The following is a 54,556-nucleotide window of genomic DNA, read 5'->3' on the forward strand; positions in this document are numbered from 1 at the left end:
GCCAGCGCTCGATGCCGCCCTCGCTGCCGAGATCGCCATCATGATCCTCGATGCGGTGGCGCCACTCGACCCGCGTCATGCGATCGCGAAAGCGCGTCATCACCATCGCGTCCTTCAGCGGGATCGTGCTCTGATAGTAATAGCGGTTGAGCGCCCAGGCCTGGACCTGGCCCTTGTTCAGCTTGCCGCCGTGCAACAGGCGGTGGAACGGATGCAGGCTGTGATAGCGCGTCGCGCCGATCGTGCGCAGCGTCGCCTCCATCTCCTCGGCAGTGTCGAGCGTGATGCCCTTGCCGATCGAGAGCGCGGTCATTCCAGAGCTGGGCACGACATTCACAGCACGATCTCCGTTCCGTCCGCAGGTACCTGCCACCCCGCGTGCTCGGCCGCCTTGCGTTCGGCCGAGGTCCCAAGCAGCGCCGGGTTGGAATTGTTGATATGCAAAAACACTTTTCGTCCGATGTCGAGACCGGCGAGGCTTGCGATCGCACCGTGATCGCCGGACATCGCAATATGTCCCATGCTTTGGCCGGTCTTGGTGCCGAGGCCCGCCGCGATCAGCTCGTCGTCGCGCCAAACCGTGCCGTCGAAAAACACCAGGGGCGCGCCCTTGAGCCGCGACTTCAGCCCGTCGGTGACCCGCGCGCAGGCGGCCAGGAAATAGAAGTATTTGCCGCTGCGCTTGTCCGCAATACGCAGGCCCAGCGTATCGCCGACGCCGTCGGCGCCCGCCGGGTGCGCCTTGCCTTCGAGATACCATGCGCCCTTGCCGGGAACCTCGAACGGCAGCACTTCGAGCCCCGACGGCGATCCATCGGGCAGGGCCGGCTCGAAGGCCTGGTCGACCGCAATCGGCAGGCGGGTGACGTTCTTCTCGCTCAGCACGTTGAAGATGCTGTTCGAGCGCAGGATCGCGAGCACGCGCTCATGGGCGTAGATCGCAAATGGCGAGCCCTCGCGCATCGACAGCAGGCCTGCGACCGCATCGATCTCGCCATTGGTGAGGATGACGCCGGCGATCGGGCTGTGGCGCAGCGCACCGGGCTTCGGATGCAGCTGCGGCGTCGCGATCAATTGCTGGCGCAGGTCGGGTGAGGCGTTGACGAGAAACCAGTGCGCGCCGTCGCCGCTGACGGCGATCGAGGCTTGCGTGCTCTGCAATTCGGGATGGTCGCCGCGCGCCGTGCGGCAGACGGCACAGCCGCAATTCCACTGCGGAACGCCGCCACCCGCCGCGGCACCCAGGACGACGACACGAAGCATGATCCGTCCCCTGGAGAGCTTTTCTCAGATCCAGAAACGTTACGAGGTGGACCCCGGATTTGAAACGCACCCCCGTGCTCGGGAGCGCGTTACGCCCGGATGTCCACCTGCGCTAAAACGCTAAACGTGTATAGGGCGCTGCCGCTTACTTGCGGGTGGCGCACATATACATGTTGATTTCCATGCCGACCGACACTTCGACGATCTTCGGTGCTTTCCAGGCCATTTGGCTCTCCTTGTTGCGACCGGACGAACGTTCCGCCCTGAAGATAAACTACTGTGGTTGGAAAAGTTCGCCACTTAAATTTTTCGCTAGGCATCCCGGGCAGAGCCATGCTGCACTGCGGAAGGCAAGTCCGGCCCACTCACAAATTTGTGCGCGCCTTTCCCGTCAAAACCCGGTGGCATCAGACCTTTTTCCTGTTGTTCGCCACACGGTGAATGGTGATCTTGGACTAAGAAACGGGACGACGCGATCCTCCGAAGGTCCTGATGACCACCCCGTGCCTCCCGTCGCGGGAAGCGACTAACCGAGCCGAGTTCAGCCGATGCCACGTTATTTCTTCAATACCCGTATCGGCGACGAGCTGATCTCCGACCCCGACGGCGAAATCCTGCGCGACCCGGATCGGGCGTGGGAAATGGCGCGGGCGATGATTCGCGAACTGCTCAAGACCGAGGGGGCCGACGGTGCGCTGCTCAGCGCCGTGATCGAGGTGACCGACGACGAGGGCGAGATCGTGCTGGAGTTTCCATTCACCGAGGCGATCCTCGATCGCCCGGACCACTCGATGACAAGGCACTGACGCAAGCCGTTGCCGCGCCACAACCATGCGTTGGCCGATGTCGGCATGTTTCCGATTGCAATTGTCCGGACAAATTCGCAAGACTATGAACGGAAAGCCTAATGCGCCGATCGACATCAATGGCGCGATGAACAAAGGCTTCCAGCCAGGGGAGATCATCATGAAAAAACACTCGTTCGCACCGCGCAGCCTGCTGCTGGCGGGGGCCATGCTGGGCGCCTTTACGCTCTCTGCTGCGGCGCAGCAGCCGGCCGCCGCGCCGGCCGCAGGTGCAGCTCCGGCCGCCCAGCCGCTGCCGCCGGGCTCGCCCTTGATCGGGCGTCCCGACAATGAAGCCGCCGCCAAGCTGGCACCGGTGGCGCCGCCGCCGCTGCCGTCTGCGCCCGACAAGCTGCCGCTCGCCAAGCTCAAGGTGCCGGCCGGCTTCAATGTCGAGGTCTACGCCGCAGGGATGGCCAATGCGCGCTCGCTGGCGCTCGGCGACAAGGGCACCGTGTTCGTCGGCAGCCGGCTCGTCGACAAGGTCTATGCGATCGTCAACAAGGACGGCAAGCGCTCGGTCAAGGTGATCGCCTCCGGCCTCTATCGTCCGAACGGCGTCGCCTTCAAGGACGGCACGCTCTACATCGCCGAGCTCTCGCAGGTCTCCAAGATCGACAAGATCGAGGACAATCTGGACAACCCGCCGAAGCCGACCGTGATCTACGACAAGCTGCCGAAGGACGAGGCGCATGGCTGGAAGTTCATCGCCATCGGTCCCGACAACAAGCTCTATGTCCCGGTCGGCCAGCCCGGTAACAACGTGCTGCATGACGCCGACCACGGTCAAATCCGCCGCATCAATCTCGACGGCTCCGGCGCCGAGGTCTATGCGCTCGGCGTCCGCAACTCGGTCGGCTTCGACTGGAATCCCGAGACCAAGCAGATGTACTTCACCGACAACGGCCGCGACTGGCTGTCGGAGACGGTGCCGGAAGACGAGCTCAACCGCGTCACCAAGGCGGGCGAGGATTTCGGCGCGCCGTACTGCTACCAGGGCAACATCATCGACCAGGAGCTCGGCTGGGGCAAGAACTGCAAGGACTATACGCCGCCGGTCGGCCTGATGGGCCCGCATACCGCATCGCTCGGCATGCGCTTCTACACTGGAAGCATGTTCCCGAAGACCTACAAGAACGTGATCTTCGTGGCGCGCCACGGCTCCTGGAACAAGTCGCAGAAGCAGGGCGGCGACGTCGTCGTCGTGAGACTCAACAAGGACGGCACCGTGAAGTCGGTCGAGCCGTTCATGACCGGCTTCCTCGAGGACAACAAGTATGTCGGCCGACCGGTCGACGTGATGCTGCTGAAGGACGGCTCGCTGCTGGTCTCCGACGACTGGAACGGCGCGGTCTATCGCATCACCTACGGCAAGCCGAAGGTCGCCAACCAGTAAGTTGAAGTCATGGATCGGGGGCAGCATGCGCTGCCCCCGATTTTCTTTTTGAACTGTTGCAAGGATGGACCGATGCGCAAGCTCGCAATGGCCGCGGCGCTCACCGCGCTCAGCTTCTCCGCAAATGCCGAGACCATCCAGGAGCGCGCTGCGGCGTGCTTTGCCTGCCATGGCGAGCGCGGCACGTCGGAAACCGAGAACACGCCCTCGCTCGGCGGCCAGCAGGCGCCCTATGCGCTGATCCAGCTGTTCATGTTCCGCGAGAAGCTCAGGGTATTCGACCCGATGAACGAGATGGCGAAGCCGATGACCGACGACGATTTGCGCGCCTTCTCGGATTTCATCGCCACTTTGCCGAAGCCTGTGCCGCCTGCTGACGCCGGCGACGCCGCGCGGATGGCGCGCGGCCAGGCGTTGGCGCAGCAGAACCGCTGCAACAGCTGCCACAACACCGATTTCTCCGGCAAGGATAACGTCCCCCGGATCGCCAATCAGCGCGAGGACTACCTCGCCAAGACGCTGGCCGAATACAAGGACAACAGCCGCCACGGCTACGACGCCACCATGGCGGACGTGATGCAGACGGTGACCAAGGAGCAGATCGGCGACCTTGCCTATTACATCGCGCATGTCCGCTGAAACATCGGGCGGCGCGCCGCTGGTCTTGCCCTTCGGGTGGGGCTAAAACGCCTCCGTCACACGGAGTAGCACATGCAGGATCTTTGGCGTCTGTCGGCAACCGAGCTCGCCGGCCTCATCAAATCGAAGCGGGTCTCGGCGAAGGAGGCCGCCGAGGCCGGGCTCGCCCGGCTCGATGCGGTCAACCCTGTCATCAACGCGGTGGTCGATCACCGGCCGGACGACGTGCTGGCGCAGGCGGTCGCGATCGATGCGGCAATTGCGCGCGGTGAGGCGGTCGGGCCGCTTGCCGGCGTGCCTGTCACGATCAAGGTCAATGTCGACCAGGAAGGCTACGCCACCACCAACGGCCTGAAGGCGCAGCGCGACCTGATCGCCAGGGCCGACAACCCGGTGGTCGCCAATCTGCGCAAGGCCGGCGCGGTGCTGCTCGGCCGCACCAATTGCCCGGCGGTGTCCTATCGCTGGTTCACCACCAACCTCATCCACGGCGACACCAAGAACCCGCGCGATCCCGGCATCACCCCGGGCGGCTCGTCGGGCGGCGCGGGCTCGGCGGTCGCGGCCGGCATCGGCCACATCGCCCATGGCACCGATATCGCGGGCTCGATCCGCTATCCGGCCTATGCCTGTGGCGTGCACGGCCTGCGGCCGAGCCTGGGCCGTATCCCGGCCTTCAACGCGGCGTTGCCGGAGCGTCCGATCGGCCCGCAGATCAGCGCGGTGTCGGGCCCGCTGGCGCGCACGGTGAATGATCTGCGCGTCTCGCTCGCGGCGATGTCTGCGCCCGACTATCGCGATCCCTGGTATGCGCCGGTGCCGCTCGAGGGCCCGCGCCGCGAGAAGCGCGTTGCGATGTGCCCCAATCCCGATGGCCTCGACCCGGTGCCGGAAGTCGTTGCCGCGGTCGCCGATGCCGGCAAGCGCTTGCAAGCGGCCGGCTGGATCGTCGAGGAAGTTGCCAACACGCCGTCCTTGCGCGAGGCGGCCGAGATCCAGACCCGGCTCTGGCTCGGCGACGGCTACGAGGCGCAGCTTGCGTTTGCCGAACGCGAGGGCGATCCCGGCGCGCTGGCCTGCCTGCACGGCGTCCGCTCAAGGGTGCATCCGTTCGACCTGTCGCAGGCGCTGACCCGCCGCGCCACGCTGACGCGCGAATGGTTTGCCTTCCTCGACAAATATCCGGTGCTGCTGATGCCGGTGTCCGGCGAGCTGCCGTTCCCGGATCATCTCGACCGCAAGGACGAGGCGTCGTTCGCGCGGGTGTGGCACGCGCAGCTGCCGCAGATCGCAATCCCGTTCATGGGCCTTCCGGGGCTCGTCGTCTCCACGGGGCTCGTCGGGCGGATTCCGGTCGGCGTGCAGCTGGTGGCCGCGCGTTATCGCGAGGATCTCTGTCTCGCCGCGGGCGAGGCGATCGAGGCCGCCGGCACGCCGTCCTCTCCAATTGATCCGGTGGTCTAACATGGCGACGGTCTACGATTTCACCGCCAAGTCGCTCGCCGGCGAGGACATGCCCTTGCGGCAGTTCGAGGGGCAGGTGCTGCTGATCGTCAACACTGCAAGCGCCTGCGGGTTCACGCCGCAATACAAGGGCCTGCAGGAGCTGCACGCGGGCCTCTCGCCGCGCGGCTTTGCGGTGCTCGGCTTTCCCTGCAACCAGTTCGGCGCGCAGGAGCCCGGCGATGCGAAGCAGATCGCCACGTTCTGCGAGACCAACTATGCGGTGACGTTTCCGATGTTCGCCAAGATCGACGTCAACGGCTCGGGCGCGCATCCATTGTACGAACATCTGAAACGTGAGAAGTCGGGGCTGCTCGGGCCGGCGATCAAATGGAACTTCACCAAGTTCCTGGTCGATCGCGCCGGCAAGGTCGTGGCGCGGCATGCGCCGACCGCCCGGCCCGAAGGATTGAAGAAGGAAATCGAGGCGCTGCTATGAGCGACGACAACACCAACGACCAATTCCCCGACCGCCTCTCGGTCGATCCGAACAGCCCGTATTACAACGCGGACATCCTGGCGCGTGACGTCGGCATCCGTTTCAAGGGCGCCGAGAAGACCAATGTCGAGGAATACTGCATCAGCGAGGGCTGGGTGCGGGTCACCGCGGGGAACGCCAAGGACCGTTACGGCAATCCGCTGACCATCAAGGTGCACGGGCCGGTCGAGCCGTATTTCAGGGACAAGGCGAAGTCCTGAGCGAACTCTAACCACCGTCATTGCGAGGAGCGAAGCGACGAAGCAATCCACTGCATCCGCATCAGTGGAGACATGGATTGCTTCGCTTCGCTCGCAATGACGGCGGAGAAGCCGGTAGACGCAACTCAAAGAGCTCCCCCATGTCCGTCCGCATCGTCGACGTCCGCGAGGTGACGAAACCGATCTCCTCGCCGATCCGCAACGCCTATATCGACTTCACCAAGATGACCTCGAGCCTCGTCGCCGTGGTCACCGATGTGGTGCGCGACGGCAGGCGGGTGGTCGGCTACGGCTTCAATTCCAACGGTCGCTACGGGCAGGGCGGGCTGATCCGCGAGCGCTTTGCACCGCGCCTCAAGGAAGCCGATCCCAAAGCGCTGCTCGATGCCGCCGGTGACAATCTCGATCCGGACAAGGTCTGGTCGACGCTGATTTCGAACGAGAAGCCGGGCGGCCATGGCGAGCGCTCGGTCGCGGTCGGCACCATCGACATGGCGGTGTGGGACGCGGTGGCGAAGATCGCGGGCAAGCCGCTGTTCCGGCTGCTCGCCGAGCGCCACGGTCTCACCGCCAATCCGCGCGTCTTCGTCTATGCGGCCGGCGGCTATTACTATCCGGGCAAGGATCTCGGCGCGCTGCGCAAGGAGATGCGTGGCTATCTCGACCGCGGCTACAACGTCGTGAAGATGAAGATCGGCGGCGCGCCGCTCACTGAGGACCGCGCGCGCATCGAGGCGGTGCTCAACGAGATCGGCCGCGACGCGCAGCTCGCGGTCGACGCCAATGGCCGCTTCGATCTGGAGACCGCGATCGCCTACGCCAAGATGCTGCGCGAGTATCCGCTGTTCTGGTACGAGGAGGCCGGCGATCCGCTCGATTACGCGTTGCAGGCCGCTTTGGCCGAGTTCTATCCCGGCGCGATGGCGACCGGCGAGAACCTGTTCAGCCACCAGGATGCGCGCAACCTGATCCGCTACGGCGGCATGCGGCCGGACCGCGACTGGCTGCAATTCGACTGCGCACTGTCCTACGGGCTGTGCGAATATCAGCGCACGCTCGCGGTGCTGAAGACCCATGGCTGGTCGCCGAGCCGCTGCATCCCGCATGGCGGCCACCAGATGTCGCTCAACATCGCGGCCGGCCTCGGCCTCGGCGGCAATGAGAGCTATCCCGACCTGTTCCAGCCCTATGGCGGCTTCCCGGACGGCGTCCGCGTCGAGGGTGGCCACATCGTGATGCCCGAGCTTCCCGGCATCGGCTTCGAGGGCAAATCGGATCTCTACAAGGAGATGAAGGCGCTGGCCGATTAACCGGTGCAGATCCAGCCAGTCCAGCCGGCTTGGGTCGCAAACATAATTTGAGCAACGCTCAATAAAATATTGAACGTTGCTCACGATGCAGTATACTCATGCGGGAGAGGCGTCTTTTCCGGCGAGTGGGAACGCGCCGGAACCGGCCATGAGGAACAGCCGCATGACATATTCAGCGAAGAATCTTCGGGAAGCCGCAAATGCCGGGGTGATCAGCGTGGCTGATCTGGACCGGCTGCTCGCCTTCCTGGCCAGCCAGGAGGGGCAGGGCGCGGCCGGCGAGGCCAGCCCGGCTGCCAGGTTCGATGCCGCCCACGTGCTCTGGTACGCCGGCGCCCTGATCGTGATCGGCGCCATGGGCCTGTTCTCGACCCTGGCGTTCACCCAGATGGGCGGCCGGGCGCTCACGGCCTGCGCGATCGCCTATGCCGTTGCGTTCGGCGTCGCCGGTCATCACCTCTGGTACGGCAGGAATCTGCGGGTGCCAGGCGGCCTGTTGATCGCGATCGCGGTCTCGATGGCGCCGCTCGCCGTCTACGGCATCCAGGACGAACTCGGCTGGTGGGGCCAATTCGGCAAGCCCGGAACTGTGCAGGACTTCTATATCTGGGTGAAGGGCAGCTGGATCTTCATGGAGATCGCGACCGTTGCCGCCGGCGTCGTCGCGCTGCGCTACTATCGCTTCGCCTCCATCGTCGCGATCATCGCGGTCGCGCTGTGGTTCATGTCGATGGATCTGGCGCCATGGTTCAGCGGCACGACCTATGCCGATTTCGAGACGCGGCGCCGCGTGTCGGTCTGGTTCGGATTGGCCGTGCTCGCGGTGGCCTGGATCGTCGACTATCGCAGCCGCAACGGCGACTTCGCGTTCTGGCTGCATCTGTTCGGCCTGATGGCGTTCTGGGGCGGCATCACCGCGTCCTCAAGCTCGACCGAGCTGGGCAAAGCGGTCTACTGTCTGCTCAATGTCGGCCTCATCGTGATCGCCGTGATCCTGATGCGGCGCGCCTATGCGGTGTTCGGCGCGTTCGGCATCTGCCTCTATCTCGGACATCTCGCCGACGTCGTCTTCAAGGACTCGCTGTGGTTTCCGTTCTCGCTGTCGCTGATCGGCATTGCGGTGATCGCTGCGGGCCTGCTCTACCATCGCAACGAACGCGCGATCGTCGGCTGGCTCGAGGCGCATCTGCCGGCGGGACTGCGGCCGCGCTCGGCAATCGCGTGAGGAGCAATAGTGGACGGAGAGCGGTTGCCGACTACGACAGCCGCATATCCAGCAGCCGCCGGCCTTCGCCCTTCAGCAGCTTCTTCACCGCGCTCGAGGCGATCACCTCGCCATTGTTGGCATAGGCCTCGTGGTTCTTCTCGATGTCGTCGAGCCGGTAGAGGTAGTTGACCATGACGCCGGCGGATTCGCGCAGGCCCTTGGGCGAGAGGTCGCCGAGCCAGTTGATCCGCTCCAGCCGCGCGCCGTTGCCGAGATGGAAGCGGGCGACCGAATCGATCAGCCGTCCCTTCGGCGTGCGTGCCTTCAGAAAGTAGTAGGCGGCGAGCGGCTCCAGCACGGTGCGCAGTTGCGTCGCGAGCTCGGCATTGTCGGGCCAGCCGGGCTTGCCGAGGCTTTCCAGTAGTTGGCGGTCCTCATCTGACAGCGGCACGTCGTCGGCCTGCTTGACCCACTGCATGAAGCCCGGCACCGGCGACAGCGTCACGAAGGTGTCGAGCTTCGGCAGTTCGCGGCGCAGTTCCTCGACCACCTGTTTGATCAGGAAGCTGCCGAACGAGATGCCGCCGAGGCCGCGCTGGGTATTGGAGATCGAATAGAATACCGCGGTGCGGGCCTTCTCGGCCGGCACCGGCTCGCGCTCTTCCGCGAGCAGCGGCGCGATCGCGCCAGGGATCGCTTCGGTCAGCGCGACCTCGACGAAGATCAGCGGCTCGTCGGCCAGCGCGGGGTGGAAGAATGCGTAGCAGCGGCGATCGACCGGATCGATGCGGCGGCGCAGATCGTCCCAGTCGCGGATCTCGTGCACGGCCTCATAGCGGATGATCTTCTCCAGAATATTGGCCGGCGACGACCAGTCTATCCTGCGCAGCACGAGGAATCCCCTGTTGAACCAGGACGAGAGCAGGTGCACGACGTCGCGATCGAGCGCGGCGAGGTCCTTGTTGCCCTTCATCAGTGAAAGTAGGTCGGAACGGATCGACACCAACTCGCCGGTGCCGCCCGGCGCGCGGTTGAGCCGGCGGATCAACTCCTGGCGGCGCGGTTCGGAGGCGAAATGCAGGTCGCTGGCATCCTCGCCATTGGCCTTGGCGCGCCAGGCGTCGATCGCCTGCGCCAGCCTGGCGTGATCGGGGCCGAAATCGCGCGCCAGCGTCTGGAAGAACGACAGGCGGCCGGCGGCATCGAGGTGGTGGTAGCGGTCGAGCACTTCGCGCGCCATCGCGGTGCCGGAGGCTTCGCCGCGGCCGGACAGCAGCGCCTCGCACAATTCCAGCAGCTCGGACGCATCCTGCTTGTCGTTGGCCGGGCTGGCGCGGCCGAGCAGGACGCGGCCGCGTTCGGAGATCGTCGAGAGCAGGTCGGAGAAGAAAGCGTTGGCCATTTACGGGTCGTATCCAGCGGGTCGTGTCCAGTGAAGCCCGACCTTACACGGGATTTAAGGTCGGCAGGAACGCAATCAAGCGCATGGATCGTACGGAAATATGTCGCACCGCGACAGCGGTATAAATCGTCGTCGCTGCGCGCGGTGACAAACCCCGTTCACGTTTTCTCCGCGAACGCGGTCGGTGTCTTGCCGGTAACCTGGCGGAACGCGTGGGAGAATGCCGGCACGCTGGCATAGCCGAGGTCGGAGGCGACCTGCTTGACCGAAACGTTGGCGTCGGTCGACAGCCGCTCGATCGCGGCCGCGATGCGGGCGCGCTGGCACCAGCTCTTGAAGGACAGTTGCGTCTCCGCCGCGAACAGCCGCGACAGTGTCCGCGCCGAGGTGCCGACCGTGCGCGCCAGCGCATCGATCTCGTGGTCCCTGGTCGGATCGGCCAGCACGATATCGGCGGCGCGACGGCAACGCGGCTCCTGCGGCAGCGGGATGAAGGTCGCGGAGTCCTCGGCCTGGTGCAGCTCCAGCATCACCAGCCTGATCAGGAGGTCGGTGCGCTCGCGCCCGCATGCGGCGTCGAACAGCGCGAGGATCGCCTGGTGCACCAGCGGCGACACCCGCACCACGAATTCGTGGTCGAGGCTGCCGCTACGCTTCTCGCGCGCAAGCCAGGCCTGGTCGAAATACAGTGTGCGCATCTCGATGTCGGCGAGCACGTCGATCGCGTGCGGGAGCAGGGCGGGCACCCAGACCGCGCGGTCCGGCGGCACCAGCCAACGGCCCTTCGGCGTCGTCACCTGCATGGTGCCGCTGGCGGCATAGACCAGCTGGGCCTCGCGGTGCATGTGGGCATCGAGCCGGACACCCTTCTGGTAGCTGCGCGCTACCATGTGCACGCCGTCGCCGGTGACGCGCCGGTCCTGGTGGAGGGCTCTGATTGGCGGTTCAGCGATAGTCATTGGCGACATCCCGTCAGGACAAGCACCTATAACCTATTTCCAGGCAATTGAAGAATCGCGTGAGAGACGCCGCATGAACAGTCCAGGGAACGGCCGGAGCAACAGTCCGAGCCGGGTGATCAGCTTCGTCAACGCCGGCCATTTCATCGATCACTATGCGATGCTGATCTTCGCCGCTGCGGTTATCATCATGGGCCCGGCGCTCGGCATGGCCTATTCGGAGCTGCTGCCCTACGCGACGCCGGGCTTCATCGCCTTCGGCGCCGGCTCGCTGATCACCGGCTGGCTCGGCGATCGCTGGAGCCGCCGCCATATGATGGTGATCTTCTTCGTCGGCATCGGGGCGTCGATGATCTCGGTCGGCTTCGTGCAGACGCCGCTGCAACTCGGCGCCGCGCTGCTTGCGATCGGCATCTTCGCCTCGATCTACCATCCGGTCGGCACCGCGATGATCGTGTCCTATGCCGAGAAGCTCGGCGCCCAGATGGGCATCAACGGCGTCTGGGGCAATCTCGGCGTCGCCTCGTCGGCGCTGGTCACCGGCGTGATCGGCCAGTATCTCGGCTGGCGCTGGGCCTTCATCGTGCCCGGCACGGTCACCGTGCTGATCGGCATCGCCTTCGCGATGACGGTGGTGCATGAGGACCGCAAGGGCTCCAGGCAGGCCGCAGCCCAGGTGCGCGTCGCCAAGGAAGACATGTGGCGCGTGGTGCTGTCGCTGCTGATCGTCGTGATCGCGATCTCGACCACGTTCAACGCGGTGACGGTGGCGCTGCCGAAATTGTTCGCCGAACGGCTTGCCGATCTGACGAAGAGCCCTGCGCTGCTCGGCGTGATCGCGGCCGGGGTCTATGTGTTCGGCGCGATGACCCAGTACACGATCGGCAAGCTGCTCGACAGGCATTCGCTGAAGACGGTGGCGCTGCCGCTGTCGTTCATGCTGGCGCCGTTCCTCTATCTGGCGGCGAGCCTGTCCAACCTGCCGCTGATCGTGGTCTCGATCGGCATCGTGATGGGTGCGTTCGGCCAGGTCACGGTAAATGATGCGATGGTCGGCAAATACACCACCGAGGAATGGCGCTCGCGCGCTTATGCGGTGCGCTATTTCGTCGGCTTCACCGCGGCCGGTGCCTCCGTCGGCCTGGTGGCCTGGCTGTACGACCAGGGCGGCTTCTCGATGATGCTGCGCGCGTTCGCAGCGCTGTGCCTGCTGGCGATCGCAGCCGCGATCATCCTGCCGCGCGAGATCCGTACCCCCGCCTCGCAGGCCGGCTGACAAGCCATTCGTCACGCCGCGGCGAGCCCTCCGTCAATGCGGGGCTGGCCGCTGGTCGCTGTTGCAACACTCAGCTACAAGACGCCGGACAATAACCGGCCGGGCGCAAGACCCGGCGTGGAGGAGGTCCGATGTCGTTTCGACTGCTGCGTCTGGCCGGCCTCGTTCTGGGAGTGATGACGATGGCCGCTTCAGCTCATGCCGATGCCTTGAAAGACGAGATCGCGCCGACCGGAAAGCTCCGGGTCGCGATCGCAATCAGTCCGGCGGGCGGCGCGTTCTGGTGCACCAGGACGGAGAACGGCTATGCCGGTGTTCCCGTCGATCTCGGCAAGGCGATGGCGGCGCAGCTCGGCGTGCCCATCGACTATGTCGTGCACCAGAACTCCGGCCAGATCACCGACGCGGCGGCGAACAACGCCTGGGACATCACCTTCCTGCCCAAGGATGCCGAGCGCGAGACCAAGATGACGTTCGGTCCGATCTATGAGGTTGCCGACGCCACCTACATCGTCAAGCCGGGCTCGACGATCACCAGTTTCGCCGCGCTGGACCAGGACGGCGTCAAGGTCGCCGCCGTCAACGCCACCACGACGATGCGCGGCGCGATCGCGCATCTCAAGCACGCAAAGGTCACGGGCTATCAGACCTATGACGAGATCTTCAATCTCCTGAAGGGCGGCGGGATCGATGCCTTCGCGCTGTCGCGCGATCAGCTCAACGCGATGGCCAGCAAGATCCCGGGTGCGCGCGTGCTGGACGAGACCTTCAAGCAGACCGTCACCGCGGTCGCGGTGCCGCTCGACCATCCGCTGGCCGCGGCGTTCGCCACGAAGTTCATGACCGACGCGATCGCCAATGGCACGCTGCGCAAGGCCTATGACAATAACGGGCTGAAGGGTTCGCCGGTCCGTACCGAGGTGAAGTGAGCCGCGCCTCCGGCGTGGCGGCATCCGGGCATGCTGCATAATTCTGCGCCGTCGTGCCGGCCGGTTTTAATGCGTGGCACCCGCGGCAATCGGATCGAGCCCGCTGTTGACCAGCGCATCGCGAGCATCCGGTGAGGCGAGGAAGCTGATCAGCGCCTTGCCGGCATCGGGCTCTTTTGAAACCGACGCGATCCCGGCGGAAAACACCGTGATCTTCTGCAGCGGCTCCGGCAACGGGCCGACGATGTCGATGCCGCTGACCGGCTTCAACTCGGAGATCTGCTGCAGGCCGATCTCGGCCTCGCCCCTGGCGACGATCTCGCCGACCGGGGTCGCCGGGATCATCCGCGCCTTGTCCTTCATCTGGTCGGCGATGCCGAGTTTTGCGAACATCTCGGTCGAGACATAGACGCCGCTGGCGCTGTCGGAATAGGCGACCGATTTCGCCGCCAGCAGCGCCTGCTTGACGCTGTCGGCCGAACTGATGTCGGGCCTCGGCGCGCCTGATTTGACCGCGATCCCGATCGGCGACTTCACGAGGTCGACGCGGCTGTCGGCCACCACCTTGCCCTGCTTGATCAAGTCACCGAGCGCATAGCCGACCATGATCAGCACGTCGGCCGGCTCGCCGCGCTCGAGCCGCACCGGAATGGCGTTCGTGGTCGTGCCCATCGACGGCCCGAAGGCGGTCACCACCTTGTTGCCGGTCTTGCGCTCGAACTCCGGCACCAGCGCCTTGTAGGCCGCAGTCAGCCCGCCCGAGATCATGACATGGACTTCGGCGGCCGACGCGGCCGACGCAAAGGCGAGGGCGCCGATGACGGCGAGCGTGAGGGCACGAAAGGCGGAGGCTGATCGCATGGAGTTTCTCCCTGGACGATTCTTCGAGAGCGGGGTCGTCGTGGACCGGGAGACTATAGCTCGGGAAGAGGCGTGACTAGCCTTCCACCGTCATTGCGAGGAGCGCAGCGACGAAGCAATCCATGGCACCGCATATGCGGGGCGATGGATTGCTTCGCTTCGCTCGCAATGACGGGGAGGGAGTGTCGTTACGCCCTCACGAATTCACATGCACGAAATCGCGCAGCAGCGGGTAGATCTCGTTGTTCCAGCGCTTGCCGGAGAACACGCCGTAATGGCCGACGCCGGCCTGCATGTGGTGCACCTTGCGATAGGTGCGCACGCCGGTGCAGAGGTCCTGGGCGGCGAGCGTCTGGCCGATCGAGCAGATGTCGTCCTTCTCGCCTTCCACCGTCATCAGGCCCATGCGCCGGATCGCCGCCGGGTTCACCGCGCGGCCGCGATGCATCAGCATGCCCTGCGGCAGCAGATGCTCCTGGAACACGTCGCGCACCGTCTCGATGTAGAATTCGGCCGGCAGGTCCATCACGGCGAAATACTCGTCGTAGAAGGTCTTGATCACCTCGGCCTTGTCGGTCTCGCCCTTGGCGAGATGGTCGGCGAGATCGATGTGCTGCTTGATGTGGCGCTCGAGATTCATCGAGACGAACGCCGTGAGCTGCACGAAGCCGGGATAGACCTGGCGCAGCGCGCCCTTGCACTGCATCGGCACGTAGTTGATCAGATTGTCCTCGAACCATTCGATCGGCTTGCTCTTGGCGAACTGGTTCACCTTGGTCGGCTGGATCCGCGTGTCGATCGGTCCGGCCATCAGGGTCAACGATGCCGGCCGCGCCGGATGATTGTCCTCCGACATGATCGCGGCCGCCGCCAGCGCCGACACCGAGGGCTGGCAGATCGCCACCATATGCGCGCGCGGGCCGAGCTGGCCGAGAAAGTCGATCAGATGGTCGGTATAGTCCTCGAGCCCGAAGCGGCCCTCCTTGCGCGGGATATCGCGCGGATTGTGCCAATCGGTGATGTAGACGTCGTGGTCCTGCAGCAGCGTCTTCACCGTGCCGCGCAGCAACGTTGCGAAATGTCCGGACATCGGCGCCACCAGCAGCAGCCGCGGCTGCTCCGGTCCGTCCACCTTCTTGAAATGTAAGAGTGAGCCGAACGGCGTCGCATAGGCGACCTCCTCGGTCACCTGGTACTCCCTGTTGCCGGAGGTCACGCTGCCGATGGCGTAGTCGGGGCGGGCATAGGTCAGGGTGGAGCGGGAGATCAGCTCGAGCGCGGCAGCGAGCCGGCCGAACGTCCGCTGCGAGGTGCCTCGCGGCACCAGATTGAGATAGCGCAGTGCCGCCGCGGCACCGGTCCGCCACGGCGCCGTGAGGTCCATATGGTTCTGATAGGCCTGGTACAGCATCGACATCATACGCATCCACCCGGTGGCCTGGTCTGCCAAGCAATATCGAGGCCAGAGGCGGGCCAGCTGCCCGGGAAATTGGCACGTGGCTTGCTCGAAAAACGACCGGTTCCGGGGGCGCGGCGGTTGGACCGGCGCGCGGCGTCCGGCAGCGAGGCAGGTTTTCGGGCGTGAGGAACTGACATGGCGAAGGCGACACTCACCATCAGCAGCAAGAATTACTCGTCCTGGTCGCTGCGCGGCTGGCTGCTGGCGAAATTCGCCGGGCTGGAGTTCGAGGAGGTGGTCACCGCCCCCGATGACCCCTCGGCGCGGGCCGAACTGCTGCTGCTGTCGTCGTCGATCCTGGTGCCCTGCCTGCGCCACGAGGGCGCGACGGTCTGGGATACGCTGGCGATCGGCGAGTATCTCAACGAGATCATGCCGCAGGCCGGGCTGTTGCCGGACGACCGCATCCAGCGCGCGCATTGCCGCTCGATCTCGGGGGAAATCCATTCCGGCTTCACCACGCTGCGGTCCTCGCTGCCGGTCAATCTCAAGGGCCATTTCCCCGGCTTCAAGATCTGGTCGCGGGCGCAGGCCGATATCGAGCGCGTCTGCGCCATCTGGCGCGATTGCCTTAGCCTATCGGGCGGGCCGTTCCTGTTCGGCGAGCGCCGCACCATGGCGGATGCGATGTATGCGCCCGTCGTGACCCGCTTCATGACCTATGACGTGAAGCTCGATTCCGGTCTCGCAGGCTATGCCAGCACCATCATGGCGATGCCCGAGATGCAGGAATGGATCGAGGCTGCGAAGGCGGAGCCTGCCGACGTCGAGGAGCTCGAGGTCGAATATTAGGCAGGCCGCGCACCCGGCCTGCCTGCGCCGGCGGCTCAAGCTCCAGGCAAGACTTGCTCAATCGACGTGCCGTCCGCGTCGGCCATCGGGCGCTGCGGGCGATCGAGCACGGCGCGCGCCGAACGCAAATTAGCGCCGCAGGCCAAATGCTTCCGCCGCGAGATCGGCGCATGGCGGGACCGATCGCCGCAGCGCGATCGGGCTGGCAAGGATTTCGCATAGCAATATTCGAGCTGTGACCGCGACGATGCGACGCTGCCGAAAATTTGGACGCTGAGCCGCCGCGATCTCGCGAAAACGAGAACCGTGGAGGCTTGAAATGAACCAGCACGCCGTCGTCAGCAAATTCTCCCACGTCAAACCCGGTGACACCGAGTTCAAGGGCGGAGGTCTGCGCGACTTCTTCCTGTATCGCGATCTTGGCATTGCGGATGCAACCGGCGGGCAGGTGATCTGCCATCTGGTCAAGGCCAATCCCGACATGCCGCCGGAACAGGGCACCGGCTGGCACAAGCACCTGTGCGATTTTCAGATCGTCATCATGACCAAGGGCTGGGCCCGCTTCATGTACGAGGACAAGGAGACGCTGGTCGAGGCCGGCGACGTCATCCATCAGCGTCCCGGCATCACCCACTACCTGTTCGATTACTCGAAGGACATGGAATACCTCGAGATCGTCAGCCCCGCCGATTTCAAGACGGTGGATGTGCCGCCGGCAACCGAGACCGTGCCGCCGATCACGCCGTGGAAATGATCGCCAAGGCGGATCGCAGAGGAGGGATCGCAAATGTCGTCTGCGGAGGAATTAACCCTTGTCGTCGGCCGCTGGCTGCGGCCGATCATCATGCTTCTGTATGTGGTGCGCCGTCTTGGGTTGATGACCACATCTAGCCGTGAACAACGGAGTACGCTGCTCAATCAGTGATTCGGACGCGGTTCGTTCCGTTCGCGTTCCAAATCTTAAAGCACGTCGCATGCGCGTCGCGTTTTGAAACAGCGCATGCACATGACCGGAAGGATCATGTGCAGGAGCGGCGGCTTGCAGGCTCAGGCCATGCCCGGTTGCTTCTCGCGCGGCTTACGCCAGGCGATGACGTTGACTTCCAGCGCACCACCTGTCGTGTCATTGCGCCACTGGCCGTCGACGAAGCGGCAGGCGAACGGCAGCTGATACGTTCCGCTGTGATCCTCACAAAGCACTTCCACGCGTTGTTCCGGCGAAGGTTCGCCATTGCCATCGAATTGCGCCAGCCGCTTTTCGCGCGTTGCCATGCGATCTGTCTCCACTGCCCAAGGTCGAGCCAAAAGGGGTCGAACCAAACAAGTTCCGAAGGCCCCCGTCCCCACGAGTAGTCCCCGTAATGGGTGAAGCACACCGCTCGAATGCGGTTTCAGTGTGGTATGTCTGCCTGGCTTTCAGCGTCGCGCGCACAAAACTGTGAATGACGCATGTGATTGGGGATGCCGATGATCGCTCGTTTCGCTCTTGTCCTGCTCGTGCCGCTTGCGCTCGGCGTCGTCGGAACCGCGCATGCGCAGGACGTTCCCGGCATCGAGATCTGCACCGTCGAGAAGACGATGGAGCGGCGCACCAGCTGCCTGCAGAGCAACGTCGATTTCCTGCAGAAGACGATCAGCAAGCTCACCACGGATCATCAGCAGAAGCTCGACGCCGCCAACCGGCAGATCGTGAGCTTGCAGAATGCGGTGGCAAGCTTGCAGAAGCTCGTCACCGACTTGCAGGCGGTGCAGCTCAAGCTGACCGAGGATCTGAAGAAGAAAGCGGACGCGCCGCCGGCGAAGGATGCCGCGCCTGCGGCAAAGGACGGGACGAAGTAGCAGACTTCGATCCGCGAACTCTCTTCGCCTCTCCCGCCTGCGGGGAGGCCGTATCGCATCGTTAGATGCGATACGGGTGGGGGCTCTCTCCACGGAATGACTCGTGAAGAGAGCCCCCACCCCAGCCCTCCCCCGCAAGCGGAAGAGGGGGCACACCGCCGTCGCGGCGCTCTCACGCCACCCGATATTTCTCCATCACGTCGCGATCCGGCTCGTAGCCGAGCCCGGGGCCCTGCGGCACGGCGACATGGCCGTGGGCGTCGACGGCGATCCGCTCGCCCCACAGGCAGGCGGGGCGCTTCATGAAGAACACCTCGATCAGCCCGGCGTCGCGGATCGCCATCAGATGCAGCGTGGCGAGGAAGCCCGGCCCGAAATAGGGCGAGTGCGGAATCACCTGGACGCCGAACTCGTCGGCCAGCACGGCGACCCGCAGGAATTCGGTGACGCCGCCGACCTTGATCACCGACGGCTGCGCGTGGCTGACCGCGCCCGCGGTCATCATCTGCCGGAATTGATGCACGGTGCAGGCGTTCTCGCCGGCCGCGATATCGAGCCGGCCCTCCCTGCGCACCTCGGCGAGCGTCGCGAAATCCTCAGGCGGCCAGACCGGCTCCTCCAGGAACATCGGCGCGGCCTGCTTGCAGTCGCGCGCGAATTGAATTGCCGCCGGCCCGTCCAGCGGGCAGTTCATGTCGACCATCAGCGGCACGCCGGGGCCGATCGCCTCGCGCGCGGCAGAGACCGCAGGCACCGTGGTCTCGTGCAGCTTGATCGCGGCATAGCCAAGCTTGATCGCCTTCTTGCATTCGGCGGCGATCTGCGCCGGATTGCCGATCCGCATCAGGCTCGCATAGGCTGGAATCGTACTGCGCTTCGCGCCGCCGATCAGCTGATGCAGCGGCACGCCCTTCACCTTGCCGGCGAGATCCCACAGCGCGATGTCGAGCGCCGAGATCGCAAACATCGTGATGCCGTAGCGGCCGAAAAGATGCAGATTGCGCTGGATCTGCTCCATCGCGGCGGGAATCCCGGCGGCATCGGGCACCTCGAGGCCGCGTGCCTGCGGCGCGATCATCTCGGCGACCGCGGTGCAGCTCGTCTTCGGGCAGACATAGGCGAATGCATCGCCCCAGCCGGTCAGGCCGGCATCGGTCGAGACCTCGACCAGCACCATGTCGAGCGCCGAGATGGCGGAAGCGCCCTGGCGGAAGCTCGCGGGGCCGGCGTCGTAGGGAATGCGGATATGGTGGGCGCGGACGTCGGTGATTTTCATTGTTGTTGTCCTTCCGATCGCAGGATGTGCCTTCGGGTCGCGGTGGCCGGACACTTCAGCATCGCTACGGCGCCGGGTTGATCGCCCGGGTGCCGGCCATCGCAAATCCTGCCTGCGAAAAATCTTGCGCGTGAATCGTGTCGAAGACGTGGATGCCCGGCGCGTTGCCGGGCATCATGAAGCTCAAAGTGGTGGCGGAAAGTCCTTATGAGCTCTTCTCGCCGCTCATGATCGGGCCGAACCGCTCCCAGCTCTCGCCCTTGAAGCGCATCATCTGCAACTGCTCGATCGGTGCGTAGTCGTCCGGTCCGGTCTTGATCCTGGTGCCGGGCAGGTAGATGCCGATCTCGAAGTTGAGGCTCGCCGCCTGTTTCATCAGGTTCTCGCGGGTGAGGTTGTCGCCGCATTGCCGCAGCACCTGCTCCAGCCCCTTGGCGACGCCGTAGCCGAACACGGTCGAGGCGTCGTTCTGGTCGCCCTCCGGATACCACTTGGTCATGAAGGCGCGCCACTCGTTCATGGCCGGATCGCTCTTCCACTCGTGATCCGCGGGATCCTTCAGATACTGGGTCGACAGGATGTCCTGGCTCGCCTCGTAGCCGGCCGGCTTCATCACGCCGCCGATCGACACCGAGACGTTGGTGAGGAAGTGCACCGGATGCCAGTCCAGCTCGGCAGCCTTCTTGATCGCCTGTGCCGCGAATTTCGGCGTCGCGATGTTGACGAAGATGTCGGGGTTGGCGCCCTTGATCTGCACGATCTGCGAATCTACCGTCGGCGACGAGGTCTCGTAGGAGGATTCGACGATGATCAGCTTCTTGGCCTGGTCGCCCAGCCCGTCGTGCAGGCCGATCAGATAGTCCTTGCCGAAATCATCGTTCTGATACAGCACGCCGATGGTCTTGCCGGGATATTTCTGCAGGATGTATTTGGCATAGATGCGCGCTTCGACCTGGTAGCTCGGCTGCCAGCCCATGGTCCACGGAAAATTCTTCGGATCGTTCCACTTGGCGGCGCCGGTGGAGACGAACAGCTGCGGCACCTTCTTGGCGTTCATGTATTTCTGGATCGCGGTGTTGCCCGGCGTGCCTAGCGGATTGAAGATCAGGAGCACCTCGTCGCTCTCGACCAGCTTGCGGGCCTGCTCGACCATCTTCGGCGGCGAGTAGGCGTCGTCGTAGGAGATGAAATTGACCTTGCGGCCGTTGATGCCGCCCTCGCTGTTGAGCTTGTTGAAATAGGCCGCCTCGGTCTTGCCGATGGTGGCGTAGGCCGACGCCGGGCCCGAATAGGGCATGATGTTGCCGACCTTGATCTCGGTGTCGGTTGCGCCCGGATCGTATTTCTTTTGTGCGTTGGCGGCGCTTGCGACGGCGATCGTCAAAAGCCCCGCAAGCACTGCAGATTTGACGCAGTTGGCATAGCTCAAGCGGTGGTGGTGCATCATTGTCCTCCCTGACATGCTGGCCGCGGCTCGTGCAGTCTTGATTTTCGGGCAGCTTGATGAGCCGTCGGATCGATGCAACTGCGAGTATGCACGATTGCAACGCTGTTGCCAGTGACGGCTTTGCGGTAGAATTTCGCAGAGCGAAATCTCGGCTTCGCCGCCGCGCAGCAAGGACTGTCAAACGCCGCGCGCGGCGGCCGTGCATGATGCCCGAGCTTTTCAGGAAAGCCGTCGTCCATGAATCCAGCCCAGAAGGCACTCTGGTACATCGAAGGCCATCTCAACAGGTCGCTGACGCTCGACGACATCGCTGCCGTCGCCGGGGTCTCGCGCTTCCATCTGGTGCGGGCGTTCGCGGAAGCGACCGGGTTCTCGGTGATGCGCTACGTGCGGGCGCGCCGCCTCAGCGAGGCCGCGCGCGAGCTTGCGGCCGGTGCGCCCGACATTCTCACGCTGGCGCTGGATGCGGATTACGGCTCCCACGAAGCATTCACCCGCGCGTTTCGCGACCATTTCGGCGTCACCCCGGAGACGGTGCGCGCGACGACGTGCCTGACGACGCTCAAGCTCCAGGAGCCGATCACCATGATCTCGACCGCCCTCGATCACCTCGATCCGCCGCGCATCGCGACCGGCAAGGCCTTTCTCGTCGCTGGCGTCGGCGAGCGCTACAACCACGCCAATGACAGCACGGCCGGCATTCCGAACCAGTGGAGCGGCTTCCACCAGCAATGCGCGCATATTCCGCGCCAGGTCGGCCATGGCGCCTACGGGGTCTGCTGCAACGGCGACGATGCCGGCAATTTCGACTACATCGCGGGCGTCGAGGTCGCCGATTTCTCCGATCTGCCGCGCGAGTTCGCGCGGGTCCGGATCCCGGCGCAGAAATACGTGGTGTTCACCCACGCCGACCACATCTCGACCATCCGCCGCACCGTCAACACGATCTGGAATCGCTGGCTGCCGCAATCCGGCATGAAGGTCGCGGACGCGCCGAACTTCGAGCGCTACGACGAGAGGTTCGATGCATCGACCGGCGTCGGCGGGCTCGAGATCTGGGTGCCGGTGAAGGAGTAGTGTCGGCCTCGTCTGGCGAGAAGCTCCGCGTTCACCTCGAGCGATCGCGGCGCAGCCGCATCGAGAATGTGAACCGGTCCGCCGGATGGACGGTCACGGATATTTCGACGGTGTCGCCCGCCTGATCCAGATAGCGCCGGAGGATACGCAGCGCCGCGGCGCCTGAATTCTCTCCCAGCGCCTTCGCCGAGGCCGGGTTCAGCTGGACGGCCTGCACGTCCTGGCGGATTTCGGCGATGCGCCGGCCATATCGCTGCTCGATCAAATCGCTGATCAGTGCGTGCGGGTGGTCGCGTACGATGTCGCGCAGCTCGGCATAGGCAGGATCGACATACACGTCGGTCCAGCCGATCGGCGTCGACCCGGATGACGCGCTCATGCGCAGGCTGGAGATGCGGAGCCATTTGCTGCCGGCCGCGCAACCGAGGTCGCGCGCCAAAGCCTTGTCGGCAACGATATCCTTGATCTCCTGGACGACGCGGGTGTGTTCGATGCCGAACTGGACGAGGTCCTCGACCGAGGCGAGCGATTGGTGGTAGCCGCGCGACGGCGACGCCGCCTCGACCCTGGTCCCTGCCTTCTTCTTGCGCGACACCAGACCGAGGTCCTGCAACTCCCGGATCGCAGCCCGCACGGTGTGACGACTCGCGCCGTATTGCTCGCACAGTTCGAGCTCCTTCGGCAGCACCGAGCCCACGGGAAACCGCCCGTTTCCAATGCCTTCTGCGAGATCGCGCGCCACCTGCGCGTAGCGGGTCTCAGCCATCCTGGAACGTTCCCCCAGTCCGAATCCGACGGTCCGAGGGTAGCACGCCCTTGACATTATGTCCGGACATAAAATACAAGATTATGTCCGGACATAAAAAAGCCTTTGGGAGGCCCTCATGCACGCCGCCATTCCGACCGCCACGACTGTTCTCGACTCGATCCTGTTTCGTGACGCATTCGGTACGCCGCGCATGCGCGAGATCTTCTCGGACTACGCGCTGATTTCCCGCTACGCCGAGGTCGAGATCGCGCTCGCGAAGGCGGAGGCGCGGTGTGGCGTCATTCCCTCCGAGGCGGCCGACGAGATCGCTGAGCGGACCGACGTTGCGGCGCTCGATTTCGATCTGCTGCGCCAGGAAACCGACATCGTCGGCTATCCGATCCTGCCGCTCGTGCATCAGATGGCAAAGCAATGCGGCGACGCCGGCCGCTACGTGCACTGGGGCGCGACCACGCAGGACATCATGGACAGCGCCGTGATCCTCCAGGTGCGCGACGGCCTTGACATCATCGAGCAGGACATCGCGGAGCTGCGCAGGATTCTCGCAGGTCTGTCCAAGCGGCATCGCGACACGACGATGGCCGGCCGCACCCACCTGCAACAGGCCCTGCCGGTCACGTTCGGCTACAAATGCGCGATCTGGCTTGCGATGTTCGATCGCCACGCCGAACGGCTCGCGCAACTGCGGCCACGCGTGCTGGTCGGCCAATTCGCCGGCGCCGCCGGGACGCTGGCCTCGCTTGGCAGCCGAGGCCTCGATGTCCAGCAGGCGCTCTGCGAAGAACTCGGGCTGGGGGTGCCGGTTTCGACCTGGCACGTGGCGCGCGACGCCCTCGCGGAAGCCGTGAACTTCCTCGGCCTCGTGACCGGCTCGCTCGGCAAGATCGCCCTCGACATCATGATGATGACCTCGACCGAATTCGCCGAAGTCTACGAGCCGTTTGTGAAGGGCCGCGGTGCGTCCTCCACCATGCCGCAGAAGCGCAATCCGATCTCGTCGGAGCTCATGCTGGCGGCGGCCAAGGGCGTGCGCCAGCATGCCGGCCTGATGCTCGATGCCACGATCCAGGACTTCGAGCGCGCGACCGGACCGTGGCATGCCGAATGGATGGCGATCCCCGAAAGCTTCGTCCTGACGGCCGGCGCCTTGCACCAGGCCAAGTTCGCGCTCGGGGGCCTGATCGTCGATGAAGCGCGGATGGCGACGAATCTCGACATCAGCCGCGGTCTCATCGTGGCGGAAGCCGTGATGATGGGCCTTGCGCCGCAGCTCGGGCGCCAGGACGCCCACGACGTCGTCTACGACGCCTGCCGTCGCGCCAACGAGCAGAACATATCGCTCGCCGACGCGCTTTCGGCCGATCCGAGAATCTCCTCGCGCATCGATCGGGCGACGATCGAGCGGCTCACATCGCCCCGCAACTATCTCGGCCTTGCGCCCGAGATGGTCGACCGCGTGCTGGCCAGCGCGGCGCGCTGACGCGCGCCAGTCCGGCATCGCCCGTTCATCAATAGACGCGACCAACGCGCATTCGGAGGAAATCCATGTCTACGGCCGCCGCCTCGCTCGGGCTCCAAACGTCGACGCCTGCGCCGATTTCGAAGCAACCGCTTTGGAGGAACCTCGGCTTTCAGGTGATCATCGCCATGATCCTCGGCGCGGCCGTCGGCTTCCTGTTCCCGTCTCTGGCGATCGAACTCGAGATACTCGGCGACATCTTCCTTCGTCTGATCAAGACCGCGGTGGCGCCGCTGGTGTTCCTGTGCGTTGCAGCCGGAATCGTGTCGGCCGGAGACTTCAAGCGGGTCGGCAAGGTCGGCCTGGTTGCGATGATCTATTTCGAGATCGTATCGACGATTGCGCTCGCGTTCGGACTCGTTGCCGGCAATCTTTTGGGCGTCGGCAAGGGCATCGCGACCGCGACGGCCGGCGCCGGCGTGAAGCCGCCGGCGGCTCCGGGAAAGCCGCAAGGCGCGCTGGATTTCATCCTCAACATCTTCCCCGACAATTTCCTCGGCGCGTTCACCCGCGGCGAATTGCTGCAAGTCCTCGCCATCGCCATCATCTTTGGCGCGGCGCTGCTGCGCCTGAGATCGGACAAGCGCCAGCCGATAGAAGCCGGGCTGAACCGCATGTCCGAGGTGCTGTTCGAGTTCATTCACATCATCATGTCGTTCGCGCCGATCGGAACCTTCGGCGCCGTCGCATTCGCGGTGGGATCGAGCGGAACGGCAGTGCTGTTGTCCCTGATCTACCTCGTGCTCAGTTTCTATGCCGTGGTGGCGCTGTTCATTGTCGCGGTGCTGGGAACGGTTTGCGCGCTGTTCGGGATCAACCTGTTCCGTTTCCTGCGCTACATCCGGGACGAGATATTCATCGTGCTGGGCACGGCGTCGTCGGAAAGCGTGCTGCCGCGGCTGCTGGAAAAGCTGCCGCAGCTCGGTTGCTCGCGGCAATGTGCCGGTCTTGTGTTGCCGACCGGCTATGCGTTCAATCTCGACGGAACGTCGATCTATATGTCCATGGGCGTCCTGTTCCTCGCCAACGCCTACAACGTGCCGCTCGACTTCAGCCAGCAGCTCGGCATCCTCGCGCTGATGCTCATCACCTCGAAGGGCGCGGCGACGGTCTCCGGCGGCACATTCGTCGTGTTCGCGGCAACGGTCACTGCAACCGGAGTGCTGCCGCTCGAAGGACTGGCGGTGCTGTTCGGCGTCTATCGCTTCATGTCGATTGCGGTTGCGACCACCAATGTCATCGGCAACGCGGTCGCGACCGTCGTCACCGCCAAGCTCTGCGGCGAGTTCGACGAGGCCGTGTCGCAACGGGTGTTGCGCATGAAGGTCGACGTGGCTTGAGCGGGCGCGGCGTTGCGACTGAGTTGCCTGACGGTGCCATGGACTCGCCGTCCTCCCGGCGAAGGCCGGGACCCATAACCACCAATACTCATTGTCGCGCGACGCTGGGGCCGCAGCCTTCTTCGACAACTCAACCCTGTGGCTATGGGTCCCGGCCTTCGCCGGGACGACACCGTTGATGTGCCGCGGTCAGTGCGATCTTGCCAGGCAGAACGCGACGACCTGTTCCAGCGCGGTCTTCATCGGCGAGGGCGGGAATAGCGCCAGCGCGTCGACCGCCATCGCGCCATAGTGCTGGGCGCGGCTGATCGTGTCCTCGAGGGCGCGGTGCTTGGTCATCAGCCCGATCGCGTGGTCGAGATCGCTCGCGCCGATCTCGCCGCGCTCCAGCGCGCGGATCCAGAACTGGCGCTCGGTGTCGTTGCCGCGGCGGAACGCGAGCACCACCGGCAGCGTGATCTTGCCCTCGCGGAAATCGTCGCCGACATTCTTGCCGAGTTTTGCGGATTTGCCGCCATAGTCGAGCACGTCGTCGACGAGCTGGAAGGCGATGCCGAGATTCATGCCGACCGAGCGGCAGGCGGTCTGCTCCGCCTTCGGCCGGTTGGCGATCACCGGACCGACCTCGCAGGCGGCCGCGAACAGCTCCGCGGTCTTGCCTCGGATCACGGCGAGATATTCGTCCTCGGTGGTCGCGGTGTTCTTGGCGGCGGCGAGCTGCATCACCTCGCCCTCGGCGATGGTGGCGGCGGCGGCCGAGAGGATGTCGAGCGCGCGCAGCGAGCCGACCTCGACCATCATGCGGAACGCCTGGCCGAGCAGGAAGTCGCCGACCAGCACGCTGGCCTCATTGCCCCACAGCATCCGCGCGGACAATTTGCCGCGGCGCAGCTCGCTTTCGTCGACCACGTCGTCGTGCAGCAGGGTCGCGGTGTGCATGAACTCGACCGCGGCGGCGAGCTTGATATGGCCGTCGCCGGTGTAGTCCGAGAGCTGGGCCATCGCGAGCGTCAGCATCGGGCGCAACCGCTTGCCCCCGGAGGAGATCAAATGGTTGGCGACCTCGGGGATCATGGTGACCTCGGAGCCGGTTCGCGAAATGATAGTCGCGTTGACGCGCTCCATGTCGGCGGCGACAAGTCCCACCAGCCCGTCGATCGAAGCATTGGACGGGCTTTCGAAGGGTACAATAACCGCCACGCTGGTCTCCAATTTTGCCGAATTCGCACTATGCTCAGCTATAACAATAGAAACTGCGAAGGTTTGCGGCAAGGCCACGAAGTTGTTGACATGTGACGCATTGGCCGCACAACCGGGCCGATAGGAGAGTGGGTTTTGCGGGAATTGGTACGGACCAATGACGTGGTGCTGGTCTCCGCCATCGGGGCGCTGCTCGACAGCGCTAACATCCATCATCTGGTGCTGGACCAGAACATGAGCATCATCGAGGGCTCGCTCGGCGTGCTGCCGCGGCGGATCCTGGTGCATGAGGACGACAACCACGAGGCCCGCCAGCTGCTGACCGATGCCGGCCTCGGCCACGAATTGCGGGCCGATGATTAGAGCGTTTCCAAGCGAGATGGACCCCGGTTCGCGTAAAGAAAACGCGTCAAAGAAGGAGTTTCCGGCCGCCGAGATCACCGAAGACGGATTCCTCGGTGGGCAGTTGCGCCTGCGGCAGCCGAAAGGCGGTCACCGTGCCGGCCATGACGCGATCCTGCTCGCCGCAGCAACCCCGGCCCGGTCAGGTGACCGCGTCGTCGATCTCGGCGCCGGCGTCGGCGCGGCAGGGCTCGCGGTGGCACGGCGGGTGAGGGGGATCGACCTCGTCCTGGTCGAGATCGACCCGGCAATGGCCGAGCTTGCCCGGAATAATGCCGGTGCCAACGCGATTATGGCCGAGGTGGTCATCCTCGATGTCGAAGCGGACGCGCCGGCCTTTGCCGCGGCCGGCCTTGCGCCCGACAGCGCGGATGTCGTGCTGATGAACCCGCCGTTCAACGATCCCTCCCGGCACCGCGCCTCGCCGGACGGCGTACGCGAGCGTGCCCACGTCGCGACCGCGACCACGCTGGCGAACTGGGTTCATGCCGCGCGGCGACTTCTCAGGTCGAACGGGCAGCTTGCGATGATCTGGCGCGCGGACGGGATTGCCGACGTGCTGGCGGCGCTGGACCGCGGCTTCGGCAGCCTCGAGCTGCTGCCGGTTCATGCTGACGCGACGTCGCCGGCGATCCGAATCCTGGTGCGGGCCACCAAGGGCGGCCGGGCGCCGACGCGGCTGCATGCCGCGCTGTTGCTCAATGATGGGGCAGGCGTGCCCAACAAATGGGTGCAGGAGATCTTGGCTGGAAAGGGAGAATTGCCGCTGGCGCGGCGCTGACGGGCCGCGGTACTGCCCGCGTCACTGGCACTAAATCACTGCGAAGCCGTTTCCGACTGGCGTTCCGGCGTCGATGTGAACCGGATCGCCGTCAGGAGCGTACCGATCAGCACAATCAGCAGATAGATCTTCATGAATTCCTCTCCGCCCGCGCGTTGCTTCCCCAATGACAAAATGCAAAACGCGTTCCACGGAAACCAATGACAGTGGCGTGATAAAAAGTGGTTAATTCGAGGTAACGGCATGAGTGAACAAATAAGTGATCGCCGCGGCCATTCCGGCGGACGTTCGGGACTGCTCGAACGCGTGCAAGGAATGTTGCCCGCACGTTTCCGGCGCGGCACGGCCGTGGTGCCGGTGGTGCGGCTGTCGGGCGTGATAGGCGCGGTGACGCCGCTGCGGCCCGGCATGACGCTCGCCGGCGTCGCCAAGATGCTGGAGCGCGCCTTTGGTACGCGGAATGCCAAGGCGGTGGCGCTGGTGATCAATTCGCCGGGCGGCTCGCCGGTGCAGTCGCGCCAGATCTATCTGCGCATCCGCCAACTGGCAGCCGAGAAGAAACTGCCGGTGCTGGTGTTCGCCGAGGACGTCGCGGCCTCCGGCGGCTACATGATCGCCTGCGCGGGCGACGAGATCTATTGCGATCCGTCCTCGATCCTCGGCTCGATCGGCGTGGTCGGCGGCAGCTTCGGCTTCCAGGAGGCGATCAAGAAGATCGGGGTCGAGCGGCGGCTGTATACGGCCGGCAGCCACAAGGCGATGCTCGATCCGTTCCTGCCCGAAAACCCCGACGACGTCGCCCGGCTGAAGACGATCCAGCGCGAGATCCATGCGACCTTCATCAACCTGGTGAAGCAGAGCCGCGGCAGCCGCCTGAAGGGGCCCGACGACGAGCTGTTCACCGGCGAGTACTGGGCGGGCGAGACCGCGGTTGGGCTCGGGCTTGCCGACGGCATTGGCGATCTCCGCGCGACCTTGCGGGCCCGCTATGGCGAGAAGGTGCTGACCCCGGTGATCGCACCCGCCAGCGGCATGCTGTCCGGCCTGCTCGGCCGGCGGGCGCCCGGGGCGGGCTCGCTGGCGGCGCTGGACGGCTTCGCGAGTTTGCCGGACGACCTGATCTCGGCGGTCGAGACGCGGGCGATTTGGGCCAGATTCGGGCTCTGAACACGCGGATTTGAGCGCGCCATTTAGCCCCAAAACCGCGATTGCGGCGCAGGCCGCCTTGCGCGACAATGAGGGTATTGGGGCCTGACAGACGTGAACGACAAGGATCGACCGATGCCGCCGCTGATTGCATTCGCAGGCGTCCTGGGTGGCCTGGCCGTGGTCCGCTGGGCATACAAGACGGCCGTCCGGATCAACCAGGAACTGGAAGAGGCGCGATTGTCCCGCGTGGCCGAGGCCTCGCGTGCGAGCGAAATCAAGACCCTGCGCCGCGACCCCGTGACCGGGGCGTATCGCCCGGGCTAGCAGCTTCAAATTCCGCAGATTGGCGGTGCCGGATTTTCCGGCATCGCCTTGATTCCATTGGCCGCCGCCGATACGGTCCCGCGCGTTTTCACACCCCCTCGCGAGATCGATTCCAACGATGGACGCCCTGCCTGACCACATGCGCCCGGAACGTTCGTTCCAGGGCTTCATCCTGGCCCTCCAGCGGTTCTGGGCCGAGCAGGGTTGCGTCATCCTGCAGCCCTACGACATGGAGATGGGCGCCGGCACCTTCCATCCCGCGACCACCTTGCGCGCGCTGGGCCCAAAACCCTGGAACGCGGCCTATGTGCAGCCCTCGCGGCGGCCGAAGGACGGCCGCTACGGCGAGAATCCCAACCGGATGCAGCACTACTACCAGTTCCAGGTGATCATGAAGCCGTCGCCGCCGAACCTTCAGGAGCTGTACCTGAAGTCGCTGGCCGCGATCGGGATCGATTCGGCGATCCACGACATCCGCTTCGTCGAGGACGATTGGGAGAGCCCGACGCTGGGCGCCTGGGGCCTCGGCTGGGAGTGCTGGTGCGACGGCATGGAAGTTTCGCAGTTCACTTACTTCCAGCAGGTCGCCGGCGTCGAATGTGCGCCGGTCGCGGGCGAACTCACCTACGGGCTCGAGCGGCTCGCGATGTATGTGCAGGGCGTCGACCGCGTCTACGACCTCAACTTCAACGGCCGCGAAGGCGCCGAGAAGGTCACCTATGGCGACGTCTTCCTGCAGGCCGAGCAGGAATATTCGCGGCACAATTTCGAATACGCCGACACCGCGATGCTGTTCGAGCAGTTCAGGATGGCGGAAGAGGCCTGCCGCAAATATCTCGCCGCCGGCTGGCGTGACGGTGGCAATCAAAAGGAACATCTGATGGCCTTGCCGGCCTACGACCAGTGCATCAAGGCGAGCCACGTGTTCAACCTGCTCGACGCCCGCGGCGTCATCTCGGTGACCGAGCGGCAGAGCTATATCGGGCGTGTGCGCGACCTGGCGAAGGCCTGCGGCGAAGCTTGGATCCACACTGAAACGGGCAGGGCGGTCTGATGCCCGATCTTCTCCTCGAACTGTTCTCCGAAGAAATTCCCGCGCGCATGCAGGCCAAGGCGGCCGACGATCTGCGCCGCATGGTGACCGACAAGCTCGTCGCCGAAGGCCTCGTCTATGAGGGCGCCAAGGCATTCGCCACCCCGCGTCGCCTGGCGCTGACCGTGCACGGGATTCCCGCGCGCCAGCCGGACCTGAAGTCTGAGCGTCGCGGCCCGAAGATCGGCGCCCCCGATGGGGCGGTGCAGGGCTTTCTGAAAGCGACCGGTCTGAAGTCGCTGGATGAAGCAAAGATCCAGAAAGATGCGAAGGGCGACTTCTACATCGCGCTGATCGAGAAGCCGGGCCGTGCCGCGATCGACGTCATCGCCGAAATCCTGCCGGTGATCATCCGCACCTTCCCCTGGCCGAAATCGATGCGCTGGGGCGCGCGCTCCGCCAAGTCAGGCTCGCTGTCCTGGGTCCGGCCGCTGCATTCGATCATTGCGACCTTCGGTCTGGAGACCGAGGAGCCCGATGTCGTGAAATTCTCGGTCGACGGCATCGAGGCCGGGCAGACCACCTACGGCCATCGCTTCATGGCGCCGGGTGCGATCCCGGTGCGCCGCTTCGAGGACTACGAGGCCAAGCTGAAGGCCGCCAAAGTCATCCTCGATCCGCAGGCGCGCAAGGACATCATCGTCGAGGACGCCAAGGAGCTGGCGTTCGCGCAGGGCCTCGAACTGGTCGAGGACCAGGTGCTGGTCGATGAGGTCTCCGGTCTCGTCGAATGGCCCGTTGTGATGATGGGATCGTTCGAGAAGGAATTCTTGGTCATCCCGGACGAAGTGATCCGCGCCACCATCCGCAACAACCAGAAGTGCTTCGTGGTCAGGGATCCCAAGACGGGGAAGCTGACCAACAAGTTCGTGCTGACCGCCAACATCGAGGCGCCCGACGGCGGCAAGACCATCGTCGCCGGCAATGAGCGCGTGATCCGCCCGCGGCTGTCGGATGCGAAGTTCTTCTACGAGACTGATCTGAAGACGAAACTCGAGGACCGGCTGCCGAAATTCGAGCAGATCGTGTTCCACGAGAAGCTCGGGACGCAGGCGGAGCGCATCAAGCGCATCGAGGCGTTGGCAGCCGAGATCGCGCCGCTGGTCGGCGCCGATGTCGAGAAGACAAAACGCGCCGCGCGTCTCGCCAAGGCGGATTTGCTGACCGAAGTGGTCGGCGAATTCCCCGAGCTTCAGGGCCTGATGGGCAAATACTACGCGCTGGCGCAGGGTGAGGATGCGTCCGTTGCCGCCGCGAGCGAGGAGCACTGGAAGCCGCAGGGGCCGACCGATCGCGTGCCGACCGATCCGGTGAGCATTGCAGTGGCGCTGGCGGACAAGTTCGACACGCTGGCTGGATTCTGGGCAATCGATGAGAAGCCGACGGGATCGAAGGATCCGTACGCGTTGCGCCGCGCGGCGCTGGGCGCAATCAGGCTGATCGTCGAGAACACGTTGCGCCTGCCGATCCTGAAGACGGCCAAATCGGCCTTGCGCGGACTGTCGGTCGAGGCCGATGCCGAGACGTTGCCGAACGATCTGCTCGCTTTCTTCGCCGACCGCCTGAAGGTCCAGCTCCGCGACCAGGGCGCGCGGCATGATCTCGTCGATGCCGTGTTCTCGCTTGGCGGTCAGGACGATCTGCTGCTCGTCGTTCGCCGCGTGGAAGCGCTCGGCAAATTCCTCGACAGTGACGACGGCAAGAACCTGCTCGCCGGCACCAAGCGCGCCAGCAACATCCTCAGCATCGAGGAGAAGAAGGACAAGCGCACGTTCGACGGTGCGCCGGACGCTGCGCTCTACAAGCTGGATGAAGAGAAGGCGCTCGCGAAAGCGATCGATCAGGTGAAGGCCGAGGCCTCCGCCGCGGTCGCCAAGGAAGACTTCGCCGCCGCGATGAGCGCGATGGCGAAGCTGCGGCCTGCGGTCGATGCGTTCTTCGACAAGGTCAAGGTCAACGATGACGATCCGAAGGTGCGCGAAAACCGTCTGAAGCTGCTCAACGAGATCCGTGCCGCGACGCGCGCGGTGGCGGATTTCTCCAGGATCGAGGGCTGACCGATGGATCGCGCAACGCTCGCCGCTTACGACAAGGAGGCGGCGGCGTTTGCGCAGGACTGGCACGACCAGCCGGCCCCTCGCGATCTGCAGGAGATCGTCGGGCAATTCTTCATCAAGGGCGGCGCGACCGCCGATATCGGCTGCGGCAGCGGCCGCGAGGTGGCGTGGCTGAATGCCAACGGCTTTCCGGCGGAGGGCTTTGATGCCTCCGAGGGCCTGCTTGCGGAAGCTCGCGCCCGCTATCCGGCGCTGCGCTTTGCGCGTGCCGAACTGCCGGAGCTTTCCGGCATCGCGGCCTGTAGCTTCGACAATGTGCTGTGCGAGACCGTGATCATGCACCTCGACCACGCGCTGATCGCGCCGTCGGTCCGCCGCATGCTCGAACTCGTGAAGCCCGGCGGCGTGCTCTATCTGAGCTGGCGTGTTACAGAAGGCGACGACGCGCGCGATGCGCATGGGCGGCTCTATGCCGCCTTCGATGCGGCGCTGGTGCGCACTGAACTGGCGGCGGCTGAACTGCTGCTCGATACAGAGGTCGTCAGCGCGTCCTCCGGAAAGGTCATTCACCGCGTCATTGCCCGGAAGCGCAACTAGCCATCTTTGGAAATATTTCGACACAATTTGCAATTTGTTAACCATGCCCTGCGAAGGTCCTGGCGGATCAACGATTTCTTAAGAAGTCGCCCCTCGCGCCAATGCAGGGACCTCCCCGATGACCTCGATCGGCACCTCGCCCAATCCCTACGCCCAATATGGCTCGGCCTATGCGCGGGCCGCCGCGACACCCTCGCTGGCGGCGACCCTGTCGGGTGACGGCACCGCCGGCGATCTTTCGGCCTCCCTGACTTCGGGGGCTGCAACCAACCTCACGCTGTCGGACGCCGCCCGCGCGCGGCTCGCCAAGGCGCTGCCGGATTTCGCGACCGTCACCAGCGATGCGCGCACGACGCTCGATCGGCTCTATACGGTCGCGGGGGTGAAGAAGCCGATCGTCGACGGCAAGACCACGATCGATCTCTCGACGCTGGACCGCCGCTCGCTGTTTGCGATTTCGACCAACAATGGCGGCAAGTTCACGCCGGACGAGCAGGCGGTCGCCGCGACCGAACTGAAGCAGCGCTTCGACAAGGCCCTGGCGCCGTCGCTTGCGACCACGCGCCTGACCGGCGACTACAGCGTCAGCTACAAGGCGGCGCTCGACTATCTCGATGGCGCCAGCGACGAGGAGAAGGCCACCGCGACCTGGGCCAGCCAACGCGCTGCGGTGCTGAAAGGCTATCAGGCGACGCAGCAGGATCCCAACAAGGCGCCAAGTGGGATCACGGGCGATCCGATCGCCGCCGCGCTGGCCGGGACCGCCCCGCCCACGACCGGCAATGCGCGCGACTTCTCCAGCGTGGCGAGCGACGTGCGCGCCTTCCTCGACCGGCAGAAGAGCGAGGCGGCGAAGAGCGGCAAGGAGCTGGTCTACGATCCCAGGCGCAAGACCGGACAGCTTGCCGATTTGTCCTCGCTGGACAACCGCTCGCTGTCGGCGATCTCGCTGAACCAGGACAAGAAGTTTTCCGGCGAGGAGATCTTCGCGGCCAAGCAGGAACTCAACACGCGGACCCGTCTTGCCGTGCTCGACGCGCTGAAGCAGAGCCAGTCGGCCGGCGATCCGCGCCAGTTCTCACTCGGCATCCTCAAGAAATATTCCTCGATGAGTGCAGAGGAGCGGCAGGCGGCCAACTGGACGAAGGATTTCCAGGACGCCGCGGTCAAGAGCTACAAGTCGACCTCGACGCTGCTCTCGATCCTGAAATCGTAAGCCGAGGAAGATGAGTTGGATCGAATTGGTTCGACCACGCACTTGCTTCACCTCTCCCCGTGGGGAGAGGTCGATTTGCGAAGCAAATCGGGTGAGGGGCCGCTGCTCTAACGAGGCACCGCAACCCTTCACCCGGCGCTACGCGCCGACCTCTCCCAAAGGAGAGCTGAACCTCCGCCGTTGATCCAGCTCACCCATCACGCTTCCAGAGTTCATCGCAACACGACGGAAAAGCCCCGCCCGGTGGGGAAGGCCGGGCGGGGCTTTCTGGTCCGGTCGATCTGCGCGCACATCCGCTTGCGCGGCGCCCGGACTGTCGTTCAGGCTACCGACCGGACTGTCGTTCAGGCTACCGAGTTGACGCAGGCCTACTCGACCACCTGAACGATCCGTCGCGAGCGCGGCTCGACCAGAACGGTCTCACCATTCACGACGGTGTAGCGATAGGGCGTCGCGCCGAACCGTTGCGGCACGTCGTAATAGGTCACGCCGGCGTCCGGCAGCACGGTGCCGACCACGACCCGATCCGTAACGGTGTAGTTCGGTACGCGCTCGCGCACGATGTATTCGCGGAATGCCGGGCGCTGCTCGATCGCAATGCCTTCGTCATCCTCGACTGCAACCGGCGGGCCTCCGCGGACAACGCCAACGGTCTGGGCCTGTGCGGCAACAGCCGGCACCGTGATCGCAGCAGCGACCGCTGCAACGGCAAGTATCCTGTTTCGCATGGCTCGCTCCATTCTCTTGCGGCGCGCCGGCCTTCGCCGATGCGCATGGCGAGCCAATGCAGCTGACGTGGTGATGTTCCGGAAAAGTCGCCGCCACATACGCGGCAATTTGGGGCAATTTTCGTGAGTTGCGGGAACCTGTTGCTATGCCAGACGTCTTGATGTGGGGAACCTCCTCGGCGGATAAACTGCCGCTCGATTCGCACCTCCAAAAACTGCCGGAGAAAACTTCAATGACCATCACTGCTGGGCATCTGCCTGCTATCGTCGCTCTGGCTGCAGGCGTCCTGATCCTGATCATGCCGCGGCTCCTCAACTATATCGTCGCGATCTACCTGATCTTCGTCGGGCTCGTGGGGATGGGCCTGCTGCGCTGGCTGCACCTGTAGCGGGAAAGCGGGGTTTCGCGGCTTGCGCGGAACCCCCCAAAATGGTGTAAGGCGCGCATCTTCGACCCCTCCTTCCGGATTGTTGTCTGACATGGCCAAAGCCGTCGCGAAGTCCAAGAAACCTGCTGCGAAAACTGCTGACAAAACAGCAGCGAAATCAAAGCCCTCGGCCGCCGCCCGCAAGGCCGCGCCGGCGCGCAAGGCGCTGAAGAAGAGCGCTCTGAAGGCGGCGCCGAAAGCCGCCGCCAAACCGGCCGCAAAGCCCGCCAGCAAGGCGCCGGCGAAGGCGGTGGCTGCGCCGAAGAAGGCTGCCCCGGTTGCGATCAAGGCCGGCAAGTGGGTCTATACGTTCGGCGACGGCAAAGCCGAGGGCCAGGCGACCCTGCGCGACTTGCTCGGCGGCAAGGGCGCCAACCTGGCGGAAATGGCCAATCTCGGCCTCCCGGTGCCTCCCGGTTTCACCATACCGACCTCGGTCTGCACCTACTTCTACGATCACGACAAGACGTATCCGAAGGAATTGAAAGCACAGGTTGAGAAGGCGCTCGACTATGTCGGCAAGCTGACCGGCAAGACCTTCGGCGACGCCAAGAACCCGCTGCTGGTCTCGGTGCGCTCGGGGGCGCGCGCCTCGATGCCGGGCATGATGGACACCGTGCTCAATCTCGGCCTCAACGACCGCACTGTCGAAGCGCTCGCCGAACTCTCCGGCGACCGCCGCTTCGCCTATGACAGCTACCGCCGTTTCATCACGATGTATTCGGACGTGGTGCTCGGCTTCGAGCATCATCATTTCGAGGATATCCTCGACACCTTCAAGGACGGCCAGGGCTATTCGCTCGACACCGACCTCACCGGCGACGACTGGGTCGAGCTGGTCGGCAAGTACAAGGAGGCGGTGGCCAAGGAGACCGGCCACGAGTTCCCGCAGGATCCGCACGACCAGCTGTGGGGCGCGATCGGCGCCGTGTTCTCATCCTGGATGAACGCCCGCGCGGTGACCTATCGCAAGCTGCACGACATTCCGGAGTCGTGGGGCACCGCGGTCAACGTGCAGGCGATGGTGTTCGGCAACATGGGCGAGACCTCGGCGACCGGCGTTGCGTTCACGCGCAACCCGTCGACCGGCGAGAGCAAGCTCTACGGCGAGTTCCTGATCAACGCCCAGGGCGAGGACGTCGTCGCCGGCATCCGCACGCCGCAGGACATCACCGAAGAGGCGCGTCAGGAGAGCGGCTCCGACAAGCTGTCGATGGAAGCCGCGATGCCGCACGCGTTCAAGGAGCTGACGCGGATCTACACGCTGCTCGAGAAGCACTACCGCGACATGCAGGACATGGAGTTCACGGTCGAGCAGGGCAAGCTGTGGATGCTGCAGACCCGCGGCGGCAAGCGTACCGCCAAGGCTGCGCTGCGCATCGCGGTCGAGCTCGCCAATGAGGGCCTGATCTCGCGCAAGGACGCGGTGACGCGGATCGATCCCGCTTCGCTCGACCAGCTGCTGCACCCGACCATCGATCCCGCCGCCAAGCGCGACGTGATCGCGACCGGCCTGCCGGCATCGCCCGGTGCGGCCTCGGGCGAGATCGTGTTCTCGTCGGATGAAGCCGCCAAGCTGCAGGCCGACGGGCGTAAGGTGATTTTGGTCCGCATCGAGACCAGCCCGGAAGACATCCACGGCATGCACGCCGCGGAAGGCATCCTCACCACCCGCGGCGGCATGACCTCGCACGCGGCGGTGGTCGCGCGCGGCATGGGCAAGCCCTGCGTCTCCGGCTGCGGCACCATCCGTGTCGACTACGGCCGCGGCACCATGAGCATCGGTTCGCGCACCTTCAAGACCGGCGATGTCATCACCATCGACGGCTCGGTCGGCCAGGTGCTGGCCGGCCGCATGCCGATGATCGAGCCGGAACTGTCCGGCGAGTTCGGCACGTTGATGGGTTGGGCCGACGAGGTCCGCAAGCTCGGCGTCCGCGTCAACGGCGACACGCCCGATGACGCGCGCACCGCGGTGAAGTTCGGCGCCGAAGGCATCGGCCTCTGCCGCACCGAGCACATGTTCTTCGAGGAGACCCGTATCCGCACCGTGCGCGAGATGATCCTCTCCGAGGACGAGCAGTCGCGCCGCGCCGCGCTGTCGAAGCTGTTGCCGATGCAGCGCGCCGACTTCGTCGAGCTGTTCGAGATCATGAAGGGCCTGCCGGTCACGATCCGCTTGCTCGACCCGCCGCTGCACGAGTTCCTGCCGCATACCCAGGCCGAGATCGAGGAAGTGGCGCGCGCCATGAACACCGATCCGCGCAAGCTCGCCGACCGCGCCCGCGAACTGTCCGAGTTCAACCCGATGCTCGGCTTCCGCGGCTGCCGTCTCGCGATCGCCTATCCGGAGATTGCGGAGATGCAGGCGCGCGCGATCTTCGAGGCGGCCGTCGAGGCCGGCAAGCGCACCGGCAAGCCGGTCGGCCTCGAGGTGATGGTGCCGCTGATCGCGACCAAGGCCGAGTTCGATCTGGTCAAGGCGCGGATCGATGCCACCGCAGGTGCGGTGATGAAGGAAACCGGCGTCAAGCTGACCTACCAGGTCGGCACCATGATCGAGCTGCCGCGCGCCTGCCTGATGGCCGGCCAGGTGGCCGAGACCGCGGAGTTCTTCTCGTTCGGCACCAACGACCTGACGCAGACCACCTACGGCATCAGCCGCGACGACGCCGCGAGCTTCCTCGGCACCTATGTCGCCAAGGGCATTCTCGCGATCGATCCGTTCATCTCGGTCGATCGCGACGGTGTCGGCGAGCTGGTCAAGATCGGCGTCACGCGTGGCCGCAAGACCCGGCCGAGCCTCAAGGTCGGGATCTGCGGCGAGCACGGCGGCGATCCCGCCTCGGTCGCGTTCTGCCACGAGGTCGGGCTCGACTACGTCTCGTGCTCGCCCTATCGCGTGCCGATCGCGCGCCTCGCCGCCGCGCAGGCCGCGCTCGGCAAGGAGATCGCCAGCCAGGCGTGAGCGATCGATCGGGTTCAGATAATGCAGAGGCCGGGACCACGTCCCGGCCTCTTTGTTTAGCGCCCTCAATAGCCACCGTCATTGCGAGCGGAGCGAAGCAATCCATCGTGCCGGTTGTGCGGAAAGAATGGATTTCTTCGTCGCTGCCGCTCCTCGCAATGACGGCTGAGGGACGGGTAACGTCTCGTTCACCATCTCCGTTGATCCGTTGTTTACGACTTTCATGCGCCGCGCATTTACCAATGCGAGTGATACGGCGCGCGCTGCGCACGCGATCGCTTGAGTGTAGCGCGCTTGCAACGCCGATTAACTCCGCGGCAACCTAAACAGATTAGCAACGGAAAAGGTCGAATTGCGCGGATGTACCGCGTTCGATTGCACTCAGTAAGCGTTGCGTGAGCGTACGATGTTTGTGTCGCGTAACCAGCCGAAGGGCGCCCGTCTCGCGCTCTTCGGTCTCGGTCTTTGCATCTTCGCACTGATGCCGACCGAGATCGGATATCAGGATATTGCCTCGCTCCTGGCCCGGCAGCCCGGCGTTGCCGAGCGCTGGCAGAAGCGCGTCTTCGCGTCCGCGGTCGGCTCCATCCAGGTCGCGACCTACAGCTTCGGCCGTCCGATCGGAACCTCCGCGCCGCAGGACCCGCAAATCCTGCTCGCGAGGCTGGACTCCAGCGCCGACGTCACCGGCGCTGTCACTCGCAATCCGATCACCACGCCGCCGCCGCGCTATCAGGCATCCGATTTTCCCAAGGTCGATCGCACCTTGAAGGGCGATCGTCTCGTCGTCAGGCGGCCGGATCAGGTCGAACCCGCGGAGCCTGCAAGCGCGGCTCCTTCGAACGAGGATCCCGCGACATCGAATTCGTCGGTCAGGGGCATGAAGACCGCGGCTGCGACGAGCGGCGGCGCACTTGCCGACAACGCACCGCTCGATCCGGAATTGCAGGAGGCGCTGCGCGCGCCGCCGCTGCCGCAATATGCCAAGCCGTCGCCGCAGCAATCCGACGTGTCGATGTCGCTCGAGGCCAACCCGCTCGACGACCTGAAGCCTGCGCCTGGGAAACCTGCGGCGGCGCCTGCCGATGCGGCGCACGAGCGCGACCCGTTTGCATTCAAGACCGCCAGCCTGTTCTTCGGCTCGTCGCTCGGCACGCCGGAAAATCTCGAGCGCTGGCAACCCGGTGAGGCGCCGGTCGTCGTGCAGCCGGCCGCTCAGCCCGATCCCGACATGAAGGTGATGGCGTCACTGCCGGTCGATGCCGACGGTCCGGTCAAGGCCGGCGAGATGGGCGAGAGCATCGCACCGAAGGGCGAGGTCAACGTCGACGACCAGCACACCAAGACGCCGGCGGAACGGCTCGGCCTGTTCGACACGAAGTCGCGCGCCAAGTCGGAGAAGTGCCTGTCGGAAGCCGTCTACTTCGAGGCGCGCGGCGAAGCGGTGCGCGGCCAGATCGCGGTCGCGCAGGTGGTGCTGAACCGCGCCTTCTCCGGCAAATATCCGGAGACGGTGTGCGGCGTGGTCTACCAGAACAAGAACCGTCACTACGCCTGTCAGTTCACCTTCGCCTGCGACAACATCCCTGATGTCGTCCGCGAGCCCGACATGTGGGACCGTGCGAAGAAGATCGCGAAGGCGATGCTCGACGGCAAATTGTGGCTGCCGGAAGTCGACCGCTCGACCCACTACCACGCCTATTGGGTGCGGCCGTCCTGGGTCAGCGAAATGAAGAAGACGTACAAGTTCGGCGTCCACACCTTCTATCGCCCGCGCGCCTGGGGCGACGGCAGCGATGCGCCGAGCTGGGGCAGCGCTGCCGAGACCGCCAAGATATCGGCGCAGCTCGCCGAGGCCGCCCGGAGCTCGGCCGAGCAGGCCAGCGCCAAGCGGTAGCGCGGTCGGCTTCCTGTTCCGGGTGCGATGTGCCCCGGAATGACGCTCGTCATCCTCTCGGATTCTGCAGGGCAGCCTTGCAGGCGAATATTTTTCTCCCGCCCCTCTTGGGGTTTTCATGCATATGCATTAACTCCTGGTAACGTTCGGCGGGGCCGGTTCCCCGGGCGGCAGATCCGGGGGAAGACGACATGGCTGTTACGGCAGGAGATCTCCGACCGGCGTCCGGCACCTGGCGCACGCCGCTTGTGATCATCGTGTGCGGCTGTGCGATCGCGCTGCTGAGCTTCGGACCGCGCTCCAGCCTTGGCTTCTTCGTGCAGCCGATGGGCCGCGAGTTTGCCTGGGGCCGCGACGTGTTCGGCCTTGCCATCGCGCTGCAGAACCTGCTGTGGGGCCTCGGCCAGCCGATCGCAGGCGCCATTGCCGACCGCTTCGGGCTGCTGCGCGTCATGATCGTCGGTGCGCTGCTGTACGCCGCCGGCCTGCTGCTGATGCGCTACTCGACCAGCTCATTGTCGCTCGACATCAGCGCCGGCGTGCTGATCGGTTTCGGCCTGTCGGGCTCGTCGTTTAATCTGGTGCTGGCAGCGTTCAGCAAGCTGTTGCCGCCGGAAAAGCGCGGCATCGCGCTGGGCGCCGGCACCGCCGCAGGCTCGTTCGGCCAGTTCCTGTTTGCGCCGTTCGGCGTCGCCCTGATCGACAATTTCGGCTGGCAGACCGCGCTCGTGGTGTTCAGCGCGCTGATGCTGCTGATCCTGCCGCTCTCGCTCGCGCTCGCGACGCCGCCTGCGGCGACGAAGGATGTGGCGCCCGCCGATCAGCAATCGTTCAGGACGGCGCTGGCGGAGGCGTTCGGCCATCGCTCCTACGTGCTGCTGGTGCTCGGCTTCTTCACCTGCGGCTTTCAGCTCGCCTTCATCACCATCCATCTGCCCGCCTATCTGGCGGACCGCGGCATTCCGGCGACGACAGGCGGTTGGGTGGTCGCCGCGATCGGCCTGTTCAACATCGTCGGCTCGCTCAGCGTCGGCTGGCTGCAGAACTTCTTTCCGAAGCGCTATTTGCTCTCGGTGATCTATTTTTCACGCGCGCTGGCGACGGTCGCCTTCATCTCCTTCCCGGTGACGCCGTTCTCGGCCATCGCGTTCGGCGCGGTCTCCGGGCTGCTGTGGCTGTCGAGCGTGCCCCCAACCTCGGCGCTGGTGGCGCTGATGTTCGGCACCCGCTGGTTCTCCACCCTCTACGGCTTCGCCTTCGTCAGCCATCAGGTCGGCGGCTTCCTCGGTGTCTGGCTCGGTGGTGTCGTGTTCGAGCAGTTCGGTTCCTACACCCCGATCTGGTGGCTGTCGGTGCTGTTCGGCGTGCTGTCAGCCCTGATCAACCTGCCGATCGTCGAGGCTCCCGTCGCACGCCCGGTTGCGCAGCCTGCCTGATGGGTTAAACACTCCCCCGAAACCAAGATACGGGGAGTGCTCATCGTGGCGACGTTCAAGGCAATCAGGATCGACAAGGCGGACAAGGGTACCACCGCCGCACTGACCCAATTCGACGACGCGGAATTGATGGACGGCGACGTCACCGTCCGCGTCGAATGGTCGACGCTGAACTACAAGGACGGCCTCGCGCTGACCGGCAAGGCGCCGGTGGTGCGCCGTTTTCCGATGATCGCCGGCATCGATTTCGCCGGCACGGTCGAGCAATCCAGTCATCCCGATTGGAAGGCGGGCGACAAGGTCCTCTGCAACGGCTGGGGCATGGGCGAGACCCATCTCGGCGCCTACGCCGAAAAGGCCCGCGTCAAGGGCGACTGGCTGGTCCGGCTGCCTGACGGTATCTCGGCCCGCGATGCGATGGCGGTCGGCACTGCCGGCTATACCGCGATGCTGTCGGTGCTGGCGCTGGAGAAGCATGGCCTGACCCCGAAGAGCGGCCCGATCGTGGTAACAGGGGCGGCCGGCGGCGTCGGCTCGGTCGCGATCGCCGTGCTCTCCAAGCTCGGCTACCACGTCATCGCGTCGACCGGCCGGATGTCGGAGGCCGATTATCTCAAGGGGCTCGGCGCCACCGAGGTGATCGACCGCGCCGAGCTGTCAGGTGCGCCGAAGCCGCTCGCGAAGGAGCGCTGGGCCGGCGGCGTCGACAGCGTCGGATCGACCACGCTCGCCAATCTGCTTTCGATGACAAAGTATGGCGGCGCCATCGCGGCCTGCGGCCTGGCGGCCGGCATGGACCTGCCGTCGTCGGTCGCGCCCTTCATTTTGCGGGGTGTGTGCCTTCTCGGTATCGATTCCGTGATGTGCCCAATCGAGCTCAGGAGGACCGCCTGGCAGCGCCTGGCCCACGATCTGGACAAGGCGAAACTGGCTGATATCACACATGAAATCGCCTTGGACGAGGTCGTGCCCTATGGCGCGAAAATCCTCGCCGGCGAGGTCCGCGGCCGCATCGTGGTAAAAATAGTCTGAGGACGTTCAGACTTTACCAACCAAGCTGCTCCAATGTTGCCACTGTTGGTATGGTAAGCAGCGGGTAAAGAGGCTTGCGGCATGATCCCGGGGGGCCGGGTTTCCTCGCGCAGACGCCGAGAAGCGTCGGTAGCGGGGATCATGCTCAACAAGGAGCGGGTGCCCGCGCTCGTAAGTGGAGTAGCTCATGCTTGCGCGTTTGGTGTTGGGGGCCGTTACGGCCGGGGCAATGGTCGTGCCGGCGTTCGCAGGCAGCATGAACGCCGATGAGGCCCGCAGGTTCGTCGCCGGCAAGGTGTTTGCGTTCACCTGTTTCGATGGCACCCGCGGCGCCGGCCGTATCCTCGACGATCTCGGCGCGGCAGGCTCGATCCAGTTCTCCGGCTCCGGCCCGATCCGCCACGTGCGGCTGCCCGGCAATACGCTGCAAATCCGCGGTCAGAGCGTTTGCGCCTCCCTGAAGGGCATTCCGTTCGAACCGTGCTTCAATCTCGACAAGCAGGACGACCGCTCGTTCCGCGGCTCGGTCTCCGGCATGGGCTTCGCCTATTGCGATTTCCATCACCAGGGCGGCCAGCAGATGCTGATGGCGCGCGCGGCGGCGCGTCCGCGCACGCTGCACCCGCGCACCCGATCCGCCGATGCCACACCGACCGAAGTGTCGCGCGTCGAGACACCACAGGTCGGAAGCGCGAAGCTGGAGCCGGTCAAGGCCGAGCCCGCCAAGGTCGAGAGCGCGCCGGAATTGCGCCGCTCCACCGACTAGGGCCTATCCGTTCCGATCAAGTCGGAACGAGGCTCTAGATTCTTGTTTTGACGCGTTTTCTTCACGCGAACCGGTATCCATCCCGCATCAAGTGCGGGACCGGCTTCACTCGAAAATGCCCTGACGTCTCATCTGCGCGCTAGCGGGAATATGCTCCGAGCCGTAGTCATACGGATGGCGGTCGCCACGCCTTGATAGCTACTCAATAGCTAGCGTTCATTGCCGCGAGGCGGATGGTGGAGACACCGATTTGAGTAGTCATATGGCGCAGTATTTTTTCCGGATCAGTGACGGCGATTACGCCGGTGGATCCGATCACGCGACCGAGTTCGAGAGCCGCGACGTGGCCTGGGCCGAGATGACCAAGGTCTGCGGCAATTTCCTCGGCAGCATTTCGCGCAACATGAAGCAGAACAGCGAATGGCACATGGAACTGCTCGACGAGGGCAGAAAGCCGGTGTTCCGGATTCGCCTGGTTGCGGAATCCGTCGATCGATAGCCAATGTTCGCTGCTGCAACCTAAAGCGCGATGCGATTGGGTTGAATCGTCATGGCGCTTTAGCTCGTTGTTCGAGCATGATCTTTTCGGAAAACCGCTTCGCACTTTTCCGGATCATGGTCTAGCTCTCCGCCTGTGGCGCAGGCAGAGCCGCCCGCCTGCGGAACAGGATCCGCTGATACAGCCAGCCAATCGCGACCAGCACGATGCCGAGGCACATGAACGACAGCGCCCGGTAGACTCCGGTGAGCGTCGACATGTCGACCAGGAAGGCTTTCAGGATCGTCAGCCCGATCACTGCGGCGGATGCCAGCCGCGCCCGCTGCGAATTGACGACGATGCCGATGCCGAGCAGCGCAACGCCGAATGCCAGCCAGGCGATCGAATAGCTGTATTGCTCCGCGCCCGTGGTCTCGCCGCGCGTCAGCACCGGTCCGTGATAGAGCCTGCGGATTTCGAACGTGACGTAAGCGAGCGCAAGCACCAGCGCGCCCGCTGCGATCGTGTTGGCGTATGCAGCCGGACGATGGCCCGCCACCGCGTAGGACAGCAGCAGCGCCAGCACGGCCGGCAGCGCATAGCCGAGCAGCAGCAGGTTGATGAAACTGCCGCCGACGTCCTGCCACCACAGCATCGGGTTCTCCAGCCCCAGCAGCCCGAACAGACCGGCAAGCCCGGCGAAGACGGTGAGCAGCACCGCGGCGACATTGTGCACGATGCTGCCGCTGCGCAGCCGCAGCCGCTCCAGCCCGATCGCCATCGCGAGCGCCACGCCGACCTGCAACGCGACCTCGGTCAGTCCCGCGCTGGTGTAATAGATGTCGCCGCCATTGACCGCGTGGCGGATCTCCATGAAGGCGAGCAGCACCGTGAACAGGATCGCCGCCGACTCGACCATCCGCAGCGGCACGTCGTCGCCGTTGCGGCGCAGGAAATGACTGCCGGCCCAGAACGACAGCGCCGGAACGCCATAGCCCCACAGCAGCCAGTTGAAGATCGGCGTGGTGCCGACGGCATCGCCGGCGATCCGCGGCTCGTAGCCGATGCGCAGCACGACGATGGCGGCGAGGATCGCGGCAAGCCAGCGCAGGAACCGGATCGGCCGCTGCACCGACAGCCACGCCGTGCCCATCGACACCAGCGCCAGCGCGATGGTGAGCCAGCCCTTGTCGAGTGCGAAGGTCAGCGCAAGCGCCAGCGAGGCGAGGGCGCCGGTCGCCGAGAGCGCGATCGACGAAGACAACTCCGGCCGTTCGCCGCGCCGGGTCAATGCTTCGGTCGCAGCGGCGTAGGCTGCGGCCAGCAGCACGGCCAGGACCGCGAACGGGATCGAACGATCGAGATGTGCGATCCGCGCATAGAGCGCGACCAAGAGCGCGATCGGCGTGAACACCGCCGCGGCGGCCCAGGTCACCGTGACCTTCGTGTTGGCAAAACGCAGTTGCGCGAGGAAGCCGGCGATGCCGAAGGCAGCCGCGAACAGCGCTGCCGTGACGAGATGCAGCGAGGCCGAGCCGTCGGTCGCGGACGGGCCGATGCCCGGCATCGCGCCACCGGGCAGCACCAGCATGTCGACATTGCGGCGCACCGCCCATTCGCCGAACACGATGAAGACGAACGCCGACGCGGCGGCGATCACGCCAGTCGCGGCGGGGGCGCGCCAGGCCACGACAAGGCTTCCGGCCGTCAGCAGGCCGAAGCCGATCATCGCGGTGTCCGCGTGCGCGCTGTTGAGCACGATCAGCATCGCGCCGAACAGATAGGCGGCGAGCGAGGCGGAGGAAATCGGCTCGATCTCCTCGCCATCGCCGTCGGGGCCGAACATGAAGCCGCAGACCACTAGCAGAGCCGCCAGCACGAAGCCCGCGATCACGTGGAAGACGTGGGGTGCGATCATCTCCTCGCCGCATTGCAGGCAGGGGAAGGTCCATAGCAGCGCGAAGGCGATGGTCGTGACCGCGAGCCAGCGCCACAGCCGGATACGCGCGAGGCCGAACGCCGCCGCCGTGACGATCGCGAGATAGACATAGAGCGACCAGAAGTCGGGCTTGTCTGATGAGACCAGGAGCGGCGTGACGAACGCGCCGACGATGCCGAGTCCTGCGAGCGCCGGCCCGTGCAGCAGCGCGGCCGCAAGCGTGCCGAGCGCGACCATGCCGAGCAGGATGAAGGCGGTTGCCGGCGCGAGGAAGTCGTACAGCGCGTAGGCGGCGTAGACGGTGGCAAAGGCCACGGCGGTACCGGCCGCGGTGAGGATCGCCGGAATGTTGGCGATCGGCAGCGCCGCGATGTTGGAGATGCTCTCCTTGCGCCGTGTCCATTCGCCGGCGCCGAGCAGCGCCAGCGCAAACAACCCGCCGAGCATCGTGCGCACGCCGGGGCCGAGCAGGCCGGCCTCGATCGAATAGCGCACCATGAAGAAGCCGCCGAGCGCGAGCGTCAGGCCGCCGATCCACACCACCCAGCGCGTGCCCAGCGTCTCCTCGAAACCGGGCGCCGGCTGCGGCGGGGCCGGCGGTTCGGGCAGCGGCGGCGGGGCGGCGCTTGCAGCGTCCGTGGCTGCCTCCGCATGCGCCTCCGGCTCGCTCGCGATCGCCTCGGGAAGTGGCGGCGGCGCGATCGGAGGCGCCGTCGAAAGCGTCTGCTCGAACGCCTCGAGCGGCGCCAGCGGCGGCGGTACGACTGTCCGCGCGGCGGCTGTGCCGGCCGCCTCGATCGCATCCAGCCGGCGCTGCAGCACCGCGATCTGGCCCAGCGCCTTGCGCGAGAAAATGATCGCAACGACGGCGATGACGAGGGTCAGGAAATCGAACGGCGAATCGAACATTGGGCCTCCGGTAGGACGCGCCGAACCATCGGCCAGCCGGCCGCCCGTCGCAACCTAGTAGTGCAGTTGAGAGGACTGGAAGTTCAAGCGATCGGGCCGCGCAGGCCGTGCTATTCCAGATCGATGTGGAACGGCCGGCCTTCGACGCTCATGCTGCCGGGACCCATCGCATCGAGCGCGCGCAGCATCCGGCCGTCACGCCCCAGCGCCTTGTCGGCGAGGCTGACGATCAGGCGGTTGGGCGCCGCGATCGGCGAGGCCTCGCGGATCAGCCGGGCGATGGACATTTCGTCCCGGTGCGGATTGAGCGCGCAGACCGTAGCGAATGCGCTCGCGGTCGAGCGGCTGATGCCGGCGTAGCAATGCACCACCATCGGTGCGCGGCGATCCCAGCCGCGCACGAAGCTCAGCACGCGCTCGATATGGGTCTCGTTCGGCGCAACGAAGCCGTCCATCTGTTCGACGATGTCGTCCATCGATACCTTCAGATGGTTGGCCGGAAGCACCGAGGGCGGCCGCTGCACCTGATCGACATTGGCCATCACGGTCAGCACATGGCTTGCGCCGGTGGCACGAACCGTGTCGGAGAGCGCAGCGAGCGAGCAGACGTGAAGCATGGTGGTCCTTGGGCGTTAGGTGAGCCCGATTATAACGGCTGCTCCCCGATGGGCAAAGGCGCCATGTCCATCGGCATTTTGCGGCGCAACCGCGGCACGGCTCGCGATGCCGCGCCTACGAGGCGTGCAATGCGTTGAAGCGCTCGAGGAACTGCTTTTCGGCCCGCGCTGCGGTCCACGGTGTCAGATAGTCGCGCTCGGTCGCTTCGGGCAATTCCGGATCGCGGCCGAACAGCCGTTTGGCTTCGGCTTGCGAAAATCCCGCCAGATGCGTCGCCTCGAGATAGGCGGCGCCGCGATCGGCGGCCTTGATCTGTTGGGTGATCTCGTCCGCCAGCACCGCAGGCAGGCCGAAGCGGATATGGATCGCCGACAGCAGCCGCTTCTCCACGGCCTTGTATTCGCCCGCGAGCACCGCCTTGAACGGCGAGATCATGTCGCCGATGACATATTCCGGTGCGTCATGCAGCAGCGCCGCGAGCCGATGGCTGATGTCGACGCGCGGAATCTGCTGGCGCATCACTGCTTCGACCAGCAGCGTGTGCTGGGCCACCGAGAAGATGTGCGCACCCGAGGTCTGGCCGTTCCAGCGCGCAACCCGCGCCAGCCCATGCGCGATGTCGACGATCTCGATATCGAGCGGCGACGGGTCGAGCAGGTCCAGCCGGCGTCCCGACAACATCCGCTGCCAGGCGCGGGTTGTCTCCGTCGATTTGCGCGCCGTCATTTCTTCTTGAGCCGCGGCGTGCGCAGCTTGCCGCTGCAGGTCTCGTGGCAGAAGCAGGTGACGAGGTGATCGTTGACCATGCCGGTCGCCTGCATGAAGGCGTACACGATGGTCGGGCCGACGAATTTGAAGCCGCGCGCGCCGAGCTCCTTGGAGACCTTGATCGAGACCGGCGTCGAAGCCGGTACGCTCGCCGTGGTCTTGAACTGGTTGACTTTCGGCTTGCCGTCGACGAAGTCCCACAGGAATTTGGAGAAGCCGGGGCCCTTGTCCATGATCTCCAGATAGCCCTTGGCACTCGCCACTGCGCCTTCGATCTTGGCGCGGTTGCGGACGATGCCGGCGTCGTTCATCAGCGCGTGCACCTTCTTGTCGGTGTAGCGCGCGATCTTCTCGGGCTGGAAATCGTCGAACGCTTTACGGAAATTGTCGCGCTTGCGCAGGATCGTGATCCAGGACAGGCCGGCCTGAAAGCCGTCGAGGATCAGCTTTTCGTAGAGTGCGCGGTCGTCATATTCCGGCACGCCCCATTCATTGTCGTGATAGGCGACGTAGAACGCGTCCTCGCCCGGCCACGGGCAACGCGTCTTGCCGTCGGGATGCAGTTGCGCGGTACGGCTCATGCGACGGTCTGCTTGGGTGGGATGCGGACGACGTCCGGCTCGGCGAGATGCAGCGACAGCCCGCCCGCAGTCAGCGGAAGGCCGGCGTCGAGCGCGTCGGCGACGCGATCGATGCGCACCAGCGCCAGGCCTTTCTCGCCGGCGGTCGAGCCGATGGTGCCGACCTGCTTGTCGCCGGCGAGGATCGTTGCGCCGGACTCCGGCGAGGGGCCATCGAGGATGATCTTCACCGTGCGGGTGCGTGCTGTGCCGCGGTGCTGCATGCGCGACACCACTTCCTGGCCGACATAGCAGCCCTTGTCGAAATCGACGCCGTGCAGGTGATCCATATTGGTCTCGTGCGGGAAGGCGTCGCCATACATGAAGTCGAGCCCGCCGCGCGGCACGCCGGTGGCGATCCGGTGCGCCTCATAGGCGCTGGAGTCGACGAGATCGGCGCCGATCAGATCGGCGAGCTTCTGCTTGAGGTCTTCCGGGATCAGGATGCGCCAGCCTAGCGCTGCGTTGCGCGGATCGGCGAATGCGAGATCGGGGGTCGCCGCCGGCTCGCCATCCCAGGCCGCCAGCACGCCGAGGCTGTCGGAGAGGTTTTCCACCACGACCTTGGCGCGCAGCTTGTAGAAGCCGAGCTTGTCGGCGAGCCCCTTGGCGAGCGCACGCGGCGCGTCGATCAGGAAGCCGCCGCCGTGCCCTGTGGGTATCTCGGTGATCAGGAAGTCGACGATGATCTTGCCCTGCGGCGTCAGCAGCGCACCGAACCGGGCCTGCCCCGGGGCCAGCTGCTCGACGTCGGTCGTGATGAGCCCGTTGAGGAAGTTGCGGGCGTCCTCGCCAGAGACCTTGATCACGCCCCGATCTGGAAGAAACGCTGCTTTCATTCGCAAAATTGGCTCTTTTTCCAAGTTCCTTGGGAAACGCGGTCGTCGCGGATATCCCCTGCCAAGCTAAGGCGCTAGAGTGCGCCGAACAAGGCCCGCGCGACTGTGGAAAGCGGGCGCCGAGGACCGATGAATCAGCGTTTTGACACCATTCTAAAATCCGGCACCGTGGTCAATCAGGACGGCGAGGGCGTGCGCGATATCGGTATCGCGGGCGGCCGCATCGCCGCGATCGGCTCGCTCAGCCAGGCCTCGGCCGGCGAGGTGATCGACTGCAAGGGCTTGCACATCCTGCCCGGCGTCATGGACACCCAGGTGCATTTCCGCGAGCCCGGTTTGACGCAGAAGGAAGATCTCGAGACCGGCTCGCGCAGCGCCGTGATGGGCGGGGTCACCGCCGTGTTCGAGATGCCGAACACCAACCCGCTGACGGTGACTGAAGAAGCGTTCACCGACAAGATCAAGCGCGGCCATCATCGCATGCATTGCGACTTCGCGTTCTTCATCGGCGGCACCCGCGAGAACGTGCAGGACCTGCCCGAGCTCGAACGCGCGCCGGGCTGCGCTGGCGTCAAGGTGTTCATCGGCTCCTCCACCGGCGCGCTGCTGGTCGAGGACGACGAAAGCCTGCGGCGGATATTCAAGGTGATCCGGCGCCGCGCCGCGTTTCACGCCGAGGACGAATACCGCCTCAACGAGCGCAAGCCGCTGCGCATCGAGGGCGATCCGCGCTCGCACCCGGTGTGGCGCGACGAGACCGCGGCGCTGATGGCGACCGAGCGGCTGGTCAATCTCGCGCGCGAGACCGGCAAGCGCATCCATGTGCTGCACATCTCGACCAAGGAAGAGATCCTCTATCTGCGCGACCACAAGGATGTCGCCTCCTGCGAGGCGACGCCGCATCACCTGACGATGGCGGCACCCGAATGCTATGAGCGGCTCGGCACGCTGGCGCAGATGAACCCGCCGGTGCGCGCGGCAGATCACCGCGCCGGCATCTGGTACGGCGTCGAGCAGGGCATCATCGACGTGCTCGGCTCGGACCACGCGCCGCACACGCTGGAGGAGAAGCAGAAGACCTATCCGGCTTCGCCTTCGGGCATGACCGGCGTGCAGACGCTGGTGCCGCTGATGCTGGATCACGTCAATGCCGGGCGGCTGTCGCTACAGCGGTTCGTCGACCTCACCAGTGCCGGTCCGGCGCGGCTGTTCAACATCGCCTGCAAGGGCCGCATCGCGGCGGGGTACGATGCCGACTTCACCGTCGTCGATCTCAAGCGCAGCGAGACCATCACCAACAAATGGATCGCTTCGCGCGCCGGCTGGACACCCTATGACGGCGTGCGCGTGCAGGGCTGGCCGGTCGGCACCTTCGTGCGCGGCAAGCAGGTGATGTGGCAGGGCGAAGTCACGACGCCGTCGCTAGGTGAACCGGTCCGGTTCCTCGAGACGTTGAAACCCTAACGCTGTCGTCGATTACTGCCTGGCAAGCGCCAGCGAGAACTCGCCGTTGCGCACGCGCGCGGCGAGGCCCTCGGCGAACTTCGCCACCGCGTCCTCGCCATAGGTGTTGACGAGCTCGGCGAGCGCCGCGAACAGGCTCGCCTGCGCCAGGCAGTCGCCGTCGACGCCCTCGTGACGCGCTTCCGCCCACGCCTCGTTCAGATAACTCAGCGCGGCCTGCTTCTGCTCGTGGTCGGGACGCGGGTCTTCGTGGTGAAGGGGGAAAGACGCTGGATGGCGCATGAAACTCTGCAAAATGAATGCGCGCGGTCCGAGGAGCGAACCACTGCGACCGGCGAGATGTATCACGCATGCGGGTACCGCCTAGCCCACATCTTTCGAAAAGGTTAACGGCCGCCACCGCATTTAAAGGGGAATTTCGGACATCCCCGCCGCGATCAGCCAAATGAGCTGTGGATATGGTCCAGCACCGCGCGCGGCGAGGCGCAGAGATGGCTGGCGCCGGCCTCGGTCAGTTCTTGCGGCGTGCCGTAGCCATAGGTGACGCCGACCGCACGGATGCCGTTGCGATTCGCGCCGATCACATCGTGGCTGCGGTCGCCGATCATCAAGGCCCGCGCAGGATCGGCCCCGGTTTGCTCCAGCGCATACGCGAGCAGGTCGACCTTGTTGACCCGGGTTCCGTCGAGTTCCGAGCCGAACACGTGGTCGAAATAACCGCTGAGGCCAAAATGCGCCACGATCCGGCTCGCGAACACATGCGGCTTCGAGGTCGCCACGAAGATCCGGCCGGGCCGCCCGCGCAGCTCGGCCAGCACCTCGGCGATATCGGGATACACGCTGTTCTCGAACAGCCCGACATCGCCGAATCGCTCGCGGTAGAGCTCGACGGCGCGGTCGGCGAGCTCCTCGCCGCCGAGCAGCATGGCAAAGCTCGCCCGCAGCGGCGGCCCGATGCACCAGGTCAATTCGTCCTGCGAGGGAACCGGCCGGCCGAGCTTTGCCAGTGCGTACTGGATCGAGCCGGTGATGCCGGGCTTCGGGTCGGTCAGGGTGCCGTCGAGGTCGAAGAAGATCGCGCGTTCAGTTGGCATAGCGGGCCGTCAGGTCGCGCGAGATTTTCGAGCCTTCCTCGATGTAGCGGCGGATCGCGACGGAAGCTGCCGGCGTGCAGGTCCGGTAGGTCTGCTGGAAGCCGTTGTAGCCGCGATTGAAGCCCGCCACCATGCGCGCCCGGCGGTCGCCCGAGGGGGTTTCGGCATCGATCAGCGCCTGCATCTCGTTGCGCCATTTGGCGCCCTCGTTGGAGCCGCAGATGCCGCGCAGATAGTGCAGGGCGCCGAGGATCTCGGCCAGCCGCTGCAAATCGCCATCGAACGGCGCGGCCGCATCCTGCGCCCGGGCGGGCGTCGCAAGGCATGCCGACATCAGGATCACAACGGCGAGAAGGGCTCTGATCATCAGGAGTTCCAGAATCGCCGTGGTATGCCCCCTCAATGCGCCCGAGGCAAGGCGGCAGAGCTCTCCGAAGCCCGCAAAACAGGTCTCAAACCAGCCGCTGGGCGGCCGCAATGACCTCGTGCAGGCCGCCGGTGACCTTGAGGTCGCCGATCGCCTCCGGCACCAGCCATCTGAAATCGTCGTGCTCGTCGTTCAGCACGGGCTCGCGCGAGGCCCAGCGCGCCGCGAAGGTCATGATCATATAGTGCCCGGTGCCGGGGCCGGTCGGCAGCACCTCGCGCCAGCCGGCGAGACCCAGGATATCGACCCTCAGGCCGGTCTCCTCGTCGATCTCCCGGTGCAGGGCGGTGTGCAGTGTCTCGCCGAACTCGACCCGGCCGCCGGGCAGCGAATAGAAGCCCTTGCCGGGCGAGCGGGCGCGGCGGACCAGCAGCACACGGCCGTCGCGGAAAATCACGCCTGATACGGCAAGCTGTGGGCGGATCGGGGGTTCGGCAGAGCTCAAAGGGCAGCACCAGTTTCGCGGACAACCATGCCCGATATCTCAGGCGCCCGCCATGATGCTGTCGACATCGGCCTCTGCGGCGCCGTTGATGACACCGGCGGTCTGCATCACCAGCGGCTTGACCCAGACGATGGCCTGCTCGGCGAGCGCGACCCGGCTCTTGTCCTGCTGCAATTGCCGCATCGCCGCGCCGACCTCGGTCAGGATCCTGGTCATGCTGTCGGTCAGCTGGTCGAATTCGGCCCGGATCCCGGCATCCGCGGTCTCGTAGGACTCGATCGCCAGGTCACGCGCCTTGAAGTTGGACGCGGTGAAATGCTCGGCATAGGACAGCGGCTGCCATTCCAGGAAATCGTCGGCGCATTCCGGCAGGTCCGGCACCATCTCCAGCAACATGATGGCTTCGTTGAAGTGATTGAGGTAGTCGGTCGCAAGCCCGGTGCGGGGATTGATGTTGGCGGCGCGCAACAAAGCCGCCCGCGCCTCGTCGGGGTACGTCGGTCGCGGGGAAGAGCCCGCTATGGCGGCCGTTGAGGTCATTGGTCGCAGTCTTTAACGGTCCAAGTTAAGGCTGAATAAACAGATACCACTCTGGACGGGATATGTGCGGACGCTTTGTCATTACCTCGCCGCCGGCGGCTTTGCGCGAAATGTTCGGCTATATCGAGCAGCCGAATTTTCCGCCGCGGTACAATGTTGCGCCGACCCAGCCGATCCCGGTGGTGCTGCTGCAAAACGGCGGCCGGCATTTCCAATTGATGCGCTGGGGCCTGATCCCGTCCTGGGTCAAGGACCCCCGCACATTCTCGCTCTTGATCAACGCGCGCTCCGAGACGGTGCGGGAGAAGCCCGCCTTCAAGAACGCGATCAAGCGGCGCCGTGCGCTGATCCCGGCCGACGGCTATTACGAATGGCAGGATGCCGGCGGCCGCAAGCGGCCGTTCTTCATCCACCGCCGCGATGGCCATCCGGTCGCCTTCGCGGCGCTGGCCGAGACCTGGATGGGGCCGAACGGCGAGGAGCAGGACACGGTGGCGATCGTCACTGCGCCGGCGAGCCCCGATCTCGCCGAGC

Annotated in this window: 57 protein-coding genes (2 of these 57 cut by a window edge); 34 read left to right on the top strand and 23 right to left on the bottom strand. The window is 65.2% G+C overall.

What is annotated here, in order from left to right; translation table 11 throughout:
* From pqqC to pqqA, 3 genes are all read right to left on the bottom strand, one after another.
* Positions 1–313: the 5' portion of a pyrroloquinoline-quinone synthase PqqC gene (pqqC, locus tag ACTUWL_RS24585; protein WP_035652015.1), read on the bottom strand. 443 nt of this gene lie to the left of the window's left edge; only the first 313 of its 756 coding nucleotides appear in the window; it begins with the start codon at positions 311–313; the stop codon falls past the left edge of the window.
* A gap of 20 nt (positions 314–333) precedes the next feature.
* A complete protein-coding gene (pqqB, locus tag ACTUWL_RS24590; RefSeq protein ID WP_021080048.1) occupies positions 334–1,263 on the bottom strand; it encodes a pyrroloquinoline quinone biosynthesis protein PqqB in 930 nt (309 codons plus the stop codon).
* Between the two features lie 145 nt (positions 1,264–1,408).
* A complete protein-coding gene (gene pqqA / locus ACTUWL_RS24595; protein ID WP_035635412.1) occupies positions 1,409–1,489 on the bottom strand; it encodes a pyrroloquinoline quinone precursor peptide PqqA in 81 nt (26 codons plus the stop codon).
* 322 nt (positions 1,490–1,811) lie between these two features.
* Here pqqA and ACTUWL_RS24600 point away from each other — a divergent pair, with 322 nt between their 5' ends.
* The 8 genes from ACTUWL_RS24600 to ACTUWL_RS24635 all read left to right on the top strand — a co-directional run bounded on the left by ACTUWL_RS24600 (position 1,812) and on the right by ACTUWL_RS24635 (position 8,880).
* On the top strand, positions 1,812–2,069 hold the full coding sequence (locus tag ACTUWL_RS24600) for a DUF6894 family protein (protein ID WP_021080047.1): 258 nt from the start codon (positions 1,812–1,814) through the stop codon (positions 2,067–2,069).
* A gap of 160 nt (positions 2,070–2,229) precedes the next feature.
* Positions 2,230–3,504, top strand: a complete 1,275-nt coding sequence (locus ACTUWL_RS24605; protein ID WP_106940508.1) for a PQQ-dependent sugar dehydrogenase — start codon at positions 2,230–2,232, stop codon at positions 3,502–3,504.
* A 72-nt stretch (positions 3,505–3,576) separates the two neighbouring features.
* Entirely contained in the window at positions 3,577–4,143 is a 567-nt protein-coding gene (locus ACTUWL_RS24610) for a c-type cytochrome (protein WP_021080045.1), read from the top strand.
* 72 nt (positions 4,144–4,215) lie between these two features.
* Positions 4,216–5,607: an amidase family protein gene (locus ACTUWL_RS24615; protein ID WP_021080044.1), complete on the top strand. Its 1,392-nt coding sequence runs from the start codon at positions 4,216–4,218 to the stop codon at positions 5,605–5,607.
* A gap of 1 nt (position 5,608) precedes the next feature.
* A complete protein-coding gene (locus tag ACTUWL_RS24620; RefSeq protein ID WP_021080043.1) occupies positions 5,609–6,085 on the top strand; it encodes a glutathione peroxidase in 477 nt (158 codons plus the stop codon).
* Positions 6,082–6,345 (top strand): DUF3297 family protein, encoded by a 264-nt coding sequence (locus ACTUWL_RS24625; protein WP_021080042.1) that lies wholly within the window; start codon positions 6,082–6,084, stop codon positions 6,343–6,345. Before ACTUWL_RS24620 ends, ACTUWL_RS24625 begins: the two co-directional genes overlap by 4 nt.
* A gap of 140 nt (positions 6,346–6,485) precedes the next feature.
* Positions 6,486–7,655: a mandelate racemase/muconate lactonizing enzyme family protein gene (locus tag ACTUWL_RS24630; RefSeq protein ID WP_021080041.1), complete on the top strand. Its 1,170-nt coding sequence runs from the start codon at positions 6,486–6,488 to the stop codon at positions 7,653–7,655.
* A gap of 163 nt (positions 7,656–7,818) precedes the next feature.
* The gene (locus ACTUWL_RS24635; protein ID WP_021080040.1) at positions 7,819–8,880 is read left to right on the top strand and encodes a hypothetical protein; all 1,062 of its coding nucleotides are present in this window, start codon (positions 7,819–7,821) and stop codon (positions 8,878–8,880) included.
* 31 nt (positions 8,881–8,911) lie between these two features.
* Here ACTUWL_RS24635 and ACTUWL_RS24640 read toward each other — a convergent pair whose 3' ends face one another.
* Positions 8,912–10,264 (bottom strand): malonyl-CoA decarboxylase, encoded by a 1,353-nt coding sequence (locus ACTUWL_RS24640; protein ID WP_021080039.1) that lies wholly within the window; start codon positions 10,262–10,264, stop codon positions 8,912–8,914.
* Between the two features lie 158 nt (positions 10,265–10,422).
* Entirely contained in the window at positions 10,423–11,223 is an 801-nt protein-coding gene (locus ACTUWL_RS24645; RefSeq protein WP_021080038.1) for an AraC family transcriptional regulator, read from the bottom strand.
* Positions 11,224–11,296: 73 nt separating this feature from the next.
* Between ACTUWL_RS24645 and ACTUWL_RS24650 the strand changes: the two genes are divergently transcribed.
* On the top strand, positions 11,297–12,499 hold the full coding sequence (locus ACTUWL_RS24650; protein WP_021080037.1) for an MFS transporter: 1,203 nt from the start codon (positions 11,297–11,299) through the stop codon (positions 12,497–12,499).
* Positions 12,500–12,630: 131 nt separating this feature from the next.
* Positions 12,631–13,428, top strand: a complete 798-nt coding sequence (locus ACTUWL_RS24655) for a transporter substrate-binding domain-containing protein (protein ID WP_021080035.1) — start codon at positions 12,631–12,633, stop codon at positions 13,426–13,428.
* 66 nt (positions 13,429–13,494) lie between these two features.
* Here the strand turns inward: ACTUWL_RS24655 and ACTUWL_RS24660 are convergent, their stop codons facing one another.
* Complete coding sequence (locus tag ACTUWL_RS24660) at positions 13,495–14,289, bottom strand: substrate-binding domain-containing protein (protein ID WP_021080034.1); 795 nt, start codon at positions 14,287–14,289, stop codon at positions 13,495–13,497.
* Between the two features lie 196 nt (positions 14,290–14,485).
* Complete coding sequence (locus ACTUWL_RS24665) at positions 14,486–15,709, bottom strand: polyhydroxyalkanoate depolymerase (protein WP_106940502.1); 1,224 nt, start codon at positions 15,707–15,709, stop codon at positions 14,486–14,488.
* A gap of 174 nt (positions 15,710–15,883) precedes the next feature.
* On the opposite strand from ACTUWL_RS24665, the gene ACTUWL_RS24670 reads away from it, so the two are divergent.
* The 3 genes from ACTUWL_RS24670 to ACTUWL_RS24680 all read left to right on the top strand — a co-directional run bounded on the left by ACTUWL_RS24670 (position 15,884) and on the right by ACTUWL_RS24680 (position 17,465).
* Positions 15,884–16,540, top strand: coding sequence for a glutathione S-transferase (locus tag ACTUWL_RS24670; RefSeq protein ID WP_021080032.1), 657 nt, complete (start codon positions 15,884–15,886; stop codon positions 16,538–16,540).
* Between the two features lie 319 nt (positions 16,541–16,859).
* The gene (locus tag ACTUWL_RS24675) at positions 16,860–17,294 is read left to right on the top strand and encodes a cupin domain-containing protein (RefSeq protein WP_021080031.1); all 435 of its coding nucleotides are present in this window, start codon (positions 16,860–16,862) and stop codon (positions 17,292–17,294) included.
* A 33-nt stretch (positions 17,295–17,327) separates the two neighbouring features.
* Entirely contained in the window at positions 17,328–17,465 is a 138-nt protein-coding gene (locus tag ACTUWL_RS24680) for a hypothetical protein (protein WP_021080030.1), read from the top strand.
* A gap of 122 nt (positions 17,466–17,587) precedes the next feature.
* On the opposite strand, the gene ACTUWL_RS24685 is transcribed toward ACTUWL_RS24680, so the two are convergent.
* Positions 17,588–17,812, bottom strand: a complete 225-nt coding sequence (locus ACTUWL_RS24685) for a hypothetical protein (protein WP_021080029.1) — start codon at positions 17,810–17,812, stop codon at positions 17,588–17,590.
* A 195-nt stretch (positions 17,813–18,007) separates the two neighbouring features.
* On the opposite strand from ACTUWL_RS24685, the gene ACTUWL_RS24690 reads away from it, so the two are divergent.
* A complete protein-coding gene (locus ACTUWL_RS24690; RefSeq protein ID WP_021080028.1) occupies positions 18,008–18,379 on the top strand; it encodes a hypothetical protein in 372 nt (123 codons plus the stop codon).
* Positions 18,380–18,551: 172 nt separating this feature from the next.
* On the opposite strand, the gene ACTUWL_RS24695 is transcribed toward ACTUWL_RS24690, so the two are convergent.
* Entirely contained in the window at positions 18,552–19,655 is a 1,104-nt protein-coding gene (locus tag ACTUWL_RS24695) for a mandelate racemase/muconate lactonizing enzyme family protein (RefSeq protein WP_021080027.1), read from the bottom strand.
* 205 nt (positions 19,656–19,860) lie between these two features.
* Positions 19,861–21,102, bottom strand: coding sequence for an ABC transporter substrate-binding protein (locus ACTUWL_RS24700; protein WP_106940501.1), 1,242 nt, complete (start codon positions 21,100–21,102; stop codon positions 19,861–19,863).
* 237 nt (positions 21,103–21,339) lie between these two features.
* Between ACTUWL_RS24700 and ACTUWL_RS24705 the strand changes: the two genes are divergently transcribed.
* Positions 21,340–22,179, top strand: a complete 840-nt coding sequence (locus tag ACTUWL_RS24705) for an AraC family transcriptional regulator (RefSeq protein WP_021080024.1) — start codon at positions 21,340–21,342, stop codon at positions 22,177–22,179.
* A gap of 31 nt (positions 22,180–22,210) precedes the next feature.
* Here the strand turns inward: ACTUWL_RS24705 and ACTUWL_RS24710 are convergent, their stop codons facing one another.
* Entirely contained in the window at positions 22,211–22,945 is a 735-nt protein-coding gene (locus ACTUWL_RS24710; RefSeq protein WP_021080023.1) for a GntR family transcriptional regulator, read from the bottom strand.
* Positions 22,946–23,063: 118 nt separating this feature from the next.
* Between ACTUWL_RS24710 and ACTUWL_RS24715 the strand changes: the two genes are divergently transcribed.
* Entirely contained in the window at positions 23,064–24,428 is a 1,365-nt protein-coding gene (locus ACTUWL_RS24715; protein WP_021080022.1) for a class-II fumarase/aspartase family protein, read from the top strand.
* A 65-nt stretch (positions 24,429–24,493) separates the two neighbouring features.
* Positions 24,494–25,807, top strand: a complete 1,314-nt coding sequence (locus ACTUWL_RS24720; protein ID WP_021080021.1) for a cation:dicarboxylate symporter family transporter — start codon at positions 24,494–24,496, stop codon at positions 25,805–25,807.
* A gap of 189 nt (positions 25,808–25,996) precedes the next feature.
* Here the strand turns inward: ACTUWL_RS24720 and ACTUWL_RS24725 are convergent, their stop codons facing one another.
* Positions 25,997–27,007: a polyprenyl synthetase family protein gene (locus ACTUWL_RS24725; RefSeq protein WP_021080020.1), complete on the bottom strand. Its 1,011-nt coding sequence runs from the start codon at positions 27,005–27,007 to the stop codon at positions 25,997–25,999.
* Between the two features lie 135 nt (positions 27,008–27,142).
* On the opposite strand from ACTUWL_RS24725, the gene ACTUWL_RS24730 reads away from it, so the two are divergent.
* The 8 genes from ACTUWL_RS24730 to ACTUWL_RS24765 all read left to right on the top strand — a co-directional run bounded on the left by ACTUWL_RS24730 (position 27,143) and on the right by ACTUWL_RS24765 (position 34,626).
* The gene (locus ACTUWL_RS24730) at positions 27,143–27,370 is read left to right on the top strand and encodes a putative signal transducing protein (RefSeq protein WP_021080019.1); all 228 of its coding nucleotides are present in this window, start codon (positions 27,143–27,145) and stop codon (positions 27,368–27,370) included.
* A gap of 16 nt (positions 27,371–27,386) precedes the next feature.
* Entirely contained in the window at positions 27,387–28,190 is an 804-nt protein-coding gene (locus tag ACTUWL_RS24735) for a tRNA1(Val) (adenine(37)-N6)-methyltransferase (protein ID WP_021080018.1), read from the top strand.
* Positions 28,191–28,433: 243 nt separating this feature from the next.
* Positions 28,434–29,357 carry a S49 family peptidase gene (locus tag ACTUWL_RS24740; RefSeq protein WP_021080016.1) on the top strand — a complete coding sequence of 308 codons (924 nt, stop codon included), beginning with the start codon at positions 28,434–28,436 and terminating at the stop codon, positions 29,355–29,357.
* A gap of 114 nt (positions 29,358–29,471) precedes the next feature.
* Entirely contained in the window at positions 29,472–29,663 is a 192-nt protein-coding gene (locus tag ACTUWL_RS24745; RefSeq protein ID WP_021080015.1) for a hypothetical protein, read from the top strand.
* A 118-nt stretch (positions 29,664–29,781) separates the two neighbouring features.
* On the top strand, positions 29,782–30,717 hold the full coding sequence (locus tag ACTUWL_RS24750) for a glycine--tRNA ligase subunit alpha (protein WP_021080014.1): 936 nt from the start codon (positions 29,782–29,784) through the stop codon (positions 30,715–30,717).
* On the top strand, positions 30,717–32,813 hold the full coding sequence (glyS, locus tag ACTUWL_RS24755; protein WP_021080013.1) for a glycine--tRNA ligase subunit beta: 2,097 nt from the start codon (positions 30,717–30,719) through the stop codon (positions 32,811–32,813). The genes ACTUWL_RS24750 and glyS overlap by 1 nt, the downstream gene beginning before the upstream one ends.
* 3 nt (positions 32,814–32,816) lie before the next feature.
* Positions 32,817–33,410: a class I SAM-dependent methyltransferase gene (locus ACTUWL_RS24760; RefSeq protein ID WP_021080012.1), complete on the top strand. Its 594-nt coding sequence runs from the start codon at positions 32,817–32,819 to the stop codon at positions 33,408–33,410.
* A gap of 118 nt (positions 33,411–33,528) precedes the next feature.
* Positions 33,529–34,626 (top strand): hypothetical protein, encoded by a 1,098-nt coding sequence (locus ACTUWL_RS24765; RefSeq protein WP_021080011.1) that lies wholly within the window; start codon positions 33,529–33,531, stop codon positions 34,624–34,626.
* A 368-nt stretch (positions 34,627–34,994) separates the two neighbouring features.
* On the opposite strand, the gene ACTUWL_RS24770 is transcribed toward ACTUWL_RS24765, so the two are convergent.
* Positions 34,995–35,354: a DUF1236 domain-containing protein gene (locus ACTUWL_RS24770; protein ID WP_021080010.1), complete on the bottom strand. Its 360-nt coding sequence runs from the start codon at positions 35,352–35,354 to the stop codon at positions 34,995–34,997.
* Positions 35,355–35,587: 233 nt separating this feature from the next.
* Between ACTUWL_RS24770 and ACTUWL_RS24775 the strand changes: the two genes are divergently transcribed.
* From ACTUWL_RS24775 to ACTUWL_RS24805, 7 genes are all read left to right on the top strand, one after another.
* Complete coding sequence (locus ACTUWL_RS24775; protein WP_021080009.1) at positions 35,588–35,743, top strand: DUF3096 domain-containing protein; 156 nt, start codon at positions 35,588–35,590, stop codon at positions 35,741–35,743.
* 91 nt (positions 35,744–35,834) lie between these two features.
* Positions 35,835–38,750, top strand: a complete 2,916-nt coding sequence (gene ppdK, locus ACTUWL_RS24780) for a pyruvate, phosphate dikinase (protein WP_021080008.1) — start codon at positions 35,835–35,837, stop codon at positions 38,748–38,750.
* A gap of 406 nt (positions 38,751–39,156) precedes the next feature.
* Positions 39,157–40,647, top strand: a complete 1,491-nt coding sequence (locus ACTUWL_RS24785) for a cell wall hydrolase (protein ID WP_021080007.1) — start codon at positions 39,157–39,159, stop codon at positions 40,645–40,647.
* A gap of 191 nt (positions 40,648–40,838) precedes the next feature.
* Positions 40,839–42,083, top strand: a complete 1,245-nt coding sequence (locus tag ACTUWL_RS24790) for an MFS transporter (RefSeq protein ID WP_021080006.1) — start codon at positions 40,839–40,841, stop codon at positions 42,081–42,083.
* A 45-nt stretch (positions 42,084–42,128) separates the two neighbouring features.
* Positions 42,129–43,115 carry an acrylyl-CoA reductase (NADPH) gene (gene acuI, locus ACTUWL_RS24795; protein ID WP_021080005.1) on the top strand — a complete coding sequence of 329 codons (987 nt, stop codon included), beginning with the start codon at positions 42,129–42,131 and terminating at the stop codon, positions 43,113–43,115.
* A 187-nt stretch (positions 43,116–43,302) separates the two neighbouring features.
* A complete protein-coding gene (locus ACTUWL_RS24800) occupies positions 43,303–43,881 on the top strand; it encodes a hypothetical protein (RefSeq protein WP_021080004.1) in 579 nt (192 codons plus the stop codon).
* Positions 43,882–44,143: 262 nt separating this feature from the next.
* Positions 44,144–44,380: a DUF6894 family protein gene (locus ACTUWL_RS24805; protein ID WP_021080003.1), complete on the top strand. Its 237-nt coding sequence runs from the start codon at positions 44,144–44,146 to the stop codon at positions 44,378–44,380.
* A gap of 121 nt (positions 44,381–44,501) precedes the next feature.
* Here the strand turns inward: ACTUWL_RS24805 and ACTUWL_RS24810 are convergent, their stop codons facing one another.
* The 5 genes from ACTUWL_RS24810 to ygfZ all read right to left on the bottom strand — a co-directional run bounded on the left by ACTUWL_RS24810 (position 44,502) and on the right by ygfZ (position 50,052).
* A complete protein-coding gene (locus ACTUWL_RS24810) occupies positions 44,502–47,207 on the bottom strand; it encodes a DUF2339 domain-containing protein (protein ID WP_021080002.1) in 2,706 nt (901 codons plus the stop codon).
* Positions 47,208–47,317: 110 nt separating this feature from the next.
* A complete protein-coding gene (locus tag ACTUWL_RS24815) occupies positions 47,318–47,824 on the bottom strand; it encodes a tyrosine phosphatase family protein (RefSeq protein ID WP_021080001.1) in 507 nt (168 codons plus the stop codon).
* A 115-nt stretch (positions 47,825–47,939) separates the two neighbouring features.
* Positions 47,940–48,551, bottom strand: a complete 612-nt coding sequence (locus ACTUWL_RS24820) for a YfbR-like 5'-deoxynucleotidase (RefSeq protein ID WP_021080000.1) — start codon at positions 48,549–48,551, stop codon at positions 47,940–47,942.
* Complete coding sequence (locus tag ACTUWL_RS24825) at positions 48,548–49,174, bottom strand: DNA-3-methyladenine glycosylase I (protein ID WP_021079999.1); 627 nt, start codon at positions 49,172–49,174, stop codon at positions 48,548–48,550. The genes ACTUWL_RS24820 and ACTUWL_RS24825 overlap by 4 nt, the downstream gene beginning before the upstream one ends.
* Positions 49,171–50,052, bottom strand: a complete 882-nt coding sequence (gene ygfZ / locus ACTUWL_RS24830; RefSeq protein ID WP_021079998.1) for a CAF17-like 4Fe-4S cluster assembly/insertion protein YgfZ — start codon at positions 50,050–50,052, stop codon at positions 49,171–49,173. The genes ACTUWL_RS24825 and ygfZ overlap by 4 nt, the downstream gene beginning before the upstream one ends.
* 129 nt (positions 50,053–50,181) lie before the next feature.
* Here ygfZ and ACTUWL_RS24835 point away from each other — a divergent pair, with 129 nt between their 5' ends.
* Positions 50,182–51,516 (top strand): dihydroorotase, encoded by a 1,335-nt coding sequence (locus ACTUWL_RS24835; RefSeq protein ID WP_021079997.1) that lies wholly within the window; start codon positions 50,182–50,184, stop codon positions 51,514–51,516.
* 12 nt (positions 51,517–51,528) lie between these two features.
* Here the strand turns inward: ACTUWL_RS24835 and ACTUWL_RS24840 are convergent, their stop codons facing one another.
* From ACTUWL_RS24840 to ACTUWL_RS24860, 5 genes are all read right to left on the bottom strand, one after another.
* A complete protein-coding gene (locus ACTUWL_RS24840) occupies positions 51,529–51,798 on the bottom strand; it encodes a hypothetical protein (protein WP_021079996.1) in 270 nt (89 codons plus the stop codon).
* A gap of 155 nt (positions 51,799–51,953) precedes the next feature.
* Positions 51,954–52,610: an HAD family hydrolase gene (locus ACTUWL_RS24845; protein WP_021079995.1), complete on the bottom strand. Its 657-nt coding sequence runs from the start codon at positions 52,608–52,610 to the stop codon at positions 51,954–51,956.
* Positions 52,600–52,977, bottom strand: coding sequence for a TIGR02301 family protein (locus tag ACTUWL_RS24850; protein ID WP_021079994.1), 378 nt, complete (start codon positions 52,975–52,977; stop codon positions 52,600–52,602). Before ACTUWL_RS24850 ends, ACTUWL_RS24845 begins: the two co-directional genes overlap by 11 nt.
* Before the next feature lie 85 nt (positions 52,978–53,062).
* The gene (locus ACTUWL_RS24855) at positions 53,063–53,482 is read right to left on the bottom strand and encodes an NUDIX hydrolase (RefSeq protein WP_035652009.1); all 420 of its coding nucleotides are present in this window, start codon (positions 53,480–53,482) and stop codon (positions 53,063–53,065) included.
* Between the two features lie 39 nt (positions 53,483–53,521).
* Positions 53,522–54,022: a hypothetical protein gene (locus ACTUWL_RS24860; protein ID WP_021079992.1), complete on the bottom strand. Its 501-nt coding sequence runs from the start codon at positions 54,020–54,022 to the stop codon at positions 53,522–53,524.
* A gap of 62 nt (positions 54,023–54,084) precedes the next feature.
* On the opposite strand from ACTUWL_RS24860, the gene ACTUWL_RS24865 reads away from it, so the two are divergent.
* Positions 54,085–54,556, top strand: the 5' portion of a protein-coding gene (locus tag ACTUWL_RS24865) for an SOS response-associated peptidase (protein ID WP_021079991.1). 290 nt of this gene lie beyond the right edge of the window; the window shows 472 of its 762 coding nt (coding positions 1–472); its start codon is at positions 54,085–54,087; its stop codon lies off the right edge, out of view.

This window comes from Bradyrhizobium sp. WCU1, from assembly GCF_053474805.1.

Coding starts and splice junctions, on each gene's coding strand:
- ACTUWL_RS24750 (WP_021080014.1), top strand. CDS start 29,782: ATGGACGCCCTGCCTGACCACATGCGCCCGGAACGTTCGTTCCAGGGC.
- ACTUWL_RS24775 (WP_021080009.1), top strand. CDS start 35,588: ATGACCATCACTGCTGGGCATCTGCCTGCTATCGTCGCTCTGGCTGCA.
- ACTUWL_RS24825 (WP_021079999.1), bottom strand. CDS start 49,174: ATGAGCCGTACCGCGCAACTGCATCCCGACGGCAAGACGCGTTGCCCG.
- ACTUWL_RS24815 (WP_021080001.1), bottom strand. CDS start 47,824: ATGCTTCACGTCTGCTCGCTCGCTGCGCTCTCCGACACGGTTCGTGCC.
- ACTUWL_RS24845 (WP_021079995.1), bottom strand. CDS start 52,610: ATGCCAACTGAACGCGCGATCTTCTTCGACCTCGACGGCACCCTGACC.
- ACTUWL_RS24790 (WP_021080006.1), top strand. CDS start 40,839: ATGGCTGTTACGGCAGGAGATCTCCGACCGGCGTCCGGCACCTGGCGC.
- ACTUWL_RS24690 (WP_021080028.1), top strand. CDS start 18,008: ATGATCGCTCGTTTCGCTCTTGTCCTGCTCGTGCCGCTTGCGCTCGGC.
- glyS (WP_021080013.1), top strand. CDS start 30,717: ATGCCCGATCTTCTCCTCGAACTGTTCTCCGAAGAAATTCCCGCGCGC.
- ACTUWL_RS24615 (WP_021080044.1), top strand. CDS start 4,216: ATGCAGGATCTTTGGCGTCTGTCGGCAACCGAGCTCGCCGGCCTCATC.
- ACTUWL_RS24765 (WP_021080011.1), top strand. CDS start 33,529: ATGACCTCGATCGGCACCTCGCCCAATCCCTACGCCCAATATGGCTCG.
- pqqA (WP_035635412.1), bottom strand. CDS start 1,489: ATGGCCTGGAAAGCACCGAAGATCGTCGAAGTGTCGGTCGGCATGGAA.
- ACTUWL_RS24820 (WP_021080000.1), bottom strand. CDS start 48,551: ATGACGGCGCGCAAATCGACGGAGACAACCCGCGCCTGGCAGCGGATG.
- ACTUWL_RS24840 (WP_021079996.1), bottom strand. CDS start 51,798: ATGCGCCATCCAGCGTCTTTCCCCCTTCACCACGAAGACCCGCGTCCC.
- ACTUWL_RS24645 (WP_021080038.1), bottom strand. CDS start 11,223: ATGACTATCGCTGAACCGCCAATCAGAGCCCTCCACCAGGACCGGCGC.
- ACTUWL_RS24715 (WP_021080022.1), top strand. CDS start 23,064: ATGCACGCCGCCATTCCGACCGCCACGACTGTTCTCGACTCGATCCTG.
- ACTUWL_RS24695 (WP_021080027.1), bottom strand. CDS start 19,655: ATGAAAATCACCGACGTCCGCGCCCACCATATCCGCATTCCCTACGAC.
- ACTUWL_RS24625 (WP_021080042.1), top strand. CDS start 6,082: ATGAGCGACGACAACACCAACGACCAATTCCCCGACCGCCTCTCGGTC.
- ACTUWL_RS24665 (WP_106940502.1), bottom strand. CDS start 15,709: ATGATGTCGATGCTGTACCAGGCCTATCAGAACCATATGGACCTCACG.
- ACTUWL_RS24670 (WP_021080032.1), top strand. CDS start 15,884: ATGGCGAAGGCGACACTCACCATCAGCAGCAAGAATTACTCGTCCTGG.
- ACTUWL_RS24700 (WP_106940501.1), bottom strand. CDS start 21,102: ATGATGCACCACCACCGCTTGAGCTATGCCAACTGCGTCAAATCTGCA.
- ACTUWL_RS24675 (WP_021080031.1), top strand. CDS start 16,860: ATGAACCAGCACGCCGTCGTCAGCAAATTCTCCCACGTCAAACCCGGT.
- ACTUWL_RS24650 (WP_021080037.1), top strand. CDS start 11,297: ATGAACAGTCCAGGGAACGGCCGGAGCAACAGTCCGAGCCGGGTGATC.
- ACTUWL_RS24770 (WP_021080010.1), bottom strand. CDS start 35,354: ATGCGAAACAGGATACTTGCCGTTGCAGCGGTCGCTGCTGCGATCACG.
- pqqB (WP_021080048.1), bottom strand. CDS start 1,263: ATGCTTCGTGTCGTCGTCCTGGGTGCCGCGGCGGGTGGCGGCGTTCCG.
- ppdK (WP_021080008.1), top strand. CDS start 35,835: ATGGCCAAAGCCGTCGCGAAGTCCAAGAAACCTGCTGCGAAAACTGCT.
- ACTUWL_RS24620 (WP_021080043.1), top strand. CDS start 5,609: ATGGCGACGGTCTACGATTTCACCGCCAAGTCGCTCGCCGGCGAGGAC.
- ACTUWL_RS24805 (WP_021080003.1), top strand. CDS start 44,144: ATGGCGCAGTATTTTTTCCGGATCAGTGACGGCGATTACGCCGGTGGA.
- ACTUWL_RS24605 (WP_106940508.1), top strand. CDS start 2,230: ATGAAAAAACACTCGTTCGCACCGCGCAGCCTGCTGCTGGCGGGGGCC.
- ygfZ (WP_021079998.1), bottom strand. CDS start 50,052: ATGAAAGCAGCGTTTCTTCCAGATCGGGGCGTGATCAAGGTCTCTGGC.
- ACTUWL_RS24640 (WP_021080039.1), bottom strand. CDS start 10,264: ATGGCCAACGCTTTCTTCTCCGACCTGCTCTCGACGATCTCCGAACGC.
- ACTUWL_RS24785 (WP_021080007.1), top strand. CDS start 39,157: ATGTTTGTGTCGCGTAACCAGCCGAAGGGCGCCCGTCTCGCGCTCTTC.
- ACTUWL_RS24745 (WP_021080015.1), top strand. CDS start 29,472: ATGCCGCCGCTGATTGCATTCGCAGGCGTCCTGGGTGGCCTGGCCGTG.
- ACTUWL_RS24635 (WP_021080040.1), top strand. CDS start 7,819: ATGACATATTCAGCGAAGAATCTTCGGGAAGCCGCAAATGCCGGGGTG.
- ACTUWL_RS24835 (WP_021079997.1), top strand. CDS start 50,182: ATGAATCAGCGTTTTGACACCATTCTAAAATCCGGCACCGTGGTCAAT.
- ACTUWL_RS24760 (WP_021080012.1), top strand. CDS start 32,817: ATGGATCGCGCAACGCTCGCCGCTTACGACAAGGAGGCGGCGGCGTTT.
- ACTUWL_RS24710 (WP_021080023.1), bottom strand. CDS start 22,945: ATGGCTGAGACCCGCTACGCGCAGGTGGCGCGCGATCTCGCAGAAGGC.
- ACTUWL_RS24735 (WP_021080018.1), top strand. CDS start 27,387: ATGGACCCCGGTTCGCGTAAAGAAAACGCGTCAAAGAAGGAGTTTCCG.
- ACTUWL_RS24810 (WP_021080002.1), bottom strand. CDS start 47,207: ATGTTCGATTCGCCGTTCGATTTCCTGACCCTCGTCATCGCCGTCGTT.
- ACTUWL_RS24860 (WP_021079992.1), bottom strand. CDS start 54,022: ATGACCTCAACGGCCGCCATAGCGGGCTCTTCCCCGCGACCGACGTAC.
- ACTUWL_RS24680 (WP_021080030.1), top strand. CDS start 17,328: ATGTCGTCTGCGGAGGAATTAACCCTTGTCGTCGGCCGCTGGCTGCGG.
- ACTUWL_RS24600 (WP_021080047.1), top strand. CDS start 1,812: ATGCCACGTTATTTCTTCAATACCCGTATCGGCGACGAGCTGATCTCC.
- ACTUWL_RS24740 (WP_021080016.1), top strand. CDS start 28,434: ATGAGTGAACAAATAAGTGATCGCCGCGGCCATTCCGGCGGACGTTCG.
- ACTUWL_RS24630 (WP_021080041.1), top strand. CDS start 6,486: ATGTCCGTCCGCATCGTCGACGTCCGCGAGGTGACGAAACCGATCTCC.
- ACTUWL_RS24720 (WP_021080021.1), top strand. CDS start 24,494: ATGTCTACGGCCGCCGCCTCGCTCGGGCTCCAAACGTCGACGCCTGCG.
- ACTUWL_RS24685 (WP_021080029.1), bottom strand. CDS start 17,812: ATGGCAACGCGCGAAAAGCGGCTGGCGCAATTCGATGGCAATGGCGAA.
- ACTUWL_RS24655 (WP_021080035.1), top strand. CDS start 12,631: ATGTCGTTTCGACTGCTGCGTCTGGCCGGCCTCGTTCTGGGAGTGATG.
- ACTUWL_RS24705 (WP_021080024.1), top strand. CDS start 21,340: ATGAATCCAGCCCAGAAGGCACTCTGGTACATCGAAGGCCATCTCAAC.
- ACTUWL_RS24660 (WP_021080034.1), bottom strand. CDS start 14,289: ATGCGATCAGCCTCCGCCTTTCGTGCCCTCACGCTCGCCGTCATCGGC.
- ACTUWL_RS24800 (WP_021080004.1), top strand. CDS start 43,303: ATGCTTGCGCGTTTGGTGTTGGGGGCCGTTACGGCCGGGGCAATGGTC.
- ACTUWL_RS24850 (WP_021079994.1), bottom strand. CDS start 52,977: ATGATCAGAGCCCTTCTCGCCGTTGTGATCCTGATGTCGGCATGCCTT.
- ACTUWL_RS24610 (WP_021080045.1), top strand. CDS start 3,577: ATGCGCAAGCTCGCAATGGCCGCGGCGCTCACCGCGCTCAGCTTCTCC.